General features: G+C 64.2%; 46 protein-coding genes (2 of these 46 only partly in view). 21 read left to right on the top strand and 25 right to left on the bottom strand.

Features of this window, described 5'->3' with window-relative positions:
* The 6 genes from HD842_RS12130 to HD842_RS12105 form a co-directional block, all read right to left on the bottom strand.
* Positions 1 to 920, bottom strand: partial view of a glycosyltransferase family 4 protein gene (locus tag HD842_RS12130; protein ID WP_183554731.1) — the 5' portion only. 226 nt of this gene lie to the left of the window's left edge; only the first 920 of its 1146 coding nucleotides appear in the window; its start codon is at positions 918 to 920; the stop codon falls past the left edge of the window.
* Between the two features lie 155 nt (positions 921 to 1075).
* Positions 1076 to 3388 carry a hypothetical protein gene (locus tag HD842_RS12125; protein WP_183554729.1) on the bottom strand — a complete coding sequence of 771 codons (2313 nt, stop codon included), beginning with the start codon at positions 3386 to 3388 and terminating at the stop codon, positions 1076 to 1078.
* Positions 3389 to 3668: 280 nt separating this feature from the next.
* Positions 3669 to 4706 (bottom strand): GNAT family N-acetyltransferase, encoded by a 1038-nt coding sequence (locus HD842_RS12120; RefSeq protein ID WP_183554727.1) that lies wholly within the window; start codon positions 4704 to 4706, stop codon positions 3669 to 3671.
* Complete coding sequence (locus HD842_RS12115; RefSeq protein WP_183554725.1) at positions 4703 to 5941, bottom strand: aminotransferase class I/II-fold pyridoxal phosphate-dependent enzyme; 1239 nt, start codon at positions 5939 to 5941, stop codon at positions 4703 to 4705. The genes HD842_RS12120 and HD842_RS12115 overlap by 4 nt, the downstream gene beginning before the upstream one ends.
* Before the next feature lie 16 nt (positions 5942 to 5957).
* Positions 5958 to 6887: a hypothetical protein gene (locus HD842_RS12110; RefSeq protein WP_183554723.1), complete on the bottom strand. Its 930-nt coding sequence runs from the start codon at positions 6885 to 6887 to the stop codon at positions 5958 to 5960.
* A gap of 115 nt (positions 6888 to 7002) precedes the next feature.
* Positions 7003 to 9177 (bottom strand): hypothetical protein, encoded by a 2175-nt coding sequence (locus HD842_RS12105; RefSeq protein WP_183554721.1) that lies wholly within the window; start codon positions 9175 to 9177, stop codon positions 7003 to 7005.
* A 192-nt stretch (positions 9178 to 9369) separates the two neighbouring features.
* On the opposite strand from HD842_RS12105, the gene HD842_RS12100 reads away from it, so the two are divergent.
* The 5 genes from HD842_RS12100 to HD842_RS12080 all read left to right on the top strand — a co-directional run bounded on the left by HD842_RS12100 (position 9370) and on the right by HD842_RS12080 (position 16128).
* Positions 9370 to 10416: a glycosyltransferase family 2 protein gene (locus HD842_RS12100; protein ID WP_183554719.1), complete on the top strand. Its 1047-nt coding sequence runs from the start codon at positions 9370 to 9372 to the stop codon at positions 10414 to 10416.
* A complete protein-coding gene (locus HD842_RS12095; protein ID WP_183554717.1) occupies positions 10413 to 12149 on the top strand; it encodes an arsenate reductase/protein-tyrosine-phosphatase family protein in 1737 nt (578 codons plus the stop codon). The genes HD842_RS12100 and HD842_RS12095 overlap by 4 nt, the downstream gene beginning before the upstream one ends.
* Positions 12143 to 13219 (top strand): polysaccharide deacetylase family protein, encoded by a 1077-nt coding sequence (locus HD842_RS12090; RefSeq protein WP_183554715.1) that lies wholly within the window; start codon positions 12143 to 12145, stop codon positions 13217 to 13219. The genes HD842_RS12095 and HD842_RS12090 overlap by 7 nt, the downstream gene beginning before the upstream one ends.
* A gap of 61 nt (positions 13220 to 13280) precedes the next feature.
* Positions 13281 to 14864, top strand: a complete 1584-nt coding sequence (locus tag HD842_RS12085) for an acyl-CoA ligase (AMP-forming), exosortase A system-associated (RefSeq protein WP_183554713.1) — start codon at positions 13281 to 13283, stop codon at positions 14862 to 14864.
* A gap of 31 nt (positions 14865 to 14895) precedes the next feature.
* A complete protein-coding gene (locus HD842_RS12080) occupies positions 14896 to 16128 on the top strand; it encodes a pyridoxal-dependent decarboxylase, exosortase A system-associated (protein ID WP_183554711.1) in 1233 nt (410 codons plus the stop codon).
* Between the two features lie 4 nt (positions 16129 to 16132).
* Here HD842_RS12080 and HD842_RS12075 read toward each other — a convergent pair whose 3' ends face one another.
* Genes HD842_RS12075 through HD842_RS12065 form a run of 3 tightly spaced genes read right to left on the bottom strand, consistent with a single transcriptional unit; the run spans position 16133 to position 19810 of the window.
* Positions 16133 to 17479 carry a putative O-glycosylation ligase, exosortase A system-associated gene (locus HD842_RS12075; protein WP_183554709.1) on the bottom strand — a complete coding sequence of 449 codons (1347 nt, stop codon included), beginning with the start codon at positions 17477 to 17479 and terminating at the stop codon, positions 16133 to 16135.
* Positions 17472 to 18629: a glycosyltransferase family 4 protein gene (locus HD842_RS12070; protein ID WP_183554707.1), complete on the bottom strand. Its 1158-nt coding sequence runs from the start codon at positions 18627 to 18629 to the stop codon at positions 17472 to 17474. The genes HD842_RS12075 and HD842_RS12070 overlap by 8 nt, the downstream gene beginning before the upstream one ends.
* Positions 18626 to 19810: a glycosyltransferase family 4 protein gene (locus HD842_RS12065; RefSeq protein WP_183554705.1), complete on the bottom strand. Its 1185-nt coding sequence runs from the start codon at positions 19808 to 19810 to the stop codon at positions 18626 to 18628. The genes HD842_RS12070 and HD842_RS12065 overlap by 4 nt, the downstream gene beginning before the upstream one ends.
* Before the next feature lie 279 nt (positions 19811 to 20089).
* Here HD842_RS12065 and HD842_RS12060 point away from each other — a divergent pair, with 279 nt between their 5' ends.
* On the top strand, positions 20090 to 21454 hold the full coding sequence (locus HD842_RS12060) for a UDP-glucose dehydrogenase family protein (RefSeq protein ID WP_183554703.1): 1365 nt from the start codon (positions 20090 to 20092) through the stop codon (positions 21452 to 21454).
* Positions 21454 to 22443, top strand: a complete 990-nt coding sequence (locus tag HD842_RS12055; RefSeq protein ID WP_183554701.1) for an NAD-dependent epimerase/dehydratase family protein — start codon at positions 21454 to 21456, stop codon at positions 22441 to 22443. The genes HD842_RS12060 and HD842_RS12055 overlap by 1 nt, the downstream gene beginning before the upstream one ends.
* 69 nt (positions 22444 to 22512) lie before the next feature.
* Here the strand turns inward: HD842_RS12055 and HD842_RS12050 are convergent, their stop codons facing one another.
* Genes HD842_RS12050 through HD842_RS12005 form a run of 10 tightly spaced genes read right to left on the bottom strand, consistent with a single transcriptional unit; the run spans position 22513 to position 35541 of the window.
* Positions 22513 to 24411 carry an XrtA/PEP-CTERM system amidotransferase gene (locus HD842_RS12050; protein ID WP_183554698.1) on the bottom strand — a complete coding sequence of 633 codons (1899 nt, stop codon included), beginning with the start codon at positions 24409 to 24411 and terminating at the stop codon, positions 22513 to 22515.
* Positions 24412 to 24431: 20 nt separating this feature from the next.
* Complete coding sequence (locus HD842_RS12045; RefSeq protein ID WP_183554697.1) at positions 24432 to 25616, bottom strand: TIGR03088 family PEP-CTERM/XrtA system glycosyltransferase; 1185 nt, start codon at positions 25614 to 25616, stop codon at positions 24432 to 24434.
* A gap of 17 nt (positions 25617 to 25633) precedes the next feature.
* Entirely contained in the window at positions 25634 to 27208 is a 1575-nt protein-coding gene (gene xrtA / locus HD842_RS12040) for an exosortase A (protein WP_183554695.1), read from the bottom strand.
* A complete protein-coding gene (locus tag HD842_RS12035) occupies positions 27199 to 28401 on the bottom strand; it encodes a TIGR03087 family PEP-CTERM/XrtA system glycosyltransferase (protein WP_183554694.1) in 1203 nt (400 codons plus the stop codon). Before HD842_RS12035 ends, xrtA begins: the two co-directional genes overlap by 10 nt.
* Positions 28402 to 28405: 4 nt before the next feature.
* The gene (locus HD842_RS12030; protein ID WP_183554693.1) at positions 28406 to 29506 is read right to left on the bottom strand and encodes a FemAB family XrtA/PEP-CTERM system-associated protein; all 1101 of its coding nucleotides are present in this window, start codon (positions 29504 to 29506) and stop codon (positions 28406 to 28408) included.
* On the bottom strand, positions 29503 to 30387 hold the full coding sequence (locus HD842_RS12025; RefSeq protein WP_183554692.1) for an XrtA system polysaccharide deacetylase: 885 nt from the start codon (positions 30385 to 30387) through the stop codon (positions 29503 to 29505). The genes HD842_RS12030 and HD842_RS12025 overlap by 4 nt, the downstream gene beginning before the upstream one ends.
* Positions 30388 to 30393: 6 nt before the next feature.
* A complete protein-coding gene (locus tag HD842_RS12020; RefSeq protein ID WP_183554691.1) occupies positions 30394 to 31431 on the bottom strand; it encodes an XrtA/PEP-CTERM system-associated ATPase in 1038 nt (345 codons plus the stop codon).
* A gap of 18 nt (positions 31432 to 31449) precedes the next feature.
* Entirely contained in the window at positions 31450 to 33060 is a 1611-nt protein-coding gene (locus HD842_RS12015; protein ID WP_183554690.1) for a TIGR03016 family PEP-CTERM system-associated outer membrane protein, read from the bottom strand.
* Positions 33053 to 33979 carry an XrtA-associated tyrosine autokinase gene (locus HD842_RS12010; RefSeq protein WP_183554688.1) on the bottom strand — a complete coding sequence of 309 codons (927 nt, stop codon included), beginning with the start codon at positions 33977 to 33979 and terminating at the stop codon, positions 33053 to 33055. The genes HD842_RS12015 and HD842_RS12010 overlap by 8 nt, the downstream gene beginning before the upstream one ends.
* Positions 33980 to 34005: 26 nt before the next feature.
* Positions 34006 to 35541: an XrtA system polysaccharide chain length determinant gene (locus HD842_RS12005; protein ID WP_183554686.1), complete on the bottom strand. Its 1536-nt coding sequence runs from the start codon at positions 35539 to 35541 to the stop codon at positions 34006 to 34008.
* A 404-nt stretch (positions 35542 to 35945) separates the two neighbouring features.
* On the opposite strand from HD842_RS12005, the gene HD842_RS12000 reads away from it, so the two are divergent.
* From HD842_RS12000 to pepA, 9 genes are all read left to right on the top strand, one after another.
* Positions 35946 to 36710, top strand: a complete 765-nt coding sequence (locus HD842_RS12000) for a S1 family peptidase (RefSeq protein ID WP_308638390.1) — start codon at positions 35946 to 35948, stop codon at positions 36708 to 36710.
* 184 nt (positions 36711 to 36894) lie between these two features.
* A complete protein-coding gene (locus HD842_RS11995) occupies positions 36895 to 37524 on the top strand; it encodes an XrtA/PEP-CTERM system exopolysaccharide export protein (RefSeq protein WP_183554682.1) in 630 nt (209 codons plus the stop codon).
* A 172-nt stretch (positions 37525 to 37696) separates the two neighbouring features.
* Positions 37697 to 38287, top strand: coding sequence for a hypothetical protein (locus tag HD842_RS11990; RefSeq protein ID WP_183554680.1), 591 nt, complete (start codon positions 37697 to 37699; stop codon positions 38285 to 38287).
* On the top strand, positions 38265 to 38570 hold the full coding sequence (locus HD842_RS11985) for an HPr-rel-A system PqqD family peptide chaperone (RefSeq protein ID WP_183554677.1): 306 nt from the start codon (positions 38265 to 38267) through the stop codon (positions 38568 to 38570). Before HD842_RS11990 ends, HD842_RS11985 begins: the two co-directional genes overlap by 23 nt.
* The gene (locus HD842_RS11980; protein ID WP_183554675.1) at positions 38558 to 39475 is read left to right on the top strand and encodes an HprK-related kinase A; all 918 of its coding nucleotides are present in this window, start codon (positions 38558 to 38560) and stop codon (positions 39473 to 39475) included. The genes HD842_RS11985 and HD842_RS11980 overlap by 13 nt, the downstream gene beginning before the upstream one ends.
* A complete protein-coding gene (locus HD842_RS11975) occupies positions 39472 to 40572 on the top strand; it encodes a nucleotidyltransferase domain-containing protein (RefSeq protein WP_183554673.1) in 1101 nt (366 codons plus the stop codon). The genes HD842_RS11980 and HD842_RS11975 overlap by 4 nt, the downstream gene beginning before the upstream one ends.
* A gap of 309 nt (positions 40573 to 40881) precedes the next feature.
* Positions 40882 to 41457 carry a GNAT family N-acetyltransferase gene (locus tag HD842_RS11970; RefSeq protein WP_229424731.1) on the top strand — a complete coding sequence of 192 codons (576 nt, stop codon included), beginning with the start codon at positions 40882 to 40884 and terminating at the stop codon, positions 41455 to 41457.
* A 134-nt stretch (positions 41458 to 41591) separates the two neighbouring features.
* Complete coding sequence (locus tag HD842_RS11965) at positions 41592 to 42257, top strand: class I SAM-dependent methyltransferase (RefSeq protein WP_183554668.1); 666 nt, start codon at positions 41592 to 41594, stop codon at positions 42255 to 42257.
* A 183-nt stretch (positions 42258 to 42440) separates the two neighbouring features.
* Positions 42441 to 43256, top strand: a complete 816-nt coding sequence (gene pepA / locus HD842_RS11960; RefSeq protein ID WP_183554666.1) for a flocculation-associated PEP-CTERM protein PepA — start codon at positions 42441 to 42443, stop codon at positions 43254 to 43256.
* Positions 43257 to 43384: 128 nt separating this feature from the next.
* Here the strand turns inward: pepA and HD842_RS11955 are convergent, their stop codons facing one another.
* The 5 genes from HD842_RS11955 to icmF all read right to left on the bottom strand — a co-directional run bounded on the left by HD842_RS11955 (position 43385) and on the right by icmF (position 51810).
* Complete coding sequence (locus HD842_RS11955) at positions 43385 to 44263, bottom strand: ThiF family adenylyltransferase (RefSeq protein ID WP_183555298.1); 879 nt, start codon at positions 44261 to 44263, stop codon at positions 43385 to 43387.
* Positions 44264 to 44341: 78 nt separating this feature from the next.
* Positions 44342 to 45013 (bottom strand): GNAT family N-acetyltransferase, encoded by a 672-nt coding sequence (locus tag HD842_RS11950; protein WP_221290474.1) that lies wholly within the window; start codon positions 45011 to 45013, stop codon positions 44342 to 44344.
* A gap of 147 nt (positions 45014 to 45160) precedes the next feature.
* Positions 45161 to 47935, bottom strand: a complete 2775-nt coding sequence (gene prsT, locus HD842_RS11945; RefSeq protein ID WP_183554664.1) for an XrtA/PEP-CTERM system TPR-repeat protein PrsT — start codon at positions 47933 to 47935, stop codon at positions 45161 to 45163.
* A gap of 190 nt (positions 47936 to 48125) precedes the next feature.
* Positions 48126 to 48446, bottom strand: a complete 321-nt coding sequence (locus tag HD842_RS11940; RefSeq protein ID WP_183554663.1) for a hypothetical protein — start codon at positions 48444 to 48446, stop codon at positions 48126 to 48128.
* A 58-nt stretch (positions 48447 to 48504) separates the two neighbouring features.
* The gene (gene icmF, locus HD842_RS11935) at positions 48505 to 51810 is read right to left on the bottom strand and encodes a fused isobutyryl-CoA mutase/GTPase IcmF (protein ID WP_183554661.1); all 3306 of its coding nucleotides are present in this window, start codon (positions 51808 to 51810) and stop codon (positions 48505 to 48507) included.
* Between the two features lie 201 nt (positions 51811 to 52011).
* Between icmF and HD842_RS11930 the strand changes: the two genes are divergently transcribed.
* Positions 52012 to 53229 carry an HD-GYP domain-containing protein gene (locus HD842_RS11930; RefSeq protein WP_183554659.1) on the top strand — a complete coding sequence of 406 codons (1218 nt, stop codon included), beginning with the start codon at positions 52012 to 52014 and terminating at the stop codon, positions 53227 to 53229.
* 11 nt (positions 53230 to 53240) lie between these two features.
* Here HD842_RS11930 and HD842_RS11925 read toward each other — a convergent pair whose 3' ends face one another.
* Positions 53241 to 54275: a GGDEF domain-containing protein gene (locus tag HD842_RS11925; protein WP_183554657.1), complete on the bottom strand. Its 1035-nt coding sequence runs from the start codon at positions 54273 to 54275 to the stop codon at positions 53241 to 53243.
* A 360-nt stretch (positions 54276 to 54635) separates the two neighbouring features.
* Between HD842_RS11925 and HD842_RS11920 the strand changes: the two genes are divergently transcribed.
* From HD842_RS11920 to cpaB, 4 genes are all read left to right on the top strand, one after another.
* Complete coding sequence (locus HD842_RS11920; protein ID WP_183554655.1) at positions 54636 to 54830, top strand: Flp family type IVb pilin; 195 nt, start codon at positions 54636 to 54638, stop codon at positions 54828 to 54830.
* Positions 54831 to 54888: 58 nt separating this feature from the next.
* A complete protein-coding gene (locus tag HD842_RS11915) occupies positions 54889 to 55434 on the top strand; it encodes an A24 family peptidase (protein WP_183554653.1) in 546 nt (181 codons plus the stop codon).
* A 100-nt stretch (positions 55435 to 55534) separates the two neighbouring features.
* Entirely contained in the window at positions 55535 to 56899 is a 1365-nt protein-coding gene (locus HD842_RS11910; RefSeq protein ID WP_229424729.1) for an ATP-binding protein, read from the top strand.
* Positions 56896 to 57671: the 5' portion of a Flp pilus assembly protein CpaB gene (gene cpaB / locus HD842_RS11905; protein WP_183554651.1), read on the top strand. Its footprint extends 82 nt past the window's final position; only the first 776 of its 858 coding nucleotides appear in the window; it begins with the start codon at positions 56896 to 56898; its stop codon lies off the right edge, out of view. The genes HD842_RS11910 and cpaB overlap by 4 nt, the downstream gene beginning before the upstream one ends.

The following is a 57671-nucleotide window of genomic DNA, read 5'->3' as shown; positions in this document are numbered from 1 at the left end:
ACCACGGGCACGCCACAGGACATGGCTTCGACCACGGCCAGCCCGAAGCTTTCGCGCTCGGCGCCATGCACCATCAGGTCGGCCGCCTGGTACCACGGCAGAACATTGTCCTGGCGCCCGGCGAAGACGACGACATCCTGCAGTCCAAGCTCGGCCACCAATTTCTTCCAGCCATCCACCAGCGGGCCGTCGCCCACATACACGAAGCCCAGGGCGCGCCCGGGGCGGGCCTGGTGCACCTCATGGATCATCTGAATCAGTCGCTCGACCCGCTTCTCGGCGCGCGCCTGCGATACTGCAAGGATCCAGAAGCGTTCGGGCGCGAGGCCCAGCTGCGCGCGCGCGACCGCCTGATCGCCCGGCGTGAAGCGCGCTGTGTTGATACAGTTGGTCATCAGGACCACGCGGCGGGACGGCAACATCGCGTAATTGCGCAAAAATTGCAATTGTCCCTTCGAATTGGCCAGGTGCAGATCGTGCATCTGGCGCCCCAGCACGTGGCGTACGAAGTATTTCGCAACGCGCTTGGGCAGGCTGTCGCGGCGGCTGAGGTCAAAACTGTCGTTTTCGGTATTGAGCGTGCGTACGCCCAGGCGGCGCAACAGGTTCAGGCACACGGTCTCGGGCATCGCGCTCATGAACACGATGACCTTCACGCCATGGCGGCGAACGAAGTCTTCGATTCTGGCCCTGCCCTGGACCGAGTTGTCGTAGCAGTCGAGTTCGACCGCTGGCATGTGGCGCAGGGCATAACTCGGATGACCGCTCAGCTTCGGGAACGCCATGTATGGCCGGGCCTTCCCCGCCAGATGGGCACTGACCTCATCGCGCAGATAGGCGATATGGTTCCATACGTAGCCGGTATCGTCCGGATAGCGCATCGTGAAGATGACACCTGGGAGTTCTTGCTGAGCGCTCATCGACTGGGCCGAGATATTAATAGAATGCAATCATATCCTATTGTGGCATTGCACAGCCACCACTTGCATGTGCAACCGCCAACGCGCCGGCACCATGCACAACGGCCTTCCACCAGGTGGAAGGCCGTTGTTGCTACGTCAGCCGTTGCGGGATATCAGCGCGGAATGATATTCCACTGAGGACCGTTCTGGTACTTCGGCTTGGCATCGCGGGTGGTGAACAGGGACCATGCCTGCTGGGCATTCGGTACCCCGGCAGTCGCCGCGATCGCCAGTGCTGGCTGCAGGTTGGCCGGGTAGCCGATCGTCGAGTCGGCGTAGCCGTCCATGCGACGTGGGCCCCAGATGAACGTGGACGAGGCATTGAACCAGTCCGCCATCGCCTGGGAGGCGCATGGCTGGTCGATGAACAGCAGGCCCAGAGGATGGGTCTTGGTACCGCCTTCGTGCGAAATGCTGGTGCCGCTGAAGTTGGCACGGTAGACCTTCTCGAACGTGTCGTAGACCGGCGACTTGTCATCGTCGCGGATTTTCAGCGAGTAGGCAGACGCCTTGATCCAGCAATACCCTGCTGCGGTCATGCGGCCGACCGGATACTTGGCTTTCCACAGCATGATCGGCTGGGCTTTGTCGAAGCCGAGCTCGGCAAGATAGCCAAAGCTCCAGGTCAGGTAATCGTCCTGCCATGGCGGCGAGCCGCCGATCGGGGCTGCGTTCGGACCCGAACCGTCGTACATGCCGAGCTGGTTCGGATTGCCGACCACGTAGGCGTCGTAGTAGAACTGCAGGTTGTTGTCGAGCTGCTTGGTGAAGTAATCCTTCAGCGGGTGCTCATCGGGCGTGATGAACGCGGCGTGGCCAAGCGTGCGCAGCGCCCATGCCTGACCGCGCACCTGGTGCCAGCGCAGCAAGCCCTTGCCGCGGCCCGAGTTGCCCGGGTCGGTACCCAGCGGATTCCAGGCGGCCCAGAACTGCAGCTCCTCGAGGTAATAATAGTCACCCGTCAGCAGGTAGGGCAGGTAGGCCAGCGAAGGCTGGTGGGCGACATCGTCAGAATACGGTGATGCGGCAAAACGCGGCGCCGGCAGGGGGCCGACCTTGAGCAGGTTGCTGTGCGTGGTCACATTACTGTTGGCCTCGTTGTCGACGCGCAGCGGCTGACCGGTGTTTTCGTCGCGCAGGTGGATTGACCATGTACCCGAGCCGTCGGCGAGCGCCATCATGGCGGCGCGTGCACGCTTGTCCAGCGACAGCAGGTAGGACACCGACCACGTCGGCAGTGGGCCGATGTCGCCGCGCCCGCCGGTCGTGCCCATGTAGGCGACCAGCGGCCCGATCGTCATCGGACCGGTCGTGTTGGCATTGGTTTCCTTGGCGAACGTGGCCAGCATGGTTTCCGCAGGCTTGGTGCTCAGGTCGTAATTCGACACGGCCTTCGACGCGATCAGGTAGCTCACATTCGGGCGCACATGGATGGCCGGTGCGGCAGCGCCGTTCCACCAGGCCTTCTGGTGCCAGCGCGCACGGGCGTAATGGGTGAGGCCGGTCTTGGCATAGACTGAACGGCCGCCGACGTCGACGTCGACGTCATATTTCAGTACATAGGCGCCGGACTTGAAGGTCTTGGCGTTTTCGACGGCGACATCGACCCGCGCCTGCTTTTCCAGTCCTGGATACCAGCGCACGGCGAAACTGGCGGTCAGCTGCGGGTGCTCCGAACCGTCCGCTGCCTTCAACGGGGCCGAGACGATCCATTCGTTGGCGACGGTGCCGGACAGCCAGGTGATTGGCTTGGGGGCGACCAGGGCCTGGGCCAGCGAGGCGCTGTAGCGTACGCCGGCCACGGTGGCCACCACATTGCTCGACAGGCCGGTGGCAGCCAGGTCCTGCAGCGTGGCGCCGCCTTTCTCCTGCAGGGCCGTCTTGACCAGCTGGATTTTCTCGATCTGGCCTGCGGCCAGGGTCGGCAGCACGCCGGACACGATCACGTGGCGCACCGAGCTGTCGGGATGGCTGGCCTTGACGTCGATCTGCAGACGCAGCAGCGTGCCGTTGGACAGGCGCGCGGCCAGCCCTTCGTTCTTGGCGAGTTGGCCGACCGCGACCACCTGACCGAATGTAAACGGTACGTTGGTCTGGGCCGCGCCTTCGTTCTCGATCTCGAAGTCAGTCAGTACCGCACCGGCAGTAATGATGTTTGCGCCGATCACCTTGTCCGGGGATGGGGTGGGTGGGGTCTTCTGGAGCGGCAGCTTGGTAATGGTCTGGGCCGCCGAGATGCCGGCATCTACACCGACCTGTTCGGCCATCGTCGCGTCGGCGCCGCCGCCGCCACAGGCGCTCAGCAGGGCAAGGGTAATGAGGTTGGCGCCGACCAGCGCAACGCGCTGCGGACGGGCCAGGGCAATCACGGAAACGGCTTTGCCAGCGAGCACACGGCGCGCAGGGAATTCGGTGGTGGGGGTCATGTTGGTAGGCTCGCGAAAAGTTTTCCAGGGAGAACTCAACTTTACGCCTAGAAACTGTTTCCGTCGTGCAAAAGACGACGATTTTGCTGAATTTCTGTGCAAAAACAACGGAAATAGCAAATTGAAAACGCCGAAAAACAACTGAAGTCAAGAAATATTTACGCGAGTTGTAAGATTGCAGCAACTAAGATGCATTTAAATCAAAAATGTTGTTTTTTTGAATAAATATCGTCTGAGTTTGCCGATAATTTGCGTAAATAACCGGTAAAACCGGTAAAGATTAGGTGCCGCGGATGCGTGCGTGAAGCCGGCCAAGCCAGGACCAGCGGTAGGCATTCAGGTGGTACAGGACGCGGAAATCGTCGCTCCAGCGCCTGTGCCATTCCATGACCCGGCCGTAGAACTCGATGCGCGCTACCTGCCCTGCATCGAAGATGTCGCGCACGGCTTCCTCGCGCATCAGCAGCGCCGGCGAAAGCTGGCCTGCGCTGGCGGCAGGCAAGTCGAGGTGTTCATCGTAGGCAGTCTTGAGCACGACCAGGAAAGTGCTGCCCTCGATGCACAAGTCCATCGCTGCCAGTTGCTCGCCGATCCAGTAACGGTAGACGCGCGCGCCGCCGTTGGCCGCGAACGCTTCGAGCAGGGTGCGATAGAAGCGGCCCTGCGCATTGCCGCTGGCGACGGCGGTGCCGTCCGCGCCCTTCCAGCCGGTGCTCTCCAGGCGGCCATAATCCTCGACCGCTGTCGCCATCTCGGCCACGGTTGTGCTCAGTTGCAGGCGGGTGACGATGCCGTCGTCCGCCAGGCGCTTGCGCTGCTTGCGCAGGTTGCTGCGCAAGTTCTTGCCGCGTGCCTGCCAGTAATCGTCGAAACTGCCGGTGACATTGACATGGGCAGTCTCGATATAGTCCAGACCGCGTAGCGCAGGGCTGTCGTCCGGGCGCGGCATGAGCAGGGGATCGCACTGGCTCAGGCCCAGCATCAGCGCTGGGCCGGGCAGGGCGCGCAGCAGGGGAGCCAGACCGGCTGGCGGGCCAAGGTCGCCGCGCTGCAGCCAGAAGCCCAGTGGCGCCTGGGCTGGCTGGAAGGTGTGCCAGACGCCGGCCTGGCCGGGCGTGAGGATGGCGATGGTGTCGATCTGGCCGTTGTGCGTATGCCAGGCCAGCCGTTCCCTGCCGCTGCCGTATACCGCCAGGGCGGCGTTCACGAATTCGAGTGCCAGCAAGGGCGAGGCGGGTCCGGCGCGGTGCACCTGGCGCCAGCGCGCGGCCATTTCGGGCGCCGCCAGCTCGCGCGCCGCCACCACGGTCCAGCTCATAGCGGCGCTCCCGCCAGGTCGTCGAGCGCGGCGCGCACCGTCGCCGCCAGCCAGGCGCGCTCGGCGTCGTCCAGCTCCTGGTGGCACGGCAGGCCGAACAACTGGCGGCCAAGCGCCGCGCTGTTGGCGCAGGTGGCGGCATCCACCCCGGGCCACAGACTGGCACCGAAGCGCACCATCGGTACACCGGCCGCTTCCAGGCGCGCGAACAGCGCTTCGGGCTGCGCGGCCAGCAGCGGCACCACCCATGGGCAGGCGCCATCCGGCAGGGTGGCGAACAGGGGGCGCCAGCCGGGGGCGCCAGCCAGCGCACGTTGCAGCGCGAGGTAGTTACGCCGGCGGCGCGCAACGATGCGCGCACCGCCTGCCAGGCGCAATACCGCACGCGAGAACCACGACGAGCGCTTGTCGACCCAGCGCGGGTCGAACTCGAAGCTGCTGTCGGACGAGGCCGGCGCCAGCGCCGGGCCAGGCCGGGCAGCATCGGTGCCAATGCCGGTGCCGGTGCCGGTGGCGGCACTGGCACGGCGCCGCTTGATATGCGTCCACACGGCGCTCTTGAGCTTGAGCGGCAGCGCCAGCGCGGCCCGCAGGGGCGCCAGGCGGCCGTGGGCAAACGCCAGTTCGAGCGCGGTCAGCGCAGCCTTGGCTTCAAAACCGGCGCCGCCCCCGTGCAACTTCCCGGATAGCCGATGCCGGCGCGACACCAGGCAGCCACCTTCGAAGATCGGGAAGAATTTCATGCTGCTGCCAATCGCGTAGTCACCGGCCGCGCCCACTGCAACCCCGTTTCGCTCGCCAAAGAAACAGTGGGCACAATCTTCGACCAGGCCAATCCCATGGGCGTCGCACAGGGCGCGCAGGGCCGACAGGTCCTGGGGAAAGCCGAAGAAGTGGGTGGCCATGACGGCTTTCACGCGCGGGCCGAGCAAACGTGCGATATCGTCCAGGTCGGGCGTGGTGTCCGGATGGATGCGGTAGAAGACGACCGTGGCGCCGCGCCAGTGTACCGGCGGGATCATCGAGGGACTGTGGTAGGCCGGCACCAGTACCATGTCGCCGGGGCCGACGCCCAGTTCACGCAGCGCCATGCCGATCGCAATGCGTCCGCTGGTGACCAGCTGGACCGCACCGGCATCGAGCAGCGAGGGCAGGGCAGGTTTGCCGCGACCGCCGAAGGTGGCCAGGGACAGCACCGGCACAGAGGGAATGAGGCGCCGCATTGGTTCACGCATCGCGCGCCGTCCCGGCTCAGGCAGCCTGCTGGGCGGCGTTGATCAGGCCGAGCGCCTGGCGCGTGGTCGTTTCGTACTTGCCGTTAATGAAACGCATCGATCCGATGAAATGGAAGAACGCAGTGTCCGGCGTGGCCCGGTCGGGTGTTCCGTATTTGGGGAACGGCAGCACCCGGGTGCCGGCGGCATTTGCCACCAGGTAGTTCGACGTGACCTGCTCCGTGCCCCAGCGCGCCCAGTCGTCCCCCAGCTTGGCCATCATGCGGCGCGAGAAATCGGCCATGGTCTCCTGCATCGTGGAAGAGCGCGGAAAACCGGTAAAGCCCGAGCAGCCGCGGACATAGCGCGCGTCCGACGGCAGCCCGACATTGACCATCTCGGTTTCGGCAATACCCTGGATGTGGGCACCCGGGCGCATCCACGGCAGCGCATTCTCGCGCACGGCCGGCAACTGGCGGATCGGGGTGTCCGTCGCCTCGCCGATCACGAAGCCGTGACCGGCCTGGATCGCGGCCACCACCTCGGGAATCGCCTGCACGGTCAGCGTGTCGGCATCGAGCTGCACCACATAGTGATCGCGTGTCAGGCCGGCGATCGCATACAGCCGCTCCCAGGTGCCGCCGCGCGGCATGTCGGGATGGGTGAACTCGTCAGCATGGCGCAGTTCGATATGTGGCACATGGCGCTGCAGCAGCGCGCGGTCCTCGCCGGTGATCGACGGATCGCACACCACCACGATGCGCTCGGGATTGGCGAAATGGATGAACGATTTAAGCGCGACCAGGTACGGCACGACATCGCGCGTCTGCACCATCGAGAGAAGCAGGAAGGGCAGTACCCCGCGCGTAGCCGGCCTGGTCGCCAGCACCTGGCGCGCCACCTTCTGGTAACGCGCGCGGAAGTGGTCGCGCTTGAGACGCTGGATCACCCTGGTGAAGAACGACATCCTTGCTGGCTCCTGTGTTGTATGAGTGAAGTGGAATGAGTTATTGCTTAATCGCACAACATTATAGTACGCATTTCCGCATACACATTTCCATTTCAACAATCAAACAGACAATCTAGCGCGCCCGATTGCGTGTTTTGCCTGTCGCTACCGGCGCTGTGCGCGGCACGATCGCCCATTGCGGGGCGGCGGCATAGTTCGGCTGATTGGCGCGCGCCGTGAACACCGACCAGGCGCGCTCGGCGTTGGGGATGTTGTAGGTCGCGGCCATGGCCAGCGTCGGCTGCATATTCGCCGGGAATCCCATCGGCGAGCTGGAGTAGCCGACCATGCGGCCCCGCTCCCAGCGTTGCCCGGTGGCGGCCGACAGCCAGTCGGCCTGGGCCTGGCTGCCACACGCCTGGTCGATATAGCGCAATCCCTGCGGATGCTGGACCGGCTTGTCGTCGATGGTGAGCTTGTCACGGTCGAAATTTTCGCGGTAGAGCTGGGCGAAGGTGTCGTAGGCGGGCAAGCCTTTGTCTTCACGGAATTTCAGGCTGTAGGCCGAGCCCTGGATCCAGCAATAACCGGGCGCAGTCATGCGCCCGACCGCGTACCTGGCCTTCCATTGCAGGATCGGCAGCGCCTTGGCAAAGCCGAGTTCGGCCAGGTGGCCGAAGCTCCAGGTCAGGAAGTCGTCCTGCCAGGGCGGCGAGCCGTTGACCGATGCCGCGCGCGGGCCGGAGCCGTCGTACAGGCCAAGCTTGTTCGGGTTGCCGACCACGTAGGCCGCATGATAGAAGGCCAGGTTATTGTCGACCTGCTTGGTGAAATAGGCCTTGAGCGGGTGGGCGTCGGGCGTGATGTAGGCGGCGTGGCCGAGCGTACGCAGCGACCATGCCTGGCCGCGCACCTGCATCCAGCGTACCAGCCCCTGGCCGTCGCCCGAGTTGCCCGGATCGGTGGCCAGCGGATTGGAGGCAGCCCAGAACTGCAGTTCTTCGAGATAGTAATAGTCGCCGGTGAGCAGATAGGGCAGGTAGGCCAGCGAGGGCTGGTGCGAAGTATCGTCCCCGTACGGCGACTTGCACGAGCTGCCCGGTGCGCTATCGCAGCGCGGTACCGGCAGCGGCCCCCGGTGCGCCAGGTTGTTGTGGGTCGAAATGCCCTTGTTGGCAGCGTTGTCCGTGCGCACCGGGTAGCCAGTGTTGTCGTCGCGATAGTGGATCGACCAGCTGCCCGATCCGTCTGCCGCCGCCATCATGGCGGCGCGCGCGCGCGCATCCATCGACAGCAGATAAAGGACGGAAAAGCCCGGCAAGGGCCCGATATCGTGGCGCCCGCCTGCAGTCGGCATGTAAGCGGTAAGCGGACCGATCTTCATTGGCCCGACAGTGTCGGCGTTGAGGCCCTTGCCCAGCGCGCCGAGTGCCTGCTCGTCGGGCTTGAGCGTGCGGTCATAGTTCGGTACGGCGCCGGTGGCAATCAGGTAATCGGTGTCCGGTTGCAGGTGCAGGGCGGGGGCGCGTTCGGCATCCCACCAGGTGCTGTGGCGCCAGCGCGCATGGTGGTAATGGGTCAGCCCGACCAGCGCATATGCGGGGCGACCCGCGATCTCGACCTCGACGTCGTACACCAGGTTGCGCGCACCGGCCGCAAAGGTTTTGGCGTTCTCGACCACGACGTCGATGCGCGCCTGCTTTTTCAGCGTGCGATACCAGCGTACGTCGAAGCGCACGGTCAGCAGGGGATGGACCCGGCCGCTGGCGTTCTTGAGCGGCGCGTCGAGCAGCCATTCGCTGGCGATCGGACCAGCCAGCCAGGGGCGCGGCTTGTTTGTGGCCAGTGCTTCGGCCAGCGATGCCGTATAGCGCGCGCCGTCGACCACGATCGTCACCTTGCCATCGAGGCCAGTCGCAGCCAGTTCGCGCGGGCCGGCCGGCCGTGCCGCCGGGGCTTGCGCGGCGGCGGCGACCAGTTGCAAGCCGGCGGGCTGGCGCGATGCGAGTTCTGGCAGCACGCCCGACACGATCGCATGGCGCACCGAGCCGTCGCCATGGGTGGCCTTGACGTCGACTTGCAGTGGCACCACGGTGCCACTGGCCAGGCGGCCGCCCAGGCCCTGGCCGGGCTGCAGGTGGCCGGCTTCGAACACCTGGCCGAAGGTAAACGGCACGTCAGAGCGGGCCTCGCCCGTGTTCTGGATGCGTATCGAGGTGATGCCAGCCTCGGGCGCAGCGATGGCTGGCGCGCCAGTGCACAGCGCTGCCGCCAGCAGTGTGGCGCTAAAGAAATACGATATTTTCATCCTGAAATCATAGACGATTGCGGGGAATGCGCGGGTTATCTCAGTATTTTCACATGCTCCATGCTGCTCGACGGACGCGTGTCACCCTATAAAATACCATTGTGCGCGCCGTATAAGCGTGCAACACCTTGTGTTAGGATTGCAATATTTTGTTACGGCAGCTTGCCGCCCGTTTACGCCCGAAGGCAAAGAGTGTCCCCCCAATCACTAATCCGCACCACCGGCGAGCCGGCGCCGTCAGGCACTGATCCGCAGGTGCCATGCCGCATCTCGGTCATTGTCCCGACGCGCAACCGCCATGTCCTGCTCGAGCGAACCCTGGCGGGCATTCTTGCACAGGCCTTCGACGCGTTCGAAGTGATCGTGATCGACGATGCTTCCGACGCCACCACCCGCGCCGCCTACGCCGCTATCTGGCAAGGGCTGGATGCCCGTTTCCGTCTGGTCCAGCTGGGCGCCACCGGCGGCAGCGGCAGCGGCCCGTCGCAGGCGCGCAATGCCGGCATCGAGCTTGCGCGCGGCGACATTCTCACCTTCTGCGACGATGACGATTTCTGGACCTGCGCCAGCCATCTGTCGGCCATGGCGGAGGTCTTCGACGCCGGGCTGGCGGTCGACCTGTACATCGCCGACCAGGTCGCGGTGACCCATGACGGCACACGCGAGCGCGCACACTGGTTGCCGGCGCTGGCTGCGCTGGTGGGGCGGCGCAGCCGCGACCACGCACGCGGCTACCTGCTGCCGATCGACGACCTGGTGCGTGCCGGCGGCTTTGCCCAGCTCAATATCCTGGCGGTCTCCAAAGCCACCACGGCCGCGATCGGCGGCTTCTGGACCCGTACGTCATACGAGGAAGACCGGGACTTCTTCTGGCGCGCTGCCGATGCTGCGCGCGCCCTGTTTTTCAATCCCGATATCGTGGCCCAGCACAATGTTCCCGATGCTTCACGCCAGAACAACCTGTCGCGCAGCTTTTCCCAGGCCGAGCGCTGGCTGCTGTCGGTGCTGGTGTCCCAGCATATCGCGATGACAGTGCGTAGCAGCGCCATTCGCACCATGTGCCAGGCCTATGAAGGCGACATCCTGCGCCGCCTGTCGCAATACTGGTCGGGGCAGGGCAGGCACGCGCTCGGCCTGCAGTACGCGCGCCGCGCGCTGGCTGCACGGGTCTCGTTCAAGTGGGCCATGTATACAGCGGGACTGGCAACGCGCCAGGTGTTGCGCGGGAGGCAGGCATGAGCCAGGTTACGACGCGTGAAAAGGTGCTCGTCATCGGCGATGACACCCGCAGCTTCCTGGCCACGGTGCGCTCGCTCGGACGCCAGGGCATCGAGGTGCACGTGGCGCCGTTCGATTTCCGCGCGCCGGCCCTGGCCTCGCGCTACATCCACGCTACCCATTTCCTGCCCTACTACCTCGATGGTGGCCAGGCCTGGCGCGACGCCATGGAAGCGCTGCTGCGCGAGCACCAGTTCGCGCTCGTGATCCCATGCGACGAGCGTGGCCTGCTGCCGCTGTGCCTGCACCGCGACATGCTGTCGACCCTGACCGCGCTGGCGATTCCGTCGCCCGAGGCGCTCGACATCTACTTCGACAAGGTGCGCACGCGCGCGCTGGCGCAAGCGTGCGACGTGCCGGTGGCCGGTGGCCGCCTGCTGGCGCCTGGTGACAGCGTCGACTCGATCGTGGCCGACGTCGGCCTGCCGGTGGTGGTCAAGGAGCCGATGTCGTATGCCTTGCCCGAGTTGTACGTGCGCACCAGCACCCGTATCGTGGCCGATCGCGCGGCGCTGGCAGCCTGGCTGGCGCGCCACGACCACGCATCCGGCCCGATCCTGCTCGAGCAGATGTTCCCCGGCTACGGCGCCGGGGTGTCGGTGCTGTGCCACGAGGGCGAGGTGCTGCAGGCCTTCGAGCACCACCGTGCGCATGAACTCAACGGGAGCGGTTATTACCGCAAGAGCGCACCGCTCGACCCGGGCCGGGTCGCCGCGGTCGAGCGCATGGTGCGTGCCAGCCGCTACACCGGCCTGGCCATGTTCGAATTCAAGATCGACCCCGCGAGCGGCGGCTGGATCCTGATCGAGGTCAACGCACGTCCCTGGGGCTCGCTGCCACTGCCGGTCTCGATTGGCGTCGATTTTCCGTATCGCCTGTTCCAGCTGCTGGCGCGCGGCCAGAAGACCGCGCCGGTCGACTATCCGGCCGGGCGTTATTGCCGCAATCTGGTGCCGGACATGTGGCAGGCCCGCTCGGCCGCCGCGGGGCTGGCGCGCCAGCCGGCGCGCCTGGCTGCCCACTGCGTCGGCTGGGCCTGGAACTTCCACCGGGTGCTGCTGGGGCGTGAGCGCAACGACACCCTGGTGCTGGACGATCCGCGGCCCGGCCTGCAAGAGCTGCGCGAATTGTTCACCGCTCGCTTTGGTGCAGCGCGCGAGCATGCCGGCAACGGCCTGCAGCAGCGCCTGGCCGAACTGGTGGCAAAGGCCAACGGACGCAGGATCGAGGTGCTGTTCGTCTGCCAGGGCAATATCAACCGCAGCAGCTACGCCGAACTCAAGTCCAGTCAGCTGTTCAGCCCCAACCTGCACTTTTCCTCGGCCGGTATGCTGCCCCGCAACCAGCGCGGTTCGCCAGCCGTCGCGATCGGCGCCGCTGCGCGCCACGGCGTGAACATGGCAGGCCACCGCTCGCGCCACGCCAGCGCTGAGCTGCTGGAGAACGCCGACCTCGTGATCGCCTTTGACCGCATCAACCTCGACGCCATCGCAGCGCGCTATCCAACGCTGCGCCAGCGCATCTACCTGCTGGGCGAGGCGGCGCCGACGCAGGGCGCAGACGCCCAGATTCGCGACCCCGAGGGCCGCGACGAAACCACTTTCTTGTCGACCTACCAGCGGATCGACGCCTGCCTGGCCGTGCTGGCCCAGGCCGCGCCGGCGCCGCTGTTGCAAAAGTCCTCCCCATGCTAGGCACCACCAACCATGTACCGGCGCGTCTCGCAGCCGGCGAACCGCCGGTCCTGCTGATCGTCATCGACACCGAGGAAGAGTTCGCCTGGGACGGTCCATTCGACCGCGCCAGCGTCGGCACCACCTCGATCGCCGGCCAGCCACTGATGCACGAGCGCGTGTTCGACCGCCTCGGCATCGTGCCCACCTATGTGATCGATTATCCGGTGGCGACCACCCCGGCGTCGGTGGCGGTGCTGCGTAGGCTGATGGAAGCGGGCCGCTGCGAGATCGGCACCCACCTGCATCCCTGGGTCTCGCCGCCTCATGATGAAGAGGTGACGCGCTTTAATTCCTACGCCGGTAATCTGCCGCGCCAGCTCGAATACGACAAGCTGCGCGTCCTCACCGCGGCCATCACCGAGTCGTTCGGACGGGCGCCGGTCGCGTTCAAGGCCGGCCGCTACGGCATGGGCCCGCACACCGCGGAGTCGATCGCCTCGCTCGGCTACCGGATTGACGCCAGTGTGGTTCCCTACAGCGCCTTCCTGGATGATGGCGGCCCGGACTTCCGTGCCTTCAATGAACATCCCTACCGTTTCGACACTGGCGCCACGACGCTGCTGGAACTGCCCGTCACCACCGGCTATGCTGGCTGGCTGCGCCAGCGCGGCACGGCGCTGTACGAGCTGGCCCAGCAACCGTGGGCGCGCACGATGCGTCTCGGTGGACTACTGGCGCGCAGCGGGGCGCTCGAACGTATCCGCCTGAGCCCCGAAGTCGCCAGCGGCGACGAAATGCGGCGCCTGACGTCGAGCCTGCATCGCGACGGCTGCCAAGTGTTCTCGCTGACGTACCACAGCCCCTCGATGGTAGCGGGCCACACGCCCTATGTGCGTACCGAAGAAGACCTGGAGCGCTTCATCGCCACGGTCCATGACTATTGCACCTGGTTCCGGGACACCCTGGGTGGCCAGTTCATGAGCATGTCCCAGCTCGCCGCGCGGCTGCAGGTGCCGGCGCAGCAGCCGGATGTGCGCGAAGGTGGCGCGCCCGCCAAGGCGTCGCTTGTCGATCCGAAGCTGACCTGAACTGGTAAGATGGCAGTTGCGCCGCGCCATCTCCAGGCCGTGCGGGCACAATGACATCGCGATGAACTACCTGATCCACGACAGCATTTTCAATAGCGCCGCGCGCACGCCCAACGCCGAGGCGCTGGTCTATGGCGAGGTGGGCTGCACCTATGCCGCGCTGGCGCTCCAGGTGCGCGCTGCTGCTGCCCTGTTCCTGGCCCACGGCCTGGGGCCGGGCGAGCGGGTGGCGGTGTACATGGAAAAGCGCATCGAGAACGTGGTCGCCATGTTCGGCGCGGCCGCCGCCGGCTGTGTGTTCGTGCCGGTCAATCCACTGCTCAAGCCGAATCAAGTGGCCTATATCCTGGCCGACTGCAATGTGCGGCTGCTCGTGACGACGCCGGAACGCCAGGCGCTGCTGGCGCCCGTGCTAGCCTCTTGCCCCGACCTGCGTACGCTGCTGCTGACCGGGGCGACGTCATCCGTGCCGTCAGCCGGGCAGCCCCCGGCGCTCCCGGCGACCGTGGGCTGGCCACAGCTCGAAGCACTGGCGGGCACGCCAGTGCAGGGCCACCGCCGCATCGATACTGACATGGCGGCCATCCTGTATACGTCCGGCAGCACCGGCGAGCCCAAGGGCGTGGTGCTGTCGCACCGGAACATGGTGGCCGGCGCCGCCAGCGTGGCCGGCTACCTCGGCCTGGAGGCTTCGGACCGCCTGCTGGCCGTGCTGCCCATGAGTTTCGACTATGGCCTGTCCCAGCTCACCACCGCCTTCCTGCGCGGCGCAGCGGTGGTGCTGATGAACTACCTGTTCCCCAAGGATATCGCCGCCGCCGTGCGCGCCGAACGCATCACCGGCCTGGCGGCTGTCCCGCCGCTCTGGATCACACTGGCGCGCCTGGAGTGGCCAGCCGACTGCACCCTGCGTTTCATCACCAATTCCGGTGGCGCCATGCCGGTCGTGACCGTCGAGGCGCTCCGGCAGGCGCTGCCGCGCGCCGAGATATTCCTGATGTATGGCCTGACCGAGGCCTTCCGCTCGACCTACCTGCCGCCCGCCGAACTTGCGCGCCGTCCCGATTCGATCGGCCGCGCCATCCCCAACGCCGAGGTGCTGGTGGTGCGTCCCGACGGCACCCTGTGCGAGGCCGACGAGCCGGGTGAGCTGGTGCACCGCGGCGCACTGGTGTCGCTCGGCTACTGGAACGATCCTGCACGCACTGCCCAGCGCTTTCGTCCGGCGCCCGGCAGGGAGAGCGGCCTGCCGCTGCCCGAGCTGGCCGTGTGGTCGGGCGACACGGTACGGCGTGATGCTGACGGCTACCTGTATTTCATTGGCCGCAATGACGAGCTGATCAAGGTGTCCGGCTACCGCATCAGTCCGAGCGAAGTCGAGAGCGCGCTGTATGCGAGCGGCCTGGTGAGCGAGGTCGCGGTATTCGGCATCGACGACATGCAGCAAGGCCAGGCAATCGTGGCGGTGGCGGTGCCTGCTACGGTGCAGGTCGACCGCGCCGGCCTGCTGGCCGAGTGCCGGCGCCAGCTGCCGGCATACATGGTGCCGGCCCATATCGTCCTGCGCGAGCAGGCATTGCCGCGTAACCCCAACGGCAAGATCGACCGCAATCTGCTGCGCCACACCTTCCAGTCCGGCGCCTGACGCCGGCATCCAACATCCCCCGCGACTTTCCATGACCAGCACGAAGCCCCAGCACGCTCCCCAGATCCATTTCCCGGTGGTCGACGACGTCCTCCAGGTGGGCGGCATTCCCCTGCCCAGGTTGGCCGAGCGCGTCGGCCGTACGCCGTTTTATGCCGTCGACCGGCGCGTTTGCAGTGCCCAGGTCGCCACACTGCGGGCGGTGCTGCCGCCCGCAGTCGCGCTGCATTACTCGATCAAGGCCAATCCGATGCCGGCGCTGGTGCAGCACATGGCGGGCCTGGTCGACGGGCTGGACGTGGCCTCGGGTGGGGAACTCAGGACCGCGCTCGATACCGGCATCGACCCGGCCCGGATCAGCTTTGCCGGCCCGGCCAAGGTCGAGGGTGAATTGCGCCAGGCGATCGCCGCCGGCGTGTGCCTGAACATCGAGTCGGGCAACGAGCTGGCCAATGCCGCCCGGATCGGCGACCTGCTGGGCATCACGCCGCGCGTGGCGCTGCGCATCAATCCCGAATTCGAGCTGAAATCCTCGGGCATGCGCATGGGGGGCGGCGCCAAGCCGTTCGGCATCGATGCCGAGCAGGCCCCGCAGGTGCTGCAGCAGGCCGCGGCGCTGGGCCTGGATTTCCAGGGCTTCCACATTTATTGCGGTTCCCAGAGCCTGCGCCTCGACGCCATCATCGAAGCGCAGTCGCGCAGCATCGAACTGGCCCTGCGTCTGGCTGGCGACAGCCCGCTCACGGTGCGCCAGCTCAATATCGGCGGCGGCCTGGGGATTCCGTATTTTCCGGGCGAGGCGCGGATCGACCCGACGCCGCTGGGTGAACACCTGGCCGGCTGGCTGCCGCGCCTGGCGCAAGCGTTGCCAGAGGCGCGCCTGGCGCTTGAGCTTGGCCGCTACCTGGTGGGCGAGGCCGGGGTGTACGTTGCGCGCGTGATCGACCGCAAGGTCTCGCGCGGCGAGGTGTTTCTGGTCCTGGATGGCGGCATGCACCACCACCTGGCGGCCTCCGGCAACCTGGGCCAGGTCATCCGCAAGAATTATCCGGTGGCGATCGGTAACCGCATGGCGCCGGATGGCAGCCTGGCTTCGGCCACCGGTCCGCTGTGCACCCCGCTCGATATCCTGGCCGACCGCATGGAACTGGGCCATGCCCGGATTGGCGACCTGGTCGTCGTGTTCCAGTCGGGTGCCTACGGCGCCAGCGCCAGCCCGGCCATGTTCCTGGGCCATCCGCCGGCGCTGGAAGTGCTGGTGTGACCGCCTAGCGCGGAAACGCCGAGCGCGCCTTGCGCTGCGCCGTGGCCGCGGCCTTGGCGCGGGCGCGTTCGCGGTACCGCTCGACCAGACCGATCCGCATCGGCGGCGTATTGTCGGGCTGCGGATAGCGGATCAGCACCTTGTCGAGTACGACCAGGATCGTGATCACGTAGTAGATCAGATCGTAGTACGCCAGCGTCAGGAAGGCGCCAGCCGTCATGTAGCCGATCATGCTGACCTGGCACATGCGTGCCAGCATCGAGGCCCATTCCAGTTCCTCCTTGCCGCGGCAGAACCGTACGATTTTCGATCCGAGGCGCCAGCTGACTGCGAACAGGGTGAGGAACAACGCCAGTCCGAAGTAGCCGAGTTCGCCGAGTACCTGGAAATAGATGCTGTGGGCGTCGTAGTAGCGTTCCGGATTCGGCGCGTACAGCATGAACATATGGGGCGAAAACACGTTTGGCCCCCCGCCTTGCGGAAAGGCGTTTGCCACGTTGAGGGCGAACATCCAGGAATTGATGCGCCCGGTGGCCGATTCGTCTTCCTCGTAGGTTTCGATCGTCTGCATGCGGCCGGTCCATTCCGGCGGCATGCTCAGCAGGACAATCGGCACCAGCACCGCGATGGCCAGGCCGGTCTTGAACTTCTGACTCGACTTGAGCCACAGGAAGAAGCCCATGGCGCAGGCGCCCAGCAGTGCGCCGCGCGAATAGGAGCCGATCGCCGCCAGCGCGGTCAGCCCCGCGATCCCCATCACGCCCCGCTTGAGCCACTTGGAATCGACCTGGGTGATCAGGTAAGCGATCAACGGCGTGATGGTCACCAGTGCAAGCGCCAGCGTGTTGTTGTCGCCGATGAAGCTGCTGGATGGGCCCTTGAGGCCTTGGCCACCGCCGCTGAGGAGCACGAAGATGCCGCTCTTGACGCCCCAGAAGCCGAGCGACAGCGCCACCGTCAGCGCCAGCAGCTTGACGTCACTGACGGTACGCACGGTCAGCATGGTCACGAAGATCATCAGCACGATCTTGCTGAACCGGTCCCAGTCGAACCACGCCGCGGTCGGGTCCTGCGCCAGCACGGCACCGATCGTGTACCAGGCAAAGAACAGCATCAGCACGATGACCGGCGGCGACATCGGGAGCTTCTTCTTCTCGCGCGATATCAACAGTGCCAGCAGCGTCGCGATGCACAGGTACATCGCGAACGGGAAGAAGGTCGCGGCGCCGTAGGTCAGCCGGTGCGGGTTCATCAGGCTGACCAGGGCATAGGCCAGGGTGCCGACCACAGGCCGCTTGAAGATGAAGGGGATGATCGCCAGGAAAGCGGCAAACAGGATTAGATCACGCACGTTTCTGCATTCTCTCGAAAAGGGCGACAACGCGGCGCGCATTGGCGCGCCAGGTCAGCTGCTGCTCGTCGATGGCGTCGCGCGCGCCTTGCGCCACACGGGCGCGCAGCAGCGGGTCGTCGCACAGGCGCTTGACCGCGCCGGCCAGGCCACCTGGCGCATCCGGGTCGAACAGCACGGCATTGTGGTCGGCGCGCAGGATCTCGCGGATATTCGGCTGGTCCGGGCCGACGATCGCCTTGCCCAGTGCCAGGTATTCGAACAGCTTCAATGGTGAAGCATACTTCACCACGGCCGGTTGCAGTGCAATGTCGAACGCGGCCACGTAACGCGCCACGTCGTCGCGCCCGATGATGCCGGTGAACTGCACGCGGTGTTCGATGCCCAGGTCGCGCGCCTGCTGCTCGAGCGTGGTGCGCACGGGGCCGTCGCCGACGACCAGCAGGTGACGCCGTGCATCCGGCGGGTCCTGCGCGATCAGCTCGATCACCTTGTCCAGGCCATGCCAGTCGCGGACAAAACCGGTAAAGCCCAGCACCAGCACATCCTGCAGGCCCAGCGCGCGCTTGGCCTGTTCCACGTCTGGCGCGCCGGCAAAGCGTTCGGGGTCGATGCCGTTCGGGATCACGTCGATGCGTTCCGGCGGCACGCCGTAGGCCTGCACGATATCGCCCAGCACGTGCGTGACCGGCAGCACCATGTCGGCGTTGCGCCAGGCATAGGCCTGCGACCAGCGGCCCAGCTTCGTCAGCGCCAGGCCGTCGTAGCGGGTGCGCTCTTCCAGGATTGGGGCATTTACTTCGAGCAGCATCGGCAGCTTGTACTTGCGCGCCAGCCAGATGCCCGCTGGCAGGAACAGGTTGTAGCGTTCATACAGCACGTCCGGGCGGTGCTCCTTGACGGCCTTGGCCAGGCGCCGGTACGCGACCAGCGAATACGACAGCTCCATCAATTCATAGAAGGTCTTGGGCAGGTGGCGCTTGAGCCAGGCAACCGGGCCGGCGTCCGAACCGAACGATTCGGTTTCGGCGCTGGGAGGGGCCACGATCACGACCTCATGGCCCTCGGCGCGCAGTGCGCGGATCATTTCTTCGATGTGGACGTACTGGCCGTCCTTGGAACGGGTACGGTGGTGATAAAGGATTTTCACGCGGCTTTTCTCGCCAAGATGGAGTGGAACAGGTCGATCTGGCCCTGGGTGGTCGGTTGCCAGCCAAAGTCTTCGGCGTAGCGGCGGGTGGCGCTGTGCGCCGGGTAGTTGGCGCGCAACTGGCCCAGCGCCGCGACCAGGCCTTCGGGGGTGCGCTGCGGCATCAGAACGCCGGCAGCCGGCGCCGCCACCACTTCGGGCGTGCCCCACACATTGCTGGCCACCACCGGGGTGCCGCACGCCATGCTTTCGAGCAGCACATTGGCCCAGCCTTCGCGGCTCGACGCCAGCACCAGGGTGTCGGCAGCGTTGTAATACGTTTTCAGTTCGGTCTGCGGCACGCTGCCCAGCAGCTTGACACGGTCCTGCACGTTCAATTCACGCGCCAGGCGCTCCAGATTGTTCTTTTCAGGGCCGATGCCGGCGATCAGCAGGTCGACGTCGGGCAACTGGGGCAGGGCGCGGATGATCAGGTCGTGCGCCTTGCGCGGATCGAGCAGGCCGACCGACAACAGCGTGAAGCGTCCCGGCGCCAGCCCGACGGCGGCGCGCGCGGCGGCGCGGTCGATGGGCGCAAAGCGCTCCAGATCGACGCCGTTGCGCAGCGGGGTGATGTTGTCGGGCGCCACGCCCAGGCCGACCATCTCGTCCTTGAGCGCCTTGCACACGGTGATGATGCCGTCGGCGTCGCGCGCCGCATCCAGGATCAGCTGGCGCGGCCGCGCGAACTGGGGAATCAGGTTGATGTCGGTGCCGCGCGCGGTGATCACCACCGGTTTCTTGAAGTACTTGCCGAGCATGACCGCTGCCACGCCGTCCGGATAGAAATAGTGGGCGTCGATGGCGTCGAAATCGTAACCGCTGTCGAGGATGCGGCCGATTTCCCGTTTTGCCGCATGTGCCAGTGTATAGGGCGTGACGTTCATGCCCACGCGCGGCAGTACCAGGTAGCGTGGGTGCGTGACGTCGATGCCGTTGCGTGTTTCGCGCCGCGGTACCTTGGCAAGAGTGCCATAATGGCCGAAACGTTCTCCCTTGAGCGGGAACCATGGCACTGGCGCGACGACGCGTGACTCGACCTGCCCGCTGGCAATCAGGTAGCGCAATCGGGTTTCCACAAAGATACCGTGGTTCGGTTGCTGCGAATTGGGATACAGGGTGCTAAAAGTGAGTAACTTCATTGTGTCGTGCCGGGTGCTGATCGGTGCACCGCCGGATGGTTTGATCCGGGAGTGGAAGTGTTGTACTGCAATGTCGTGATTATGCGAAAAATTTTGCCAGAGGGCAGCACAATTAACGAGCAAACGCATAAATTTTTGACAACCATGATACTATAATTCAAGTTTTGCACGCATTTGTTACGTGTGGCAATTATTTTCCAATCTGTGGAAAAATAGCCTGGTTCGCCGTGCTGCTCTGCCCGGTTCTATTTTTCAGTTACTCGTTCCTCAATATAAATCATGAAGATCACCATCATTGGCACCGGCTACGTCGGTCTCGTTTCAGGCGCTTGCTTCGCCGATGTCGGCAACACTGTACTGTGTCTCGACGTCAACGAAGAAAAAATTGCAATGCTCAAGAACGGCGTCATTCCGATTCACGAGCCAGGCCTCGACAACATGGTCGAGCGCAACGCCAACGCAGGTCGCCTGCTGTTTTCGACCAGCTACGACGAAGCCGTCGCGCACGCTGACTGCGTGTTCCTGGCCGTGGGTACGCCGCCTGACGAAGACGGCAGCGCCGACCTGACCCACATCCTGGCCGCCGCCCGTTCGATCGGTCAGCGCATCGACAAGCCGGTGGTCGTGGTCGACAAGTCGACCGTCCCGGTCGGCACCGCCGATAAAGTGCGTGCCGCCATCCAGGGCGAGCTCGACAAGCGCGGCAGCACGCTGTCGTTCTCGGTGGTGAGCAATCCCGAATTCCTGAAAGAAGGCGCAGCCATCGACGACTTCATGCGCCCGGACCGCATCGTCGTCGGCAGCGACGACACCGTCGCTACCAAGCTGATGCGCCAGCTGTACGCACCATTCAGCCGCAACCACGAAAAGCTGGTCGAGATGGACGTGCGCAGCGCCGAGCTGACCAAGTACGCCGCGAACGCCATGCTGGCCACCCGCATCAGCTTCATGAACGAGCTGGCCAACCTGGCCGAAGTGCTGGGCGCCGACATCGAAGCCGTGCGCCACGGCATGGGCCTGGACCCGCGCATCGGTTCGCAGTTCCTGTACGCCGGCATGGGCTACGGCGGTTCGTGCTTCCCGAAAGACGTGAAAGCGCTGGTCAAGACCGGTGGCGATCATGGCCAGGTGCTGCACATCCTGGAAGCGACCGAACTGGTCAACGACAACCAGAAAAACGTGCTGTTCAAGAAGCTCACGCGCTTCTACGGCGGCGTCGAAGGTCTCAAGGGCAAGACGGTCGCCGTGTGGGGCCTGTCGTTCAAGCCGAACACCGATGACATGCGCGAAGCCCCAAGCCTGGTGCTGCTCAAGGAGCTGTTCGACGCCGGCTGCCACGTGCGCGCCTACGATCCGGTCGCCAGCAGCGAAGCGCTGCGCGTCTTGGCCCGCGAACACGGTGCTGCGCGCGTCGAATCCATGCTGACGATCGTCAGCTCGGCTGCCGCGGCAACCGAAGGCGCCGATGCGCTGGTCCTGGTCACCGAATGGAAAGAATTCCGCGCGCCGGACTTCGCCGGCCTGGCCACCATCCTGCGTGACAAGGCGATCTTCGATGGCCGCAACATCTATGATCCAGCTGTCGTCGCTGCCGCTGGTCTGGCCTACGAAGGGATTGGCCGCGTCAGCCGGACGGCCGCTTGATGACACCCCAGCGGATCCTGGTCACGGGTGCTGCCGGCTTCGTCGGCAGCTTCGTGGCCGCGCGCCTGGCGGCCATGGGCCATCAGGTGACCGGCTGCGACAACTTCAACGATTATTACGATCCGCGCCTCAAGCATGACCGGGTGCGCGCACTGCTCGCACCCGCTGGCGTTGCCTGCCACACGGTCGAACTGAGCGATGCAGCGCAGGTTGCCGCACTGTTCGAACGCGAGCGGCCGCAACTGGTGGTGCACCTGGCGGCGCAAGCCGGCGTGCGCTACTCGATCGACAATCCGTCCGTGTATATCCAGTCGAACCTGGTGGGCTTCGGGAATATCCTCGAAGCCTGTCGCCAGGGCGCCATCGAGCACTTGTTGTACGCCAGCAGCAGCAGCGTGTACGGCAACAATGCCAAGGTGCCCTTCAGCGAGGACGACCAGGTCGATGCGCCCGTGTCGCTTTACGCCGCCACCAAGAAGTCCAATGAATTGATGGCGCACTCGTACAGCCACCTGTTCAGGTTGCCGGCCACCGGCCTGCGCTTCTTCACGGTCTACGGTCCCTGGGGCCGGCCCGACATGGCGTATTTCAGCTTTGCCGAGAAAATGATGCGCGGCGCCACGATCCCCGTGTTCGCCGAAGGCCTGCTCACACGCGACTTCACCTATATCGACGACATCGTCGAAGGGGTGGTGCGCCTGCTGTTCAAGCCGACGCCGGCCACGGCCACGAGCGCGCCGCATACGGTGTTCAACATCGGTAACCACAATCCGGTGCAGGTGCTCGAGTTCATCCGCACGCTCGAGTCCGTAATGGGCGTCGAAGCGCGCAAGGAATTCCTGCCGATGCAGCCGGGCGACGTGCCTGCCACGCATGCATCGATCGCCAAGCTCAAGGCCTGGGTCGACTTCGCGCCGACCACGCCACTGGCGACGGGCCTGGCCAGTTTCTGGACCTGGTACCGTGACTGGGCGCCGACGCGCGCATGAATGAAAAGGCCGGTTGCAACCGGCCTTTTTTTTCGTGCAGTCAACGTTGAACAGCGCCGAGCACTGGCCTTATGGGCGGTTGGCGCTCACCCGCAAGAAGGTCTCGAACATCAATACCGACCATAACGGCGCGCTGTAATCCTTGCTGCCGGCGATATGCTGGTCCACCATCTCGCGCAAGAATTTTTCGTTGAACATGCCGGTGTCGAGCAGCAGCGGCGACAGCGCAGCAGCGCGCAGCTTCTCGCGCAGCGGGCCGCGCAGCCAGGCGGCCAGCGGAATCGAAAAACCCTTCTTGGCGCGGTACAGCACGTCGTGCGACAGGTACGGTTCGAGCGCCTTCTTGAAGATGTACTTGCCTTCGCCACCGCCGAGCTTGATGTCGGGCGGCAGGCTGGATGCCCATTCCACGAACGTATGGTCCAGCAGCGGCACGCGCACCTCGAGCGAGTGCGCCATCGCGGCGCGGTCGACCTTGGTCAGGATGTCGCCTGGCAGCCAGGTCTTGAAGTCGAGGTACTGGATCAGCGACAGCGGGTCGTCCGTCGGCGATTTTGCAGCGTGGCCAAGGAATACTTCGATCGCGCTGTAGCCCTGCAGCTCACGCTTGAACGAGTCCGAGAACAACTGCGCCCGCACGCGGTCCGGCATGATCGACACGCCGTGGAAATACCCCTCGACCGTGTCGCGCGCCAGTGCCTCGAACGTGGTCTTGGCGCGGAACATGCGCGGCGCCCAATCGGCCTTCGGATACAGCTTGCCCAGCGTGCCGAACACTGGTTTGCGCAGGCTGGCGGGCACCTTGTCGCGCACGCGCTGCTCGGCCATCGCATAGCGGTAGCGGCGGTAGCCAGCGAAGCTTTCGTCGCCGCCATCGCCCGACAGCGACACGGTCACGTGCTTGCGCGCCAGCTGGCACACGCGGTAGGTCGGGATCGCCGAGCTGTCGGCGAACGGCTCGTCGTACAGGTGGCCCAGCGTGTCGATCAGGCCGTAGTCGTCCTTGTCGACGATCTGCGCGTGGTGGGTCGTGCCGTAGCGCGTGGCCACCTCGCTGGCGAACTTCGATTCGTCGTACTCCGGGTCGTCAAAGCCGATCGACAGCGTGGTCACCGGATCGGGATTATTCTGCGCCATCATCGCCACGACCGCGCTCGAATCGACGCCGCCCGACAGGAACGCGCCCAATGGCACGTCGGCCACGGTCTGGCTCTGCACGCATTCGCGCACGCGCTCGATCAGCTCCTGCTCGATTTCCTGCATCGGCCGCTGCGGGGCGCGCTTGAATGGCACATCCCAGTACTGCTCGGGCGTGACCTCGCGCGCGCCCGCCTTGATCACGATGCGGTGGCCGGGCCCCAGCTTGTAGGCGTTATGGAAAATGGTGTGCGGCTCGGGCACGTAGCCGAACGCGAAGTAATCCTCGACCGCGCGCGGATTGAGTTTGCGCGACAGTTCGGGGTGGGTCATGATCGATTTCAGCTCGGAGCCGAACACGAACAGGCCATTCGGGAGCAGCGAATAGAACATCGGCTTGACGCCGACATGGTCGCGCGCGAGGAACATCGTCTGCTTCTTGCGATCCCAGATCGCGAACGCAAACATGCCGCGCAGGCGGTGCACGCAGTCCGGGCCCCAGGCCTGGTAGGCGTGCAGCAGCGACTCCGAATCCGACTTGGTGCGAAACACAAAACCCAGCGCCTCGAGTTCGACGCGCAGCTCGCGGTAGTTGTAGATCTCGCCGTTGAAGACCATCACCACGTCGCGCTCGGCATTGACGATCGGCTGCTGGCCGCTGGCCAGGTCGATCACGGACAGGCGGCGGTGGCCCATGCCCATGCTCGGTTCCAGATACAGCTCGCCCTCGTCGGGGCCGCGGTGGTGCTGGCTTTCGTTCATGCGGCCCAGGGCCGCGCGGTCGATCTCCCGGTTGCCGAGGGTATCAAAAATGCCGACTATTCCGCACATGCTGTCTGGTTCCGCTGAAGTTAAGAGTTGACGATGGGACGCAGCCGCGCCGGCGCCTTGCGCGCACAGAGGCCGTCGTACAGCGCGGTGTACGCGCCGAGCATGGCGGCCATGCTGTACTTGTCTTCGATGCGCGCGCGCGCTGCCGCGCCGTGGCGTGCCCGCAGGGCCGGGTCCTGGACGTAGCGCGCAAGCGCCTCGGCCAGCGCATCGACCTCCACCGGCACCAAGATACCATGCACGTCATCGACGACGACTTCGGGGATGCCGCCCACGCGCGAACACACCGACGGCAGGCCGCAGGCCATCGCTTCGAGCAGCGACACGGGCGTGCCTTCGGCCAGCGAGGGCAGGGCGAAGATGGTAAAGCCATGCAGCAGATCGGCCACGTCGGCGCGCGCGCCGGGCAGCCACACGACATCCTGCAGGCCGGCTTCTGCGACCTGCGCCTGGATCTTGCCGAACAACGGGCCGTCGCCGACGATCGACAGGCGCAGCCGGTCGCGCAGGGCCGGCAGGCGCTCGCGCAGCAGCGCAAACGCGGCCACCAGGCTGGCGTGGTTCTTGACGTCCTGCACGCGTGCCACCGCCCCGATCACGATGTCGCCAGCGCCCCACGGCGCGGCCGTCACCGCTTGCGCGCGCGGAGCGTAGCGGTCGGTATCGACACCGTTCTTGATCAGGTGGTTCTTGGCCGCAGGGATGCGGACAACCTCGGCAAACCAGCGCTGCAGATCGTCCGACACCGGCACATAGCGGTCGATGAACGGCGCGAGATGGCGGCGCAAGAAGTTGTGCTTTGGGTTCAGGCCATGCGGATCGGAGGCGTCGCGGCCATGCTCGGCGTGGATGCGCACCGGCACGCCGGCAGCGGCTGCCGTGAAGCAGTACTCCATCGCCGACAGGTTGTAGGTGTGCAGGATCGTGGGCCGCAGGCGCCGCATCAGCTTCCAGAAGTCGACATGCACGCGTAGTCCGTTCCCGGGCGGCTTGTTCAGCGCATACAGCTCGACGCCCGGTTGCGTGATCTTGTCCGCGAAGGCGCTGTAGCGGGTCAGGCAGACCACCGCATGCCGGTATTTGTCGGCCGGCATGCGGTTGATGCAGTCGACCAGCAGCGTTTCCAGCCCGCCGACATCGAGCGAATACACCAGGTGCACGACGAGGGGTCTTTGAGCGTTCAACACCGCCAGATCACTGTGCATGGTCCGTGCGTCCCCGTTCAATGCGTGCGCGCGTGCTCGATGGCACGCTCGATCGCCTGGCCCTGCACCGTCATGAAGGCGCGCAATGCAGCGCGCGCGGCGTCGGGGTTGTCACCCACCGGCGCCGACAGCAGCACGACAGCGCCATCGTCGCCGCGGAAGCGCAGCTTGGCCTGGGCCTGCAGCAGCTTGCCGACGTAGTTGTTCGAGGTCAGGTGGCCGTCGATCGACATCCATTGCCACACCAGGAACTGGCCGTCTGGACCGGTCATCCGCGTTTCACGCAGCGTCACCGGCTTGCCGTCGATCGTTTCGCTGCGCGCCGAGCCACCCAGCGCATGCCAGGCGTCGTCGGAGGTCGCCAGCGTATTGACGGAGCTGATCAGGGCCTTGCCGTTGCGCTGGTTGCGGTAGTACATGATGTCGAGCGAGACCGGCGCCGCAGCGTCGGGGTTGCGGAAGGTCGCGCGGTACGCGGCATCCGGCGCTACCCAGCGCGGCGTCCAGCCAGTAAATGGCGCCACCTGCGGCCAGCCGACCGCCACGTTCGTCAGCTGTACCGGCTGGGGATTGAGATTGGCCGCGTCGTTATAGCGGGCAAAGCCCGGCCACAGTGCGGCAACGGCCACCACGGCAGCGCACATTGCCGCCATGCGGGCCATGCTGACCGGTGGCACACCATCGCGGCGGGTACGCGCCGCCACCGGCAGTTCGGCCGCAGGCAGCGGATCGTCGTCGCGCCAGAAGCTGCCGATCCAGAACATCAGCAGCATGACCAGGCCGAAGAAGACCCAGCCATAGATCAGGTGGTCGACGCCGGTGGCCAGTTCCATGCCCGACAGGTGGCCGATCATCACGATCATGTAGGCGCGCAGACCGTTGGCAATGATGGGCACGATGATCGACACGACCACAAAGAGTAAACGCTTTTTTGTCGACTGGTAGGTCAGGTAGGCGTACAGGCAGCCGAGCGTGACCGACGAAATCAGGTAGCGCACGCCGCTGCAGGCTTCCACCACCGACCATGAACCGGTCGGCAGTTCGAAGCGGGTGCCATTGCGCAGCACCGGGATGCCGGTGGCCTGCACGGCCCACACGGTGAAGTCGGCGGTCAGGTTGATCAGCGGGGCGACGAAGACTTCGCCGAACGGCACCGCCAGCAGCAGAAACAGGAGCGGAAACGCGAGCGCCCCGGCCAGGCGCGGTCCGAGCATGGCCAGCGCCACGATCGGGAACATGGCGACAAACGCGTACTGCATCACGACCTGCACTTCGCCCATGCGCGCCAGCAGCCAGCCGGCCCCCAGCACCGCCAGGAGGAGCAGCGCAGGCGCCCACGGGCGTGCGGGAATCGCATCGAACACGTCGCGCCGGCGCCAGATCAGCCATAGGCTGATCGGCAGGATGGCGTAGCCGTGCGCGAAGGTCTCGGAGCTGTTCCAGATCGCGACCAGCGATTCGGCGGTGCCCAGATACAGAAAGAACGGTGCGAGCAGCGCCAGCGCGATCAGCATGGCGCTCGAGCGCGCCAGTGGCGTGGGAGCGGCGTCCAGATTGGCGCCGGCAATGCCGGATGGGGGTGTCACGTGCATTCCAGTCGCTCCTCGATGCAGGCCAGGTTGCTTGGCCAACTATAGTGCTGTTCGACGCGCGCGCGTGCGGCGCGGCCCATGCTTGCGTTCTGTTCGTGCTGGCGTGCCAGCAGCGCGCCCACGGTCTCGATCCAGGCCGGCGCGCCATCGGCCACGGCCAGCTCGCTGCCCGGTGCGGCGTCGATGCCTTCAAGCGCCTGCGGCGAGACCACCGTCGGCGTGGCCATGGCCATCGCTTCCAGCACCTTGTTCTGAATGCCGCGCGCGATGCGCAGCGGTGCCACCGCCACGCAGCCGTGACGGATATACGGGCGCACGTCGGGCACGGTGCCCGTTACGGTCACACCCGGCAAGGCGCCGAGCGCCTGCACCTGGGCATTCGGGCGCGAGCCGACGATGTAGAAGGCCAGCGCCGGATCCTGCGCGCGCAAGGCCGGGAAGACCTCGTCGCAGAACCACTGCACGGCGTCGACGTTCGGCCAGTAATCCATCGCGCCCGTAAACACCAGGGCGCGTTCGCCGGCGGCGTACGGGCTGGCAAACGCGTGCTCGGGCGAGAAGTACTCGGTATCGACGCCGTTGCTGAAGTGGCCGATGCGCGCGACGCTTTCCGGTGCCAGCTTGCGGAACAACTCTGCCTCGGGCGCGGAGACGAACAGCGACGCGTCGTACTGGCTGGCGACCTGACGCTCGTAGCGCAGCAACTGGCGCGCTTCGTGCCGGTACAGCCAGCTCATTGGCGGCGATTTTTTCTCGGCGTACTGGCGCCATTTATCGGAATCGACATCGCAGAAGTCGATCACACGGCGCGCATCGCCCAGCTTGTCGGCGTATTGCGCCATCGGCGACGAAAACACCATCACGCGATCGATCTTGTGCGTGGCAACGGCCTGGTCGACCCAGCGCGCCATGCCGGCATCCTGGTAGTAGTCGAGCGACAGCGAGCGGTTCTTGACGAGCGCGCCCAGGCTGCGCACACGGGCGCGCAGCGGATCAAGAGGGGCGAAATGGCTGCTGGCGCACAGCGCCTCCACCGCCGGCACGTGCTGCCAGTCGTCGGCATCGTCGACGAACGTGGCCAGGTGCACGCGGTAGTCACGCGCCAGGTGCTTGAGCAGGTGGTAGGAGCGGATCTTGTCGCCCTTGTTGGGCGGGTACGGGATGCGGTGAATCAGCAGCAGCAGGTCTTGCACGTTGTCAGCCCAGGTTGCGCACGATGTAAGGGCCCATGAAGTTCGCCACCGGCAGCGGCAGCTTTTTCCACACCTTGATGAACAACTGGTACTTGGGGTTCAGCGGATTGTTGTCCGGCAGCGCATCGGCGGCGTACAGCTTGTACTCGTACGGCAGCGGCGTGGCGACAAAGCCCCAGTTCTTCTTGAAGTCGTAGGCACCGGTGCCCAGCTTGCTGCGGCCGAAATCGAACAGGCGGCAACCGCGCGCAGCAGCTGCCTGCATCAGGTTCCAGTACATGAAGTCGTTGCCCGCCACTTCGCGCGCCAGGTCCATGCCACCGCCGTAGTAGGGCACGACTTCGTCGCGCCAGTAGAACGACAGCACCGAGCCGACCAGGCGATCGTCGCTGGTGTAGATCGTGCGCACTTCGCATTCGGCGCCGAAAGTCTTCTGCAGCAGCGCGAAGTACTTTTTCGGGAACACCGGGGTGCCCAGGCGCAGCACGCTGTGGGCGTAGGCCGTGAACATATTGTCGACGTTGTCCTCGACCACGCCCTTCAGGCCCAGCTTGATCCCCTTGCGCACCATGGCGCGCTGCTTGCGCGGGATGGCGTTGAGGTTCTCGTCATCGACGGCGCTGATCTCTTTGCGGAACGTGACGTACAGCTCTTTGGTCAGCCAGCTCGGGTCGTGCGGGTGCGCGCGCTCCATGGCGCGGTATTCGAGGTGGCCCACGCCGAGCTGGCGCGCCAGTGCATCGGCCGCGCCATCGAGCAGCACGCGCGCGCCGTCGTCGATGGCCGCCACGCCGCCGTACACGCAGAACGGCATGGCGCCCAGCGAGTGGCCGAACAGGCGGCTCTTGATCTCTGCCAGCGGCAGCACGCCCTGGATCTGGCCGTCCTGCTCGACGAAGTAGAACCAGGTCTTGATGCCGAACGATTGCTCGATCACGGACTGCCAGCCGGACAGGTGGAAGAACGTGGCTTGCGGACAGGCACGGACGAATGCATCCCAGCGCGCCGCGTTCTGCGGCGTCATCAAATGCAGCGTCTGCGGACCGGCGGCAGCGGCGACGGGCGCCGCGCGCCTGGCTTGCGCCGCTTCGATGATCGAATTCATGGCTTGTCCAGGAAGATGCGGTCCATGCGGTCCCACTTGAAATCACGCGCCAGCTGTTCGAGACGGCGCTCCATGCGGTCGATATTGACGTAGTGACGGAACTTCGCCTTGGCGCCCAGGCCATCGGGCCGTGGCTGGTCGGTGTCGATTTCCCACGGGTGGAAGTAGAACAGGGCCGACTCGCCGTCTTCGCGGTTGACCTTTTCCATCATCCAGCGCGACAGCGCGTACGGCAGCAGGCGGAAGTAACCACCGCCACCGGCCGGCAGGTGACGACCGGCCATCTTCACCGTGGTGATCGGCACTTCGAGGATGCCATCCGGGCCGTTCGGGTAGAACGCGAAACGCGGCGCATCCGGCATGCCGTAGTGGTCGTGCGCGATCGGGTAGATGCTCGAGCTGTACTTGTAGCCTGCTTCGTGCAGTGCGTCGAGCGCCCACAGATTGCCGTGGCCAATTGAAAAACTCGGCGCGCGGTAGCCGACGACGGCCTGGCCGCCGATGTCTTCCAGCAGCGCCTTGGCCGAGCGGATATCGTTGTCGAATTCGGCGCGGCTCTGGTCCGAGGCGCGCAGGTGGCCGTAGCCGTGGCTGGCCAGTTCGTGGCCCGCTTCGACGATGCGGCGCACCATCGCGGGATAGCGTTCGGCGATCCAGCCCAGCGTGAAGAAGGTCGCGCGCACGCCTTCGCGCTCGTACAGCGCGAGGATGCGTTCCATATTGGCTTCGACGCGGCATTCGCGCGTTGGCCAGCTGTCGCGGTCGATGTAGGGGGCAAAGGCCGACACCTGGAAGTAGTCTTCCACGTCGCAGGTCATCGCATTGCGGATTTTTTCACCCGGCGCTGGACGCGGTCGGGCTGCGGGAGCGGTCATTTTCATGGCAGGTTATTCCTGGTGGTCCGGGTGGTGGGGCGCGGCGCCGGAAGCGTTGGGTGGCGTGGCGGCGATCTTTTTCAGGATCGACAGCACCGACACGATCGATTTCTCGAGGCGCATCATGCGCTCGTCGAGCTGCTCGACGCTGGTGCGGCGCTCGCCCGGGTGCAGCTCGTTTGCCTGGCTGCCGCCGTTCGTCTGGTCGGCATCGGCCAGGTTGTCGGTATCGGGCGCGTCAAATTCTTCCGAGATGTCGCGCACCACGTCGTTGATGTGCGCTTCGGTAAAGGCCTGCAGTTCTTCCAGGTAGCCCATCAGGAGCACGCGGTCCATCAGCGTGTTGGTCTTGCGCGGGATACCGCCGCTGTAGGCGTAGATTGCACTGTAGGCGCCGTCGTCGAACGAAGGCGTGCCCTGCCAGCCGACGGTGGCCAGGCGGTGCTCGACATACGCGCGCGTCTCGGCCGCATCCATCGGACCGAGGTGGTAGCTGGCGATCACGCGCTGGCGCAGCTGCTGCATGCCGGGGCTGTGCAGCGTGGCGCGAAACTCGGGCTGGCCAAGCAGGAACGTCTGCAGCAGCGAACGTTCGTCGGTCTGGAAGTTCGACAGCATGCGCAGTTCTTCGACCGTGCGGGCATTGAGGTTCTGGGCTTCGTCGATCACGAGCAGGGCGCGCTTGCCCTGGCGGTCGACCGTGCGCAGGAACTGCTCGAGACGGTTGAGCAGCTCGGCCTTGCTCTGGCCTTCATACGGCAGGCCGAAGCTCGAGACCACCATGCGCAGCGTGTCTTCGGGATCGAGGCTGGTGTTGACGATGTGCGCGGCCACGATCTGGTCGAGCGGCAGTTTGCCCAGCATATTGCGCACGAGCGTGGTCTTGCCGGCGCCGACTTCGCCCGTGATGACGATGAAGCCCTCGCCTTGCGACAGGCCGTACTCGAGGTAGGCCATGGCGCGCTTGTGGCCCTTGGACCCATAGAAGAAATGCGGGTCAGGGCGGAGCTGGAAGGGCTTGGCCGACAGGCCATAATAGGATTCGTACATCGTGATTTACCGTTACTTTCAGAACTTCATGGAGACGCTCGCCACCAAGGCGTGCTCGGTAAAGGTGCCGCCGGCACTGGCGCCATCGGCATACCAGCGGCCAAGGCTCCCGCTACGGCGACGCAGGTCGAGCGCAGCGCGCAGGTCGCCGAAGGTGCGCGTCACGCCCACCCGCAGCGTGCGCTGGTAGTCTTCGTACTCTCTCGATGTCGACTCGTTCTTGCTGACGTCATAGCCCGCGGTCACGTTGGAACGTGAACTGAGCCGGTACGTATAACTTGCATCGAAGCCTTGCTGTTGCACGTTATCGTTCAGGCTGCCTTGCTGGCTGCCCAGCAGCGGGCTGTCGCTTTCCTGGTTCGACAGCGCATTGCTTCGCGTGGCATACAGCGAGACGACGGCATTGCTGTAGCCCCGGCGGTAGGCGACCGAAGCGCGCAGCGATTTCTGGCGTATGAAGCGGTTGCTCAGGTAGTTGACGCTGTCGGTCAGCGACGGCGGCAGGCCGTTTGCCTGAATGTAGGCGGCAACCACGCGCTGGCGCTCGGCCGGGTCCGGATAGGCGGTGGCAAACATGCTGTCGAGCAGGCCTGCGGTGTTGATCGTCGATGGCAGCAGGAATTGCTGGCGCGAGGTCGTGACGACATCGTCGTAGCTGATGTTCCAGCTCGTACTACGGGAGCGGTGCACAGCCGCCAGCGTGCCGGTGGTGCCATAGAAGTGGCGACCGAGCGTCATCTGCAGATTGGTGCGCAGCGATGGCGACCAGGCAAAGCCGAGCGACCAGTTGGCGCCCTGGTCGCCACCGCCCAGTCCTTCGTATTGGTAGCGGTCGTAGCCGGCATTGGCCAGCAGCGACAGGCGCTGGCTGACGATGTAGCGCAGATTGGTCGACAGGCTCTCGTTCGACGAGTCGCCATACTCGGCACCGCCGAGCTCTTGCCTGGTGTAATTGACGCCCCAGCCGACTGTGCGAAAGCCCGTTCCGCTGGCCAGCGAGGCCAGGAAGCTGTCACCACCGGTGCCACGGTAGCCGAGGGCATCGCCGCCGCCGACCGAGTCGCGCGTGTAGCGCAGCGTGCCCTGCGCGGCGTTGCCGAAGCGGTGCATCAGATACGGGCTGATGCTCCACGTATCAATTTCGGTGCGGTTGCGGTTCGAATACATGTCGTTGCTTGCGCGCGGACCGAAGGCCGAGATGCTTTGCTGGCCGCGTGAGGCGCTCGCGTCGATAAAGAACAAATCGCGCGCCAGTTCGCCTCTGAGGCTGCCGCGGTAGCTGCGCTGGGTATTGGCGGTGTCGATGGTCTGGCCAATGACGGCAGGGTCGGCCAGGTTGCGCCGGTCGTCGCCGTGCAGGAAGGCGAACGCATGCACCTGGGCAGTAGCATCGACCGTCAGGCGCCGGCTGCGGTTGAGCACCGTGATCCCAGGCGACACCTGGGTAATCAGGTCGCTGTAGGCCGACGCGTCGTCGGTCAGGTTGACGTTGTCGGTCCAGATTTCACTGACGAGCAGCGTCGGCGTGATCGTCAATTCGGCGTGCGCCGGGAAGGCGACCAGCAGCATTGCGGCCGCCGCGAGCGGCGTCAAGCGCGGCACGGCGCGGCCCACGCGCTGCTTAGCCATAGTGGTAATCATACGTTTCTTCGATGCCAGGAATATCCCTGGTCTTGTTATACAGGAGGTTGACGTTTGCCATTCCTTCGAGCTGCTGCAAGGCTTCCTTGACCGCATGCTGGGTCGTGGTCTGGGCTTCCACGACCACCACGATCTGGCCCATGTGGCTGGCCAGCACGCGCGATTCGCTCGTGAGCATCAAGGGCGGCGAATCGAAGATGATCACGCGGTCGGGATAGCGGTGTGCCAGTTCGTGCACCATCGCCGTCATCGTCGAGCTGGCCAGCAGTTCGGTTGCACGTGGCGTGCTGGTTCCCGCTGGCAGGATCGACAGTGTATCGACGTTGGTGCGCAGCATGACATCCGACAGGTCGAGGGTGTCGTCGAGCAGGATGTCCATCAGGCCGCGCTGGGCTGGCAGGCCGAGCGTGCGCAGCACCGACGGGCGCGCCACGTCAGCATCGACCAGCAGCACGGTGTGATCGAGTTCCATGGCGATGCTCATCGCCAGGTTGATCGCGCTGTAGGTCTTGCCTTCGCCTGGCAGCGAGCTCGTCACCATGATCAGGTTGCCCGGATTGTCCTTGGCGCCGCGTTCGGCAAAAGCGCGCTTGAGCAGCGGGCGCTTGATGATCCGGAATTCTTCCAGCAGGTTCGTGCGCCCGCCGGCGGCGGTGACCATGCCCAGCTCGCGCATGCGCGAGAGGTCCAGTTCGATGACGCGGGTGCTGTGGCGGCCGGCCGTTGGCCGTGCGGCAGCGGCCGGCGCCAGCGTCGGCACGGCAGGCTCCGGCGCGCGCGCGTGAACGAAACCGGCATCGGGCGTGATGGGGTCATGCGAATCCGCCACGCTACTGGCGGCGGTGGTATCAGCAGCATTCTGGCGCTGCTGGTCGATACGGCTTGCTGCTTTTTCGATAATGCTCACATTTGCTCCTTGTTGGCCAACCGGCCTTACATCGTCGGGCGGACCAGGATGGCGGCAACGCCGGCACCGTACAGGCCGAACAGTACCAGCACCGAGGCTGCCAGTGCGAGCAGGCGGCGCTTGCGCAGCACGGTCTGTTCGGCGGTCCAGTTCATGCTTACCGACCCGAGGATCGGCAGGCCCGTCGCTTCACGCAGGGCAGCCTGGCTGAGGAAGGTCGGACGCAGTTGGCTCAGCAGGAATGCACCGGCCAGACCAGCGGCGAGCGCAGCCACAAACACCAGCGAGAACAAGCGCAGGCGGTTCGGGCCACTCGGAATATTCGGTGCAGTTGGCGGGTCGATCACGCGGAAGGTCAGCATGTCGGTGGCCGACGACAGGTCTCCCGACAGCTTGGCCGACTCGCGGCGCTCGACGAGCTTCTGGTAGTTCTCGCGATTGACTTCGTAGTCGCGGTTCAGGCGCGCCAGCTGGGCTTCGATCTCAGGCACTTGCTCGCTCTGGCCGCGCAGGCGGCCGGAACGCGCACTGAACTCGGCCACGCGGGCCTGCAGCGAGGCGACGCGCGCTTCGGCATCGGATAGTTGCACGGTCAGCTGTTGCAGCATCGGGCTGTAGCTCGCGCCCGGATCCAGGCTCGGCTTGGTATTCTTGGCTGCTTCGGCGCGGCGTGCCTGCAACTGCTCGAGCAGGCGGCGATTGGCGACAATATCGGGATGCTGCTCGGTGTACTGGGTGCGCAGTGTATCCAGGTTTTTCACCACCGTGGCAATGCGCTCGTCCATGACCGGATCGACGAAGATCGGCGCGGCGCGATTACCGCTGCTGCCACGGTTATCGCCCGAAATCTGGCGACGGATGGCATTGCGCGCCTGTTCCGCTTCGGCCAGCTCCAGGCGCGCCTGGTTCAGCGATTCATTGGTGGCCATCATGCGCGAACCGTAGTCGGCGCCCTGATTCGGCAGCATGCCCATGTTCTTGATCTTGAAATCCTTGAGCGCGTTCTCGGCTTCGGCCAGGCGCTCTTCGTAGCTGCGGATCTGGTCGTCGATGAACTGCACGGCCTTGTCGGAATCCTGCTTCTTGCCACCGAAGCTGCCTTCGACAAAGATGGTCAGGAAGGCCTGGACCACGTCCTTGCCTTCGCGCGCGCTGGTGCCGGTGTAGGTGATGGTATAGATGTCATCGCGCTCGGTGCCGGCGATCTTGATGTTGGCCATCATGTCGTCGACCAGCTTGGTCATTTCCTTGGCATCCTCGGCTTTGACGTCGAGGTCGACCTCGCGTACCACGCGTTCCACGTTCGGACGGCTGATCAGGGTGCGGCGCATGAAAAGGACTTGCTGCTCCAGGTTCGGCAGCATGGTCATGCCCGACAGCAGCGGCTTGAGGATGCTTTGCGTATCCACGTAGACGCGGGCCGATGCTTCGTACTGGTTGGGCAGTTTGTAGACGACGAGCCAGCCGGCGAGCGCCACCACCCACGTGATGATGACCGCGTGCCAGCGGTACTTGCCGATGGCTTTCAATAAGTTAAGAATCTGGGAAGTAATTTCAGCCATCGTATCAGTCTCGCCGGTCAGGTCCCGGTCTCTAAAAAAACCAGGTTCACAAATAAACAATGTGCATGATCGCTTGTACCCTAAGCAATTGCAATTGAGGGTTAGGAAATCCAGCGATTCTGGGTAATTGGTAACATCTGTTTGCAACACACCCGCAAACAGTCGCAGGGAATCTTAAGTAAATTTCATTACCGCACGCTTAACTGTTGCATTATCGCAAACATTTAATGAACTTGCTCGGTGTATTTTGTGGAACGGTTGTTGCTGGACCGTGACAAAGCAGGCGCTGCGGAATGTTGCTGAAATTCAAAGGTCCTTATTATAATGGCTAAATTCCGAAACGGTTCGTACGATTGCTTCCGTTGTGCAACTACACTACATAGAGAAGTCGGGAAGTCCTGATGATGCGTCGAATGATTGGATTGAAGCTGGCAACAGGGGTGCTGGCCTTTAGCATCGGCCTGCCTGCAATCGCCGCCACGCTGGTGCAGACGGTGGCGGCGGTCAAGCCGTCGATCGTGGGCGTTGGCACGCAAATGCAGACCCGGAGTCCGGCCATCGTGTTCAGCGGTACGGGGTTTGTGGTCGGCGACGGCCTGAGCGTGATCACCAATGCCCACGTCGTGCCGAACCAGCTCGACGGGGCCAAGCTGGAGCAGATCGGCATCGTGGTGCCCGATGGCGCCAGTGTGCGTTTTCGCGCGGCCCAGCTGGTTGGCCTGGATCGCGAGCATGACCTGGCGCACCTGCGCATTCAGGGCACGCCATTGCCGGCGCTGAAACTGGGTGATGCGAGCATGGCGGCCGAAGGGCAGGCGCTGGCATTTACCGGTTTTCCACTTGGTATGGTGCTGGGCCTGTTCCCGGCGACGCACCGCGCACTGCTGGCGGCGATCACGCCGGTGATGCAGCCGTCACTGAGCGCGCGCCGGCTCGATGCGCGCGCCGTGACCCAGTTGCAACGCACGCCGTTCAGTATCTATCAGCTCGATGGCACGGCTTACCCTGGCAACAGCGGCAGTCCGCTGTACGACCCGGATACGGGGCAGGTGCTGGCGGTAATTAATATGGTGTTCGTGAAAGGTTTGAAGGAATCCGCGATCACGGCGCCCAGCGGCATCACGTATGCGATTCCGGTGCGCCATGTAAAGGAATTGCTGGCGCGCTAGACGGGCCTGTCGCGTTGGCTTGTCAGGCATCGTGTTGAAGTTGCAACAAGAAAGTATTTCAATTGTGCATGGCTTGTTCCCATCCCGGACTGCGCTACAATAGCGCAGGCCATGATGGCGAAATAACAATTATTGATGCGCGCCGTACACCATGCTGGTACGTGGAGCACGCAGCGCGCTAGGGATGAACGCGATGATGACGAAACTGACGAAACACCTGGTAACCGCGGGCGCTGCTGCCTGCATGCTGATGCTTGGCGCTTGCGCTACGCCTGTGCCACCGAGCACTGCCGCGATGGCGCCCATCAACCCGGATTACCTGATCGGCCCTGGTGACAGCGTCAACATCATCGTCTGGCGCAACCCTGAAGTATCGATGTCGGTGCCGGTCCGTCCGGACGGCAAAATCACCACCCCGCTGGTGGAAGACCTGCCGGCCGCTGGCAAGACCTCAACCCAACTGGCGCGCGATATCGAAGGTGCCCTGGCGAAGTTCATCCAGCAGCCCGTCGTCACTGTCGTGGTCACCAATTTCATCGGCAACTTCAGTGAGCAGATCCGTGTGATCGGTCAGGCTGCACGACCGCAGGCGCTGCCATACCGCCGCGACATGTCGGTGATGGATGTCGTGATCGCCGTCGGCGGCGTGACTGAATTCGCTTCCGGCAACAAGGCAAGCATTATCCGCACCGTCGATGGCAAGCAGGAAAAGCTCGTTGTCCGTTTGGACGACCTGATCAAGGACGGTGATATTTCGGCTAACATCATGATGCGTCCAGGCGACATCCTGGTCATCCCGGAGAGCTTTTTTTAAGTTCTTGTCGATGGTTTTTACACCCCAGACCGGCTTCGGTCCTACAATGGGTGTGAATCGCGCTTGACAAGCGCTTAAGTTATTGTTTTAAGTGAATTATTCCCGCAGGAACTTTATTGGGCGCGAATCTTGCTCCCCCCTCTGCGTGCGCAATTGAAATCGAGGACTCTCCGTGGCTAATGATCAACAACAAAGCGGTAGCGAGCCGCAGCAGCAACAAATTCCGCAGGCGCCGGCAATGCCCAAGCATGGCGCAACCCGCCGTCGCCTGGCCAAGGCTGGCATCGGTGCGGCTGGCGTGCTGTGGACGCTCGAAAGCCATGCCACGCTGAAGAGAACCGGTTTCGTCTGCGAATCGGCTTCTGCCCATATTTCGGCTGGCATCAGCAACAACGCCACAGAGCAGCGCTGCAATCCACTGTCGCCTTCGGTGTGGTGCGCCATTGCCTACGGATGGCCATGCAACAAGACCAAGAAGTTCCACGATATCTTCACGTGCAACGAGCGCAGGTTTGCCGATACGTATTACAAGGCCAGCCTGCTGGACGTCATGAACGCCAAGTACGATAGCTACAATATCGGGCGTCACCTGGCAGCTGCCTATCTGAACGTGATCTCGAAGCGCATCGACTTCCTGGACGTGCCGACACTGCAGCGCATGTGGAACGAACTCAAGGTCAGCGGCCACTACAAGGTCAGCGCCAATCAGTACTGGACTGTCGGCGAGGTCAGGAACTATCTTGTCGCAGTTCACGGCTGGTGATCGACCCGGGTTCTGGCGTCGTCCGGGACCTGCAACACTGCACTACCGGCAATGGCAGGATGAAGTGGTGTTGTTTAATGACATCTCCGGTGCCACCCACTTGCTGACGCTCGAGGCGCTCGTCGTCCTCGAACATATGGGCACCACAGCTACTTCGGAAACGGCGCTTGCCGCAGTCCTGCGCGAACACTTCGACGTCGAAGACGCCACCCTGTCCGACGATGTCGCCGACCTGCTCGGACAACTCTCCAGCCTGGATCTGATCGAACCATGTCCCTTGTAGCCGATCTGGGCCGCGCCGAACTGGTGCGGCGCCTCGGCGGCCCCGGTCTGTTGCTGCGCACCGGGCCTTTCGTCAGCCGTGTTCAATCAAATATCTCCCTCGTCGCCGATGGCATCGGGTCGCTGTACCGCGACTACCCGGTCGAGGCGCCGGGCGGCTTCGCCGATTTCCAGGTGCGCCTGCTGCACTCCACCGGGTTGCGGCGCTGGTGGCACCCGCAGGTATGCTTCGACTATGACGGCCGCGAACCCTTTGCCCCGCTGCCGCTGGCGCAGGCCTGGCCAATGTTCGAGTGGGTGATGAACTGGTGCGTGTCGAACCGCGCCCACCGCTACCTGATCGTGCACGCCGCCGTTGTTGAGCGCAATGGTTGCGCGGTTGTCCTGCCGGCTCCGCCCGGCTCGGGCAAAAGCACGCTGTGTGCGGCGCTGGTGTGCCGCGGCTGGCGTCTGTTGTCGGATGAATTGACGCTGGTACGGCGCAGCGATGGCATGCTCGTGCCGCTGGCGCGCCCGGTCAGCCTGAAAAACACCTCGATCGACGTCATCCGCGCGTTTGCGCCCGATGCCACCTTCGGCATGCCGGTGCCCGGCACGACCAAGGGCACGATCGCGCACCTCAAAGCGCCGTCCGGGAGCGTCGCCCGCGTCGGCGACGTGGCCAGGGCGCGCCACGTCGTGTTCCCGCGCTATCAGGCGGGCGCTGCCACCACACTGACGCCGCTGTCGAAAGGGCAGTTATTCATGCGAGTGGCTGAAAACGCGTTCAATTATTTTGTGCTCGGACCCGATGGTTTCGATTGCCTGGCGAATCTGGTCGACGACTGCGATGGCCACGAGTTCTGTTACAGTCAGCTCGACGAAGCCATTGCCCTGTTCGACGGCCTGGCTGGCGAGACGCCATGAGCGCGCCCGTACCATCGTTGCTGGTCGAGGTCCTGTCCCGACCCGCCAGAGTGCAAACCCTCGACCTTCCGGGCTGGGAGCGCCTGCTGCGCCAGGCCGACAGCGCCAATCTCAGCGCAATCCTCGTTTATTTGCTCGAGGAGCATGGTTTGCTCGATGGCGTGCCGATGCAGCCGCGCGAGCACCTGGACGCGATGCGCATCGTGGCCCTGCGCCACCGGCGCCTGACCGGCTACGAGGTCGAGCGCATCCGCAGCGCCCTGGCCCAGCTCGGGTTGCCCCTGATTTTGCTCAAGGGCGCTGCGTATGCAATGGCCGGCCTGCCGTCCGGACGCGGCCGTTTGTTTTCGGACATCGACATTCTGGTGCCCAAGGACAGCCTCGACCAGGTCGAGCGCGCGCTGATGCTTCACGGCTGGGCCAGCGCCCACCATGACGCCTACGACGAACGCTATTACCGTACCTGGATGCATGAGCTGCCCCCAATGGTGCATTTGCGCCGCGGCAATGCGATCGATGTGCACCACGCAATCCTGCCCGAAACGGCGCCCGTGCGGCCCGATCCGGCATTGCTGCGCGCGGCAGCGCGGGCGATTCCTGGTGAGCAGGGCGCGCTGGGCATCTACACGTTGTGCCCACACGACATGTTCTTGCACAGCGCCGTGCACCTGTTCTTTGGTGGCGAATTCGACCAGGGCTTGCGCGACCTGTTCGATCTGCATCGCCTGGCGCTGCATTTTGACACCGAGCCAGGGTTCTGGGATGGCCTCGTGGCGCGTGCCGATGCGCTGGAACTGACGCGCCCGTTGTTCTACGCATTGCGTTACATCACCCACACTTTTGGCACGCCGGTGCCAGCGGCAACGCTGGCTGCCGCCGCGCCATTTGGTCCAACAGGCTTGTTGTTGCCATTGATGGACGCGCTCTTCCTGCGCGCACTGTCGCCGTTACACCCGGAATGCGCCACGCGCTTCGATGGCGCAGCGCGCTTTACCTTGTATGTGCGCGGAAACTGGCTGCGTATGCCACCGGTGTTGCTCGCGCGCCACTTGTTTCACAAGGCTTTCTTGTCGCCACGTACCGCAGAGGCCGCTTGAGCTGCTACTCTTTGCTTTCTGACGAGTTTAGTAGCCCTATTACCAGAAAAAGTTCATTCTGGTAATTAAATTTATAAATTGTAATTATTGATGCTATGATGATCACATTTCATCAATGCATTACATATCGGTTTCGCCTGGAGGAAGTATATGATCGAGACATTAGCGCCAGCCGTTCCTTGCGCAAGTCTGGGCAGCGATGACTTCGCTAACGGCGGAATGAATCCCAGCATCATCGACGTCACCATCAACGAACGCGTATTCGGCATTCGCGCGGCTGATATTGACACCCAGCGTAACTCCGCGAGCATGCTCATCAGTAAGATGTATGCTTGGCGCGGCTATAGCGGTAATCATCAGATCGGTAACGATCCGAACCGGATCACGCTGACCGCCTCGGACCATGGACAGGTATTCGGCACCTTGAGCCTGGGCCTGGATTCCGAGATCGGCCTGATGGCCGACCAGGTGTTTGCCGACTACGTCGATACCCAGCGCAACAGCGGCAAGGTATGCGAAATCATCAAGCTGGCTGTCGATCCGGCGATCAAGTCCAAGGCCGTGCTGGCCTCGCTGTTCCACGTGGCCCTGATCTATGCCCGCGACCTGAATGGTTGCACGCACATCTTCATTGAGGTCAATCCACGTCACCGTCGTTTCTATGAAGCCATGTTGGGTTTCCAGACAGTGTGCGAAGCGCGGCCCAACCCGCGCGTTCAGGCGCCGGCAGTGCTGCTCAGCGCCGCCACGGCCTACGGGACCGAGCAGGTGGCCAAGTGGGGCGGCATGCAGGACAAGGCAGTGGGCGAGCGCTCGCTGTTTCCATGGTTCTTTTCGCAGCGTGAAGAAGCCGGTATCATCAACCGCCTGCGCCAGCTCGGTTAATCAGTCACCCTTCTGCGGTCCCTTCCCAAGGGCCGCGGCAGCCCGCCATACTTTCTCTGTTGCATTTGTTCCTTGCCTGCTTGGCAGGAACGTCCTATATTCAGCGCTCTTGTATTTGACAATGAGGGTGCGCCATGACGACAGGTAAGACCAGGGACGAAATCGCCGAAGCCTATTCCTCCGAGCCGTGGTGGTACGACCTGCGCGGTTTCTTCATTCTGACCTTCGCTTATAACAGCACCATCGGCACCCAGATGCGCTTCTTCGGACCGAACTTTGGTCCGGAACACCTGGAAGTGGCATGCGGCACCGGAACGCTGCTCGAGATGGTGCTGAACTGGCGCCGTCGCCGCAAGCTGCCGCAAGTCAAGGTGACTGGTATCGACTACGCCCCGTCGATGCTGGCCGGTGCCAAGCGCCGTTTTGCCAATAATCCTCAGGTTGTTGTCCAGCACGCCGATGCGGCACAGCTGCCGTTTGCCGACAACAGCTTCGACACGGCCAATATCGCCAACTCGATCCACTGCTTCCCGACGATCGATGGCGCCTTGCGCGACATCCTGCGTGTGCTCAAACCAGGCGGCACGATGGCAGCAAACGTGTTGTTGTACCCAACCGGATTCGCACCGCTACGCTGGGCAGCGCAAAAAATTAATGACTGGGGCATCCGCAAGGGCATTCTGTACAGCCCATTCCATACCGAAGAACTTCGCGCCAAGATGTTGGCGGCAGGTTATGAAATTCACTCCGAATTTACTTCGGGAAATACTTGGAATGTCGTGGTACGCAAGCCGGTGTAGGAGCAATCTGACAGCATCGTCTTCAGGGAGGAAATATGCTGTCGGTATTTTTTACAGTGATGTTTGATCTCGAACAGTCTGAATCGCTAACTGTTTGATTTAAAACAAATCTCTTGAGCTGGCACGGTGATTGCTTATATAGCCTCGTGAGCAGTACCCCAGATAACCCAGGAGATTTACGAAATGAACGCCTTCAAGAAAACCATCGTCGCCGCATCGATCGCAGCTGCTTCCCTGTTCAGCGCAACCGCAAGTGCTGGCGTGTTCGAAGTCAACCCGACCGGCAGCTACGCGAACTTCACCGCTGACCGTATCGGCGGCACCTACACCGAAATCGCAACGTTCAACCAGGCAGCTGGTACGTTCAATGTCTCGCTGTACTGGGATGCTACGTCGTTCGTCAGCAACGGTGTTTCGGTCAAGGCCGGCACGACGGGTCTGGGCGTTGGTTACAGCATGTACGCACTGTACAAAGCAGCAGGCACCTTCGTGACCACGGGCGCTGAGACCGTGTTCACGTTCCTGCCAGGCACCGGTGGCCTGTCGCTGTTCCTGGATGCTGGCAACAACACCGTCAAGACCGCCAACGCAACCACCGGTTCGGGCAACTTCACCTTCGCAAACACGGCTGATGACGTCGAACTGGCTACCGGCATTGCACTGGCTGGTGAAGGCAACCTGGACCCAACGCTGAGCACCTGCGGCACCGGCTCCGGCGTCGGCATCAACTGCGGCAGCTTCGGTTCGGACACCACCTTCAACCTGACCGGCCCAGGCGCAAACTTCTTCGTTTCGCCAAACCCGTTCTACAACCTGTCGTTCCAGTCGGGCCAGCTGACCCGCTTCTCGCCGACCGCAACCCAGACCATCACCGGTTCGCTGGACGTCGTGTTCGAAGGCCAGCCTTCGGAAGTGCCAGAGCCAGCATCGGTTGGCCTGCTGGGCCTGGGCATGCTGGGTCTGTACGCAGCACGTCGCCGCAACAAGAAAGCTGCCTAAGAATTACGGGCCTGCTGCGCAGGCCTGATTCTCAAGCAAGAAAAAAACCACTACCGGTAACGGCAGTGGTTTTTTTTCGTTGCCCGACTCGTCGGCGCGACGCGCCAGCAAATCGCCGCGCCAACGGTTCAGCGACCGGCGGCGGCCATGCGGGCAAACTGGCGCCGGCCAATGGCAATCGCCAGGCGCTGGATCGGATGCCGGTTGCCGCCCGGCCGCCACGTGCGCTTGAGCTTGTTGCGGTAGGCGTCGAACTGCATGCCCCATGGCGCCGCCAGCACGTCGCCGCGCCCCAGCAGGATCTTGAGCGATTCGGTGGCAATGATGCCGGCGCACAGCTGGCAAGCCATGAAGGTCGATGGACCGCGCCGCTCGGCGAAGTTCACCGAACCAGGCACCATCAGGTAGTTGCGGTGCAGACCAGCCGGCGCCAGGCCGACCACGAAGCGGATCGCCTTTTCCTGCTCCGGCAAATCGCCCCAGCCGAAATACTCCTCGAACGTCATCTTGCCCGGCATGAAGTTGAGCAGGGCAGCGCCCATGCCCAGTGGCGCCGCCGTGGTGGCCGGGATACCGAGCCGTGCACAGGCAGCAAACGTCTGCTGGCGCGCATCGAAGGCGAAGAAGTCGAGCGCATCGACGTACAGATCGACGCCGGCCAGGAATTCATCAAGATTGTCGGCATGGACGCCTTCGGGAAAGATCTTGATGTCGATGTCGGGGTTGATGTCGCGCGCCATGCGCGCCAGTACGTCGGCCTTGGGCTGGCCGACGGTCGACATCATCGCGCCCACTTGGCGGTTGAAGTTGGGGATGTCGAAGGTGTCGAAGTCGGCAATATGAAAATGCGTGACGCCCAGACGGGCCAGCGTCAGCAGGTGCACGCCACCGACGCCACCGCCGCCCGCAATGGCAATGCGCTTGCCACGCAACTGCTGCTGTTCGGCGGGCGTGACCCAGCCAATATTGCGTGAAAACGCCTGCTCGTACTGGAACGGATTGCTCATCGGGGACATTGCGAAAAAGTAGGGACAAGCTGGTCGGCGCCGCAGGAAGAGCAGGGCGCATACCGGCGGCGCAGTCGCTTACGCCGGATGTGACTCATCCATGCGCAGCAGGCGGTTGATGATACCGCGTTCCTCGCGGGGCGAAAAGAAGTATGGGTAGAACGAGCGCTCTTCGGTTTCGCCATCGGCGGCAAAGGTGCCGCCGAAAATACTGATCTGCTCGGTTACGTAGTTGAGGTTCACGCGCAGCAGGTAGGCCGGCGCATCCACCCGCGTATTGACCTTGAGCTCGCCTTCTTTGCGGAACCCCAGCATGCGCTCGTAGAAACGGCGGTGGCGCGGATTGACCTCGATGATGATGTCGGTGCAGCCATGCATGTCGCGGGCGTAGATGACGGCCAGGTGGAACACGTTGGCCAGCGCGGTTTTCGAGCGCACTGACGGATCGAACGCAAATTTGGTGAACTCGCAGAGGCGGGCGCCATTGGCGCGGTGGGCGTCGAGCTCAGCGCCGAAGACTTCATCGGCCATCAGCCCGACCTCGGAATCGATGCCGATACTGAGGGTGCCGACGACGTCGCCCTTGTCGGTGGCGGTCAGCGTGATGCGATTGGGGTCGTTACTCGGCTGGTGATCTCCGGAATAGCCACGCCAGGCGTACATCCTGTTGATCAGCATGCTGGCCGAGTTACGACCGTCCGAAGTATCGGTAAGCCGGATTCCGTATGAATCGTCGTTCACGATAAACATCCTTATTTATGTCATGACATCTTATCTCGACATCAATAAATTGAGCGTTCGATAGGATGAATAAATATCATCGCCAGGATGCTGTATGCAACGGTAAAACAAGGCCGCCGCAAGCCATGCGATGGCGTGCGGCGGCAGCGTGCCACATTACAGCGTCTTGAGCAGTGCGCGTGCCTCATCGGCTTGCGCGAATGGCGTGTTCGCTGACAGCAGCTTGTCGAGCTCGCGCTTGGCGCCAGCCTTGTCGCCACTCTTGTTCAGCGCCTGTGCCAGGTGATAACGAATCTCCATGGCGTTCGGCGCCTGGGTGCTGGCTTTTTGCAGCAGTGGCAGGCCGCGTGCGACATTGCCCTGCTCGACCAGCATCCAGCCCAGCGTGTCCATCACGCCCGGATTGTCGCCGCCAACCTTGAATGCCTGCTCGGCAGTTGGCAGCGCACGCGGATCCTTCACCTGCTGGTAGGCCCAGGCCAGATTGTTCAGCACCATCGGGTTATCCGGCGCCGTCTTTTGCACGGATTCCAGACGGGCGATGGCCGCCTTGTAATCCTTGCCCGCCATATTGATCTCGGAGACCATCATGGCCATGCGTGCATCAGACGGGTTCTGGGCCAGCCACTTTTCGGCGCGCTCCAGCGCTTCCTTGCTCTTGCCACCGGCCTGCATCGCCTGCACGACCTTGGCGTTCAGTTCTGACGACGGCGCCAGCGCCACGGCCTTTTCATACGCCTGCAGGGCAGGCGCGCTCTTTTGCTGGCTCATCAGGATGTCGCCTTCGAGCACGAAGCCCAGTGGCGCTTTTGGCGCGACCTGCTGCGCCTGGCGCGCTGCTGCCAGCGCATCGTCCGGGCGCTTGGCGCGCATTGCCGCATCCACCTGCATCAGGCGCGCAGGCATGAAATCAGGCTGGAGGTCGATCGCGCGCTTGATGTGGCCGGCGGCTGCGCTGTCGTTCTTGAGCAGGCGCTGCACCTCGGCCAGGCGAATCTGCGCCGGTGCCGATTTTGGCAGCACATTGGCCAGCTTGCTGTAGGTATCGAGTGCGCCGTTCAGATCCTTGGTGGCGACCTGCGACTGGCCCAGCATTTCGAGCACGCCGGCATCGGTCGGGTTCGTGGTCTGCAACTTGCGGGCCAGCGTCAGCGCTTTTGGTGCCTGGTCGGTGCGCAGGTAATGCGCGCCCAGTTTCAGTGCCGGGGCCGTTGCCTGCGGATTGGCCGTGCTGGCTTTTTCGAACCAGGTGGTGGCTTCGGCCGTGTTCTTCTGCAGCAGCGCCAGCTCACCCAATGCCGCCATGGCGTCGGCATTGTTCTTGTCTTTCTCGAGGAAGGCCGTGAAGCGCGCTTTGGCAGCGTCCGGCTTTTTCTCCTGCATGTCCAGGCGTGCCAGATTGGTGACAGCCGGCAGGAACGTCGGCTGCAGCTGCACGGCTTTCTCGAATGCCGTGCGTGCCGGCGCATTCTTGCCCTGGACCATGTACACGGCGCCCTTGAGCTGCTGCACCTGTGCACTGTCAGGCTGCTGCTTTTCGAGCGACGCGACGGCGGCCTCGGCCCGGTCGTAGCGCTTCATGCCCATCTCGGTCTGCACCAGGGCCATCGTGGCCTGGATCGATTTCGGATCGAGCGTGGCGGCCGCTTCGAGTTCGCTCAGGCCACGGGCCTGGTCACCCTGCGCCAGGCGCGACAGGCCAAGCGAGGTGCGCACGGCGGCAGCTTGCGGCGCCAGTGTGGCGGCCTGCTGGAGGTAGCTGCTGGCCTTGTCGAAGTCACGCACCTGCATGTACGACTCGCCTGCCAGGGCCAGCAGTTGCGCATCCTGCGGCGCATCCTTCAGGGCCGGCGCCAAGGTCGCGGCGGCATCGGCTGGCTGCGAATTGCGCAGTTGCGCCTGGGCCAGCAGCTTGCGGGCGTAGACGTTGTCCGGATTGCTTTGCAGGTATTTGCGCAGGTGCTGCTCGGCCTGCTGGGTGCCGCCCAGGTTCAGCTCGGACGCGCCGGCCAGCAGGATGCTCGGCTGGTGATCGGGCGCGATCTTGAGGATCTTGGCCAGCGCGTCTTTGGCTGCCGAGTATTTACCTTGCGAGAACTCGAACAGGGCGCGCGTGTACACCACCAACAGGCTGCCCGGCGAATTCTTTTCCGCTGCTTCGACTTCGATCTTGGCCGCATCGAACTTGCCGCGCGCGATCTCGACGTACGCCTTTTCAATGTGGGCGCCGCGGTGATCCGGCTTGAGCTTGAGCGCCTGGCTATAGGCCGCCAGGGCTTCGTCGGGCTTGTTCATCATGCGCAGCATCGAGCCCTGCATCATGTAGACTTCCGGATTCTTCGAATCCTTGGCCACAGCATCTTCGACGTAACGCGTGGCTGCTTCACGGTCGCCTTTGGCGGCAGCCATGCGCGCCATGCCCATCAGGGCCTCGCCCGAATTGGCATCGGCCGTCAGCGCGGCGGCGTAGGCCTGCTGCGCTTCTTCCGGCTTGCCGCTGCCCAGCAGCGCGTCAGCGCGCAGGCTCAGCAGTGGGGCCGAACCGGCCGCCGCTTCGGGCGTGATCTCGGTGAGCACTTCCTTGAACTTGCCTTGCTGCGTCAGCGCCTGGCCGAGCAGCGGCAGCACGCGCGCTGCCGGGATGCCCAGCGAACGGGCGCGGCCGAATTCTTTTTCAGCCGACACGGCGTCGCCAGTCGACAATTGCAGGGTACCCAGCGCCATGCGCGCTTCGCCATTTTCCGGGCTGTTGGCCACGGCATTCTTCAACTGGATCAGCGCCGCCTTGATATCGCCCTTTTTTTGATAGTCAGTGGCTTCGGCCAGCAGGGTCTCGGTCGACTGGGTGCGGTTGCAACCGGACAGACCGGCAGCAAGGATGGCGCCGGACAGCAGGGCGGTAAGAGTAAGCTTGGTAGCGTGGCGCGACATGTGGGATTCCTCAGGCAATGGAGTTCGTTGTTTCGCCAGATAGCGAAATTCCTCAACAACAAATAATACCTGAAGGAACAGCGTCGCCAACGTGCAAACGGATGCAATTGTTGCAAATTCCAGCCACAGGTAACAGCAAAAAAGTGAGAGCAATTGTTACCAAGACTGGAAGCGGCGGGCGCAGCCCTTGTCACTCGCCCTCGCTACCGGGACCGCCCCGTAGACGTTGTAGCAAGGCATCGACATGTTCACCCACGGGCAAGCCATGCCGCCGTAATAACTGTACGTGGAGTACGAGGTTTTCCAGCACCAGCTTGGCCGAGACGGCAAGCAGCGTCATCAGGCGATCTTCCTGGCTGAAGTTTTCCATGGCCGCCGCCATCTCGCACAGGTGGCTGGCGACGAGGTCGCGCAGTTCGTCTTCGGGAAAGGGGAGGTCGGCGAAGTCGATCGGGTCTTCCTGTTCGACTTCGCGCATCAGGGCGGCCAGTTGTGCGGGGCGGATTGGCATGAATGACTCCGTGGTTCACGAAGCCATTCTAGGCTGTTTGCCCCCGCCATTATTACAATTACATATTGCGCCGGTACTGCCCACCCACTTCAAACAGCGCCGTCGTGATCTGCCCCAGCGAGCACACGCGCACGGCGTCCATCAAGTGCGCGAACACGTTCTGGTTGTCGATCGCGGCCTGGCGCAGCGCGGCCAGGGCGGCTGGCGCGGCGTCCGCGTGGCGCGTGTGGAAGGCGTCCAGACGCTGCAGCTGCGACTGCTTTTCGTCGTCGGTCGAGCGCGCCAGTTCGATGGTTGCCGGTGCGCCCGAGCCCTTCGGGTTGCGGAAGGTATTGACGCCGATGATCGGCAGCGTGCCGTCGTGCTTCTGGTGCTCGTACAGCATCGACTCTTCCTGGATCTTGCCGCGCTGGTAGCCGGTTTCCATCGCGCCCAGCACGCCGCCGCGTTCGGCGATGCGCTCGAATTCCTGCAGCACCTGCTCTTCGACGAGGTCGGTCAGTTCGTCCATGATGAACGCGCCCTGGTTCGGGTTCTCGTTCTTGGCCAGGCCCCATTCGCGGTTGATGATCAGCTGGATGGCCAGCGCACGGCGCACCGATTCATCGGTCGGCGTGGTGATCGCTTCGTCGTAGGCATTGGTGTGCAGCGAATTGCAGTTGTCGTAGATCGCGATCAGCGCCTGCAGCGTGGTGCGGATGTCGTTGAAGTCGATCTCTTGCGCGTGCAGCGAACGGCCCGACGTCTGGATGTGGTACTTGAGCTTTTGCGAGCGGTCGTTGGCGCCGTAGCGCTCGCGCATGGCCACGGCCCACAGGCGGCGTGCGACGCGCCCGAGCACCGTGTATTCCGGGTCCATCCCGTTCGAGAAGAAGAACGACAGGTTCGGCGCGAAGTCGTCGATGTGCATCCCGCGCGCCAGGTAGGCTTCGACGAATGTGAAGCCGTTCGACAGCGTGAAGGCCAGTTGCGAGATCGGATTGGCGCCCGCTTCGGCAATGTGATAACCCGAGATCGACACCGAGTAGAAATTGCGCACGCCGTGGCGCACGAAATATTCCTGGATGTCCCCCATGACCTTCAGCGAAAACTCGGTCGAGAAGATGCAGGTGTTCTGGCCCTGGTCTTCCTTCAGGATGTCGGCCTGCACGGTGCCGCGCACGCTGGTGAGCACCCAGGCGCGGATTTTTTCGCTTTCTTCAGGCGTGGGCTGGCGGCCGTTGTCGTGCGCGAACTTGTCGATCTGCTGGTCGATCGCCGTATTCATGAACATCGCCAGGATGGTCGGCGCCGGGCCGTTGATCGTCATTGACACCGACGTCGACGGGCTGCACAGGTCGAAGCCGTCGTACAGCACCTTCATGTCGTCCAGCGTGGCAATCGACACGCCCGAGTTGCCGACCTTGCCGTAGATATCGGGCCGCAGCGCCGGGTCGGCGCCGTACAGCGTGACCGAATCGAACGCGGTCGACAGGCGCTTGGCATCCATCCCCGTCGAGACGAGCTTGAAGCGTTTGTTGGTGCGGAACGCATCGCCTTCGCCCGCGAACATGCGGGTCGGGTCTTCGCCTTCACGCTTGAACGGGAACACGCCAGCCGTGTACGGGAACGCGCCCGGCACGTTCTCGAGCATCAGGAAGCGCAGGATTTCGCCGTGGTCTTCAAAGCGCGGCAGCGCGACCTTGCGGATCGGGTTGCCCGACAGGGTTTTGGTGACCAGGCGCGTGCGGATTTCCTTGTCGCGCACGTGCGTGACGTAGTCATCACCGGCATACGCGGCCTGCAGCGCAGGCCAGGCCGACACGAGGTTTTTGGCTTCACCATCCATCGCGTTGTCGCGTTCGGCCATCAAGCCGTCGAGCGCGTCGCCCGTGGCAGCGCCCTGGCCGGCGGCCAGCAGCATGCGCTTCGATTCGCCCAGTTGCTGGCGCTCGCGTGCGAGTTTCACCTGGCGCGCCACATGGCGGTGGTAGCCGCGCACGGTGTCGGCGATCTCGGCCAGGTAGCGGCTGCGCGCCGGCGGCACGATCACGTTCTTGCCGCTCGAGTAGCGCAGCGCCGGCGCGGGCAGGCTGCTCGTATCGATCGGCAGGCCGAGCGCCGCCAGCCTTGGCAGCAGGCCGTGGTACAGCGCCGTTACGCCATCGTCGTTGAAGCGCGATGCCTGGGTGCCGAACACCGGCATCTGGTCCGGGCTCTGGCTCCACAACTCGCGGTTGCGCTGGTACTGCTTGGCCACGTCGCGCAGCGCGTCGAGCGCGCCCTTGCGGTCGAACTTGTTGATGGCGATGAAGTCGGCGAAATCGAGCATGTCGATTTTTTCGAGCTGCGAGGCGGCGCCGAATTCCGGCGTCATCACGTACATCGACGTGTCGACGTGCGGCACGATGGCGGCGTCGCCCTGGCCGATGCCCGACGTCTCGACGATCACGAGGTCGAACCCGGTCACCTTGCAGGCGGCGATCACGTCGGGCAGCGCCTGCGAGATTTCCGAGCCGGCGTCGCGCGTGGCCAGCGAGCGCATGAAGATGCGCGTCTGGCCGTTCCACGGACTGATCGCATTCATGCGGATGCGGTCGCCCAGCAGCGCGCCACCGGACTTGCGGCGCGACGGGTCGATCGAGATCACGGCGATGTTCAGGCGGTCGCCCTGATCGAGGCGAATGCGGCGGATCAGTTCATCGGTCAGCGACGATTTACCGGCGCCGCCGGTGCCGGTGATGCCCAGCGTCGGCACGCGCAGCGTCGCGGCGTGTTCGAGGATCTGCGCGCGCAGCGCGGCGTCGACCTTGTCGTTTTCCAGCGCCGTGATCAGCTGCGCCAGCGGGCGATGGCGCGCGGCCAGCTCGCCCTGCTGCAGCGCCGCCAGCGTGGTCGGGGCATACGGCGACAGGTCGACATCGCAGGCTTGCAGCATCGCGTGGATCATGCCGACCAGGCCCATGCGCTGGCCGTCTTCGGGACTGAAGATGCGGGTGACGCCGTACGCGTGCAGTTCGTCGATTTCGTGCGCGACGATCACGCCGCCACCGCCGCCGAATACCTTGATGTGCGCGCCGCCGCGCTCGCGCAGCAGGTCGATCATGTACTTGAAGTATTCGACGTGGCCGCCCTGGTAGCTCGAGATGGCGATGCCCTGCGCGTCCTCGGCCAGTGCCGCCGTGACGACATCGTCGACCGAGCGGTTGTGGCCCAGGTGGATCACCTCGGCACCGTTCGATTGCAGGATGCGCCGCATGATGTTAATCGAGGCGTCGTGACCGTCGAACAGCGAAGCGGCGGTGACGAAGCGCACCTTGTTGGCCAGTTGCGGGGTAGCAGGGGCGGGGGCGGCCAGCGTGGCGGCGGCGGTTGTATCGTTCATGGGTAGCAGTCCTTGTAGGCGGGAGGACGAGGGGTGCTGGTACGGTAGCTGACGTTAACGTTAACGTCAAGTAGTGAACAAATGAACCGGTTTCTTGAAGTTTTACTAAAGATAACATTAAGTGATTTATTGCAATCATTTGGTATACTTCCTGCATAGCGCGTGGACACACCCGCGCCGGTTACCAGAGGGGTACGTCAGATGTTGAAAAAAGTGGATGCGTCACAGCTCAGGGTTGGCATGTTCATCCACGATCTCGATTGTGGCTGGATGGAGCATCCATTTGTGCGCAGTCAGTTCCTGCTGTCCTGCGAGAGCGAAATCCAGAAAATCCGCGATGCGCGCATCCACGGCGTCGTGATCGATTGCAGCCGCGGCATGGACGTGGACGCGCCCACGCTGGCCCAGGCGCAGGCAGCCACAGAAGCCGAAGTGACGGCGCTGGCCACCACCGCGACCAGTCGGGTACGATTCTCCGTTGGCGAGGAGCTGCAGCGCGCGGCCACGGTGCGGCGCGAAGCGGTGGGCGTGGTGCGCACGGTGATGCAGGACGCGCGGCTGGGCAAGGCCGTCCACCTCGACGAGGTCGGGCCGGTCGTGCAGAACATCACCGAATCGATCCTGCGCAACGCGGGCGCCTTGCTCGGCCTGTTGCAGATCAAGAACAAGGACGATTACACATTCCTGCATTCGGTGAGTGTGTGCACGCTGCTGGTGGCATTCTGCCGCTCACGCAATCTGGATGACGAGCGCATCTACCAGGCCGGCATCGGCGGGCTGCTGCACGACACCGGCAAGGCGCTGGTGCCGGATGCGATTCTCAACAAGGTGGGACGCCTGACCGACGCCGAGTTTGCCATCGTCAAGCGCCATCCGCGCGATGGCCACGACATCCTGCTGCGCACGCCCGGCATTGGCGCCATACCGCTCGACATCACGCTGCACCACCACGAGCGGCGCGACGGCAGCGGTTATCCGGACCACCAGGCCGGGGACGCGATCAGCGAACTGGCGCAGATGGCGGCCATCGTCGACGTATACGACGCGATCACGTCGGAGCGCTGCTATCACAAGGGGGTGGCACCGGCCGAAGCGCTGCGCAAGCTGTATGAGTGGAGCAAATTCCACTTCGATCCCGCCCTGGTCCAGGAGTTCATGCGCTGCGTCGGAATCTACCCGGTCGGCACGCTGGTGCTGCTGGAATCGGGCCGTCTGGGTGTGGTGGTCGAGCCGCACGAAACGAGCCTGCTCACGCCGAAGGTCAACGTGTTCTTCCATACCCGGGAACAGCGTTACATCAAGCCCGAGACCGTCGATCTGTCACGGCCGCTGGGCTTTGGCGGCGGTGACCGCATCGTGCGTCACGAGTCGGCCGAGAAGTGGCAGGTCGAACCGCTGCGCTTCATGCAGGTCGCCTGAGCGCAACGCGTTCAGAAGAATTCGGCGGTGTCGTTGGTCGTGACGGTCTGCAGCAGGCCGCCGTCGACCAGCGCTTCGTAATGGCAGACGCGGTTGCGGCCGTTGGCCTTGGCGAAATACAGCGCCTGGTCGGCGTGGCCGAGCGTGACGACCGGCGAATCGGCCGCGCTGACGCCCGTGAAGCCGATGCTGACAGTGACTTGCCCCACCTGCGGAAAATGGTGGCTTTCGACATCGAGACGAAAGCGCTCGATGATGCGGCGCGCGTTCTCGAGCGTCGTCGAACGCAGCAGCACCACGAACTCTTCGCCGCCAAAGCGGAACACCCGGTCCTGCGTACGGAAGGACGACTGCAGCAGGTTGGCGATCAGGATCAGGACCTCGTCGCCATACAGGTGGCCGAAGCGGTCGTTGACCGTCTTGAAGTGGTCGACGTCGACCACGGCCAGCCACTGCGCCTCCGCCCCGTGCTGTCCACGCCGCTCGGCCAGGCCGGGCATGACGGGATCGGCGTCCGTTGCCAGCAGCATGCGCGCCAGCTGGTCGTCGAAGGTCTTGCGGTTGAGCAGGCCCGTCAGCGAATCGCGTTCGCTGTAATCGAGCAGATTCTGGAAATTGCGGTACACGCTGACAATGCCGCTGACCATGTACAGCGCTTCCGGCGTGAACGGGGTGTCGTGGGCGATCTCGAGGCAGGTATCGGCCCGCTCGCCAAACCAGATCGGCAGCCACAGGCGGCGCAAGCCGTCCTGGCCCATGCCTTCGGCGCGCGTGGCGTGCTGGCGCAGGCACGCCTCGAGTTCAGGATAGGTGGCGATCGGCTCGCCCGGGCCGCTGTCCTGGGGTTCTTCCGGACAGGCGACGCCGCCGGCCTGGATGCAGGCGCGCGAGCGCACGAACAGCTGGTCGGCGACGCTGGAAATGCCCAGGACCCGGGTCTGGTTCGCGCCCGATAGTTCCTGGACCGCCGAGATCACCGAGATGTCCAGCATCGCATGATCGCGGTGGCCGGTCATGTCCACCATGTGTCGCAGCAGGGAATCCATGTCGTCGTTGTCAGGCCAGCCAAAGCACGAAAAAAAAGACCCTGCAGATGGCGTGGGATGACGCGCAAGAGGGCCGGAAGTGCCGCATTTTTCAGCGGCCAAGCAAAACAGCATAATGCTTTTTTGTACTAGCGGCAACTATTCTTGGCGATTTTTCTCCTGCGTCATCGGGTCGCGCCGCAGCGGCCCGTGAACCTTGTTTTTCCTCAGTCAAAAATATTTCCATGTGGAAAAACTGAGCATCATCAAATTGCCGCTCGGCACTAATACCTATAGTCAACTTACTGGCACACGTCACGTAGCAGGGGCGGCCGGGCCCGGTCGCAGCCAGTATTTTTCAACCACTAAAGGAGTTTTGTCATGAGCACGATTACCTCCGCCATCAAAGCCTTCATCGCAGACGAAAACGGTGTGACTGCCATCGAGTATGGCCTGATCGCTGCACTCATCGGCGTCGCAATGGCCACCGTGGCTGGCGAGGTCGGTACTGGCATCAAGGAAACGTTCGAGTACATCCGGGATCAGCTGAACACCGCTAACCCGACTGCACCGTAATCCGTGTGCCCCCCAGGTCGCAGTCCGGCCCCGGGGGGCATTTTTTCTGGAACCGATCATGGATATCGCACCCTACCGCGACACGCTGCTGCTGCTGCTGGTGACCGCCGCTGCGATCAAGGACCTGGAAAGTCGGCGCATTCCCAATCTTCTGCTGCTCGCCGGCGTACTCGGCGCGCTGCTGCTGCACCTGCTGTCGCCCCGGCCGGTGACGGCGCTGCTGTCCGCATTGGGCGGCTGCGCGACCGGTCTGGCCGTGCTGCTGCCGTTCTATCTGCTGCGCGGCATGGCCGCCGGCGACGTCAAGATGATGGCCGCCGTTGGCGTCTTCACCGGCGCGGGCGACGCGCTGCGCATCGCCATCCTGGCCTGGTGCGCAGGCGGCGTGATGGTGCTGGTGGTTCTCATTGTCAAAGGGCGGCTGCGCCTGGCCCTGGCCAATCTGTGGGCCATGTTGCTGCCCATCCTGCTGCGCCTGCAACGCTTGCCGAGCCCGGAGAACAGCGGCCGGCCCAGCGCCGGCGCGATTCCGTATGGCGTGGCCATTGCTGCCGGGACGATCGTGCACCTGGTCAGTCGTTACGGCGCCACGCCCCTCGCATGATCGCTGCGGCTGCTCTTGTCAGGCATCAAGTGCCGCAAATAGATGCTCGTTAGAATCAATTGAGGTTTTCCCAGAACCAACTTCAGCAGCAGGAGACGTCATGATCGGAGTGTTATCGGCCGCCGCGCCGACCGGACCGGATGCATCGTTGTCCCTGTCTGCGCCGGGTTTTGATGCGGATGGCAATCTCGCCGCCGTGCTGCCGCGCCAGCCACGTACGGTGCGTGACACGGGGCTCGACGCGCGCCTGGTGACGGCGCTCGTGGTCAAGACCCTGCATGCCGACGGCAAGACGCCGCTGTCCCAGTTGACTGGACGCCTGCGGCTGTCGGTCAGCGTGCTGCGCGAAGTGTTGCAGGCCCTGGTGGGCACCCAGCAGGCCGAAGTCGCGTATTCGGGCGACAGTGACCTTGATGTGCACTACCAGTTGACGACCCTGGGCCAGCGCGCGGCGGGCGACTATCTGGCCGAATCGCGCTATGTCGGCCCGGCGCCGGTGACGCTGGCAGCATGGCGCGCCGTGGTCACGCGCCAGTCGCAGCGCCAGCCCGATGCCGCGCGCGTCACGCGCACCGAGCTCGATGCGGTGCTCGACGGCGACGGCCTGGCGCCGGCCATTCGCGAGCAGATCGGCGCCGCCCTGTATTCGGGTCGCCCGCTGCTGTTGTACGGGCCGTCCGGCAGCGGCAAGACGTCACTGGCGCGCAAGCTGGCGCGCCTGCGCCAGGACCCGATCGCGGTGCCGTATGCGGTGCTGGTCAACCACGAAATCATCCAGCTGCATGACCTGACGCTGCATCCCCTGCCGCTGCACGTACGCGCCCTCGAAGAACGCCGCAGCGGCGATGCACGCTGGGCCCTGAGCCAGCGTCCGCTGGTGCACGTGGGGCCGGAGCTGGCGCGCGACATGCTCGAGCTGCGCAGTGATCTGGGCAGCGGGGTGCTGCACGCGCCGCCCCACATCCTGGCCAACAACGGTTTGCTGGTGGTGGACGATGTGGGCCGCCAGCGTGTGCCGCCAGGCGAACTGCTGCACCGCTGGCTCGGTGCGCTCGAAGCGGGCCTGGACCATGTCACGGTGCCGGGCGGCGCCACGCACGTCTTGCCGTTCGATGTGAGCCTGGTGCTGGTCACCAGCCTGGCGCCGGAGTCGGTGCTCGACGACGCCTGCCTGCGCCGCATCGGCTACCGGATTCCGGTCGGGCCGCTGTCGGAGCAGAGTTATCGCGCGCTGCTGCGGCGCCAGGCGCGGCAGCGCCGGATCGACCTGGATGACAGCGCGATCGCGTTCCTGATCGAGCACCTGCACCGCCGCACCGGGCGCGCGCTGCTGGCCGCCTATCCGCACGAGCTGCTGGGCCGGATCGCCGACTTCGCGGGCTTCTCCGGTCAGGCCCCCTGCTGCGATGTGGATGGCCTGACGCGCGCCTGGTACAGCCTGTTCGGCGAAGGGGACGCATCGTGAAAAACCAACGAGCCGTGATCATGATGGCGCTGGCCGTGGTGCTTGGCCTGCTGGCCGTGGCGCTGGCTGCGCGCTGGCTGCTCAGTGCGCAGGTGCCCGCTGCTGGCAGGATCGTCGTCGCAAAAAGCGACATCGACATCGGCCAGCGCTTGACCCCCGCGCTGTTCATCGTGATGGATTGGCACACTCCCAGCGTGCCCAAGGGCGCGTTCACCGATCCCCAGCCGCTGAACGGCCGGGTCCTGCGCAGCAGCCTGCTCGCGGGCGAACCGGTCAGCGAAGCCAAGCTGGCTCCGGCTGGCACGCTGGGCGGCCTGTCGGCCCTGATCACCGAAGGCAAGCGCGCGATCACGGTGCGCGTCAACGATGTGATCGGCGTGGCCGGCTTCGCCTTGCCGGGTAACTATGTCGACATCATCGTCAGCACCGAGACGGCGCCCGATCCGAACGCACCGCAGGCCCGTGCGCACAGCATCTCGAAGATCGTCCTGGAGCGCATCCTGGTGCTGGCGGTGGCCCAGGAAGTGGGGCGCGACGAGACCAAGCCCAAGGTCGTCAATGCCGTCACGCTCGAAGTCACGCCCGAACAGGCCGAAAAGCTGGACCTGGCGCGCAACGTCGGCACGCTGTCGCTGGCGCTGCGCAACCAGATCGATCCTGCCGCCACCACCACCACCGGCGCGACCAAGGACAACCTGCTGCTGGCGCCGCCCGCCGCCCCGGTCGTGCTGCGCGCTGTGGCACCACCGCGGGTGCAGCTGGTGCGGGCGCT

Origin of the sequence: Massilia aurea (assembly GCF_014200505.1) — a bacterium.
GTDB lineage: Bacteria > Pseudomonadota > Gammaproteobacteria > Burkholderiales > Burkholderiaceae_D > Telluria > Telluria aurea_B.
The sequence above is the reverse complement of the archived record's forward strand: the minus strand, read 5'-3'. Positions and strand labels throughout refer to the sequence as shown.

Coding starts and splice junctions, on each gene's coding strand:
- HD842_RS12125 (WP_183554729.1), bottom strand. CDS start 3,388: ATGACCCCCACCACCGAATTCCCTGCGCGCCGTGTGCTCGCTGGCAAA.
- HD842_RS12120 (WP_183554727.1), bottom strand. CDS start 4,706: ATGAGCTGGACCGTGGTGGCGGCGCGCGAGCTGGCGGCGCCCGAAATG.
- HD842_RS12115 (WP_183554725.1), bottom strand. CDS start 5,941: ATGCGTGAACCAATGCGGCGCCTCATTCCCTCTGTGCCGGTGCTGTCC.
- HD842_RS12110 (WP_183554723.1), bottom strand. CDS start 6,887: ATGTCGTTCTTCACCAGGGTGATCCAGCGTCTCAAGCGCGACCACTTC.
- HD842_RS12105 (WP_183554721.1), bottom strand. CDS start 9,177: ATGAAAATATCGTATTTCTTTAGCGCCACACTGCTGGCGGCAGCGCTG.
- HD842_RS12095 (WP_183554717.1), top strand. CDS start 10,413: ATGAGCCAGGTTACGACGCGTGAAAAGGTGCTCGTCATCGGCGATGAC.
- HD842_RS12090 (WP_183554715.1), top strand. CDS start 12,143: ATGCTAGGCACCACCAACCATGTACCGGCGCGTCTCGCAGCCGGCGAA.
- HD842_RS12085 (WP_183554713.1), top strand. CDS start 13,281: ATGAACTACCTGATCCACGACAGCATTTTCAATAGCGCCGCGCGCACG.
- HD842_RS12080 (WP_183554711.1), top strand. CDS start 14,896: ATGACCAGCACGAAGCCCCAGCACGCTCCCCAGATCCATTTCCCGGTG.
- HD842_RS12065 (WP_183554705.1), bottom strand. CDS start 19,810: ATGAAGTTACTCACTTTTAGCACCCTGTATCCCAATTCGCAGCAACCG.
- HD842_RS12060 (WP_183554703.1), top strand. CDS start 20,090: ATGAAGATCACCATCATTGGCACCGGCTACGTCGGTCTCGTTTCAGGC.
- HD842_RS12055 (WP_183554701.1), top strand. CDS start 21,454: ATGACACCCCAGCGGATCCTGGTCACGGGTGCTGCCGGCTTCGTCGGC.
- HD842_RS12050 (WP_183554698.1), bottom strand. CDS start 24,411: ATGTGCGGAATAGTCGGCATTTTTGATACCCTCGGCAACCGGGAGATC.
- HD842_RS12045 (WP_183554697.1), bottom strand. CDS start 25,616: ATGCACAGTGATCTGGCGGTGTTGAACGCTCAAAGACCCCTCGTCGTG.
- xrtA (WP_183554695.1), bottom strand. CDS start 27,208: ATGCACGTGACACCCCCATCCGGCATTGCCGGCGCCAATCTGGACGCC.
- HD842_RS12030 (WP_183554693.1), bottom strand. CDS start 29,506: ATGAATTCGATCATCGAAGCGGCGCAAGCCAGGCGCGCGGCGCCCGTC.
- HD842_RS12025 (WP_183554692.1), bottom strand. CDS start 30,387: ATGAAAATGACCGCTCCCGCAGCCCGACCGCGTCCAGCGCCGGGTGAA.
- HD842_RS12020 (WP_183554691.1), bottom strand. CDS start 31,431: ATGTACGAATCCTATTATGGCCTGTCGGCCAAGCCCTTCCAGCTCCGC.
- HD842_RS12015 (WP_183554690.1), bottom strand. CDS start 33,060: ATGGCTAAGCAGCGCGTGGGCCGCGCCGTGCCGCGCTTGACGCCGCTC.
- HD842_RS12005 (WP_183554686.1), bottom strand. CDS start 35,541: ATGGCTGAAATTACTTCCCAGATTCTTAACTTATTGAAAGCCATCGGC.
- HD842_RS12000 (WP_308638390.1), top strand. CDS start 35,946: ATGCGTCGAATGATTGGATTGAAGCTGGCAACAGGGGTGCTGGCCTTT.
- HD842_RS11995 (WP_183554682.1), top strand. CDS start 36,895: ATGAACGCGATGATGACGAAACTGACGAAACACCTGGTAACCGCGGGC.
- HD842_RS11980 (WP_183554675.1), top strand. CDS start 38,558: ATGTCCCTTGTAGCCGATCTGGGCCGCGCCGAACTGGTGCGGCGCCTC.
- HD842_RS11975 (WP_183554673.1), top strand. CDS start 39,472: ATGAGCGCGCCCGTACCATCGTTGCTGGTCGAGGTCCTGTCCCGACCC.
- HD842_RS11970 (WP_229424731.1), top strand. CDS start 40,882: ATGCTCATCAGTAAGATGTATGCTTGGCGCGGCTATAGCGGTAATCAT.
- HD842_RS11965 (WP_183554668.1), top strand. CDS start 41,592: ATGACGACAGGTAAGACCAGGGACGAAATCGCCGAAGCCTATTCCTCC.
- pepA (WP_183554666.1), top strand. CDS start 42,441: ATGAACGCCTTCAAGAAAACCATCGTCGCCGCATCGATCGCAGCTGCT.
- HD842_RS11955 (WP_183555298.1), bottom strand. CDS start 44,263: ATGAGCAATCCGTTCCAGTACGAGCAGGCGTTTTCACGCAATATTGGC.
- HD842_RS11950 (WP_221290474.1), bottom strand. CDS start 45,013: ATGTTTATCGTGAACGACGATTCATACGGAATCCGGCTTACCGATACT.
- prsT (WP_183554664.1), bottom strand. CDS start 47,935: ATGTCGCGCCACGCTACCAAGCTTACTCTTACCGCCCTGCTGTCCGGC.
- HD842_RS11940 (WP_183554663.1), bottom strand. CDS start 48,446: ATGCCAATCCGCCCCGCACAACTGGCCGCCCTGATGCGCGAAGTCGAA.
- icmF (WP_183554661.1), bottom strand. CDS start 51,810: ATGAACGATACAACCGCCGCCGCCACGCTGGCCGCCCCCGCCCCTGCT.
- HD842_RS11930 (WP_183554659.1), top strand. CDS start 52,012: ATGTTGAAAAAAGTGGATGCGTCACAGCTCAGGGTTGGCATGTTCATC.
- HD842_RS11925 (WP_183554657.1), bottom strand. CDS start 54,275: ATGGATTCCCTGCTGCGACACATGGTGGACATGACCGGCCACCGCGAT.
- HD842_RS11920 (WP_183554655.1), top strand. CDS start 54,636: ATGAGCACGATTACCTCCGCCATCAAAGCCTTCATCGCAGACGAAAAC.
- HD842_RS11915 (WP_183554653.1), top strand. CDS start 54,889: ATGGATATCGCACCCTACCGCGACACGCTGCTGCTGCTGCTGGTGACC.
- HD842_RS11910 (WP_229424729.1), top strand. CDS start 55,535: ATGATCGGAGTGTTATCGGCCGCCGCGCCGACCGGACCGGATGCATCG.